Here is a 55,318-nt window from a genome sequence, read left to right on the forward strand (position 1 = left end):
TGCGCTACATCAAGCCGGACTTCGTGCACGTCTTCGTCGACGGCCGGATCGCCGAACAGGGTGGCCCCGAACTCGCCGACCGCCTCGAAGACGAGGGCTACGATCGCTTTCTCACCGAATCGAACGTAGGTTAGGCGCATGGTTTCCACGCTGCCCCCGGCGCGCTTCGATGAAATCGAAGAGGCGCTCAAAGACGTCATGGACCCGGAACTCGGTATCAACGTGGTCGACCTCGGGCTCATCTACGACCTGGGCTGGGACGATGAGAACGATGCCCTGATCATCCACATGACCCTGACCTCGGCCGGCTGCCCGCTGACCGATGTCCTCGAGGAGCAGACCGCCGAGGCGTTGGACGGCGTCGTCGACCAGTTCCGCATCAACTGGGTCTGGATGCCGCCGTGGGGTCCCGAGAAGATTACAGACGACGGCCGCGACATGATGCGGGCCCTCGGCTTTTCTGTCTGAACTTCCCCTAACGCACGCGAAAACCCCGATCTCCTCCGGAAATCGGGGTTTTCGCGTGCGTTAGATGGACTGCCGATAGCCGAAGAACTCATGGTCGTTGTGGTACCCACCAAACCCCGCACCGATCTCAGAGAAGTCCTCAACGAACTCGATTCCCTTGATCCACTTCACCATCTTGAAACCCAGCTGCGTTTCGTTGCGCAACCGAAGCGGTGCTCCATGCCCGAAAGATAGGGTCTGCCCGTTGAGGTCATAGGCGAGCATGGTCAGTTTGTAGCTCATCTGCTCGATGGGTTGGGCGTCGTAGTACGTGCCACCGTCCGGACCCGCCGCGAAGGAATAGAAAATGACCCATTTCGCCTCGGGTTTCGGCTGCACCAGATCCAGGATCGTCTGCATTGAGATTCCGCCCCACTTCGCGACCCCTGACCACCCCTGAATACAGAAGTGCTGGGTGATCTGATCGTGATGGGGGAGACCCTGCAACTGTGCGAGGTTCAAATCGACGGGGTTCTCGACGAGCCCGTTGACCCGCAGTGTGTAGTCCGCGAAGTTGCCCGCTCGAAGCGCCTGGTATTCCTCGGAGTCCGGGTATTTGCCGTTATGCCAGAAGTACGGTGAAATGTCCTTCTCCGTGTACTGGCCGGGGTTCGCGTCGATGTGTTCAAATAGGCGCTGCGCGCGACCGATCAGCGCGAAACCGACCTTCTGCACCACACGAGGATGCCGATAGGTGAAAGGCGTGGCTGCGAGCCATCCTCCGATGACGACGACCATCGAAGCCGCGAAGATCCCGATGCCGACCCACGATTCACTGTCCTGAGACGCATACATGTGGTTGAGGTTGCGCAGGGCCCCTGTGGTCATCACCAGGGTGACGTGCACAACGATGAACATGACGAACCAGCAGAGCACGAAGAAGTGCAGCGAACGGGCCACCTGGATGCTGAACACCGAGCTGATTTTGCGGAAGCGGGTCGACAGTGCGGGGGACATGCCGAGGCCGGTGACCAGGGCGAGAGGTGCCGCAATGAAAATGGTGATGAAGTAGGCGATCAGCTGCAGACTGTTGTAGTTGGTCCACCCGCTCTCGGCCGGCCAGTTCAAAGACAGGTACTGAAGGGCGGCCGACGCGGCGTTGGGGACGACGTCCCAGCTCAGCGGGACCACGCGCATCCACTGCCCCGTCGCAAAGATAAGAACGCAGAAGATGATTCCGTTGAGCAGCCAGACCGTATCGACGCCGAGGTGCCACCACCGTGCGAGACCGATGGAGTGACGGCGCCCCGGCAGCCCGACACCATCGGGCAAGGTGATTGAGTCCTCCTTCGCCGTGTAGAGCGGATCGCTCGGCACCGGCTTCTGCATGCGAAACCAGTCCTTACCCGGTGTCGAGTGCCGGGTCCAGTACAGCCGCGGATGGTCCGCCATGATGCTGACACCGGACCGGATGATGAAGATCATCATGAAGAGGTTCAGGAAGTGCTGCCAACCGACCCACGCCGGGAACCCGACCGGGGCGTTGTCGGGCAGTGCAGTCGCTCCCGGATACTGGCTCATGAAGTCCTGCACCGCGGGCATCTCCCGCAGCCCCTTGGCAAGGGCGATCCCCACGATCAGCAGGACCAGTCCAATGGGTATCAACCACAGCAGATTGAACCACTTGTCCGTGCCGATCCGCACCCGCGGGGCAACGCCGTACTGGGCAGGGACCCGGCCGGCCCAGTGGTCATTCACCACGTGGTACCGCTTCGTGTCCAGTTCCTCCCGAAAACTTCTCCGCGTCCCCCCTGCTCCAATGTCTGTTGCAGGAATATTTCGATCAATCGAGTTTGTATCCATACCGTCCCCATTTGAGAAGCAGGACGCCTCCCCAACCGTGTCGGGAGTGCGATCTACAGCACCGATATGCCCATCTCCTGCTTGCTGCCTGCAAGTATCCTCCTATTAAACGGAATATATTCCGCATTAATCCGGTTAAGCCCTCGGAGGAGTCGATCCGTGCCCTCGGCTTCTTCATTTGATCCACTCCTGATCCACTCCTGATCCACTCCTGATCCACTCACGTCGAAGGGGCACCGGCCATCTGGCCGGCGCCCCTTCGACGTGTCCTGGGCGGTGATCCGATCCTGGTCACTCGTCCGATGTATTCTCATCCGTGCCCATTTCCCGAGCGCCCGTCTCAGCGGACGACGCCAACTCAGACGGCTCCCAATTCTCCAAATCGATCAGGGACGGGTGCGGCCAGACGTCGGTCTCACCCTCCTCGAATATGTCGCCCGCAGGGCTGATGGTTTCCTGTTCCTCATCTGAGCCGGACGGGGGAGACCCGTCCGGGTTCGGTTGGGGGTGGTGCGGCTGATTCGTGGTCCATCGTCGACCTCCTCACATTCGTGCAGCGACCGCTGCGGCTGCAGCTGCAGCCGACGGTAGGCCTCCGCCCTGTTCGCCGCGAGACGAGTGGGTGACTGCTTCACGGCGCACGTCGTGGAAGCCGGCGGATGGCCTATCGTGCGCCAGCTTCCACACGGTGCGCCGCGGGACGCGACAGGCCTGACCACCGGTCGGCATCGGATGCGGCTACGCCTTCGTGACGATGACGGACGCGGGAGTGGGGTTCGCGAACAGGTCGAGAACCGGGCAGTGCGCGTTGACGGTTGCCCGCAGCTCCTGGTAGCGCTCATCGGATTCGGGACCGGTGATGGTGATGTGGAGGCGGATCGCTGAGAAGCCGGCCCGCACGTCCTCGCTTATGCCGAACGGTCTCCGCACGTCGAGGTCGCCCTCCGCGGCAATCTCGATCTCGTCGACCTGGATGCCCAGCACCTGGGCGTTGAGGCGGTAGACGACCACCTGGCATGAGAGCAGGGCGCCGAGCGCAATCTCGACCGGGCTGGCTGCCACAGCGTCTCCGGCCAGGGTTCCGGGCTCGTCGGCGGGGAAGACATGCTTGCCGGCCGTGATGCGGGTGGCGACCGAGCCCTCGCCGGCGGCCGTGACCCGGTAGGTCAGTTTCTATTTCGACGCGTCAGCGCTGATGCGCTCACTCCAAGCGGTTCCGGCGGCGCTGAGGCGGCCAGCACGATCTTCGGCACGGGGGGAGAGTGCGGCGGGCGTCTGCACGAGTGTCATGTCTAACCATAGGAGACCAGTCTGGCCAAAGCACCCCGCCCGGTCACACAACGTTATGGCCGAGCGCTTCCGCATGGTTCCCGGGCCGAAATGCACCCCACTAGAACTTCATTCCAGTGTGTAGAATGAAATTCTAAGGAGAAGGGTGAAGTCCCGATGAGCATCAAATCCCGCCGCGAGGCTCAGTCGCGCGAGACCCGCACCTTGATCGTGCGGGCCGCGCTCCAGCTGATGCTCGAGCGAGGATACATTTCCACCACTCTCGGCTCGATCGCCGCCGAGGCAGGCGTCGCGGTGCAGACCATCTACAACTCGGTCGGTGGCAAAGCCGCCGTTCTCTCCGCCGTGCTCGACCGCGTGGCCGCACGTGCACACGAACCGGAAGCCGGCCCCCCACCGCTGCGCAGTCAGATCGCCGAAGCGCGCACGGCCGCCGAGATCGTCCGAATCCTGACCGGCTGGATCGCCGACCTGAACGCCCAGACGTCCGGGGTGCACCGCGTGATTGCCCAGGCGGCCGGAGTCGATGCAGACATCGCGGAGCTGGAGATGCGGCGTTCCGCCCAGCGACTTCTCCAGTACGGCGAGGTCGCGACCGCGCTGCGCTCACGGCACAGCCTGCGCGGGGGAGTGAGTGACCACGAGGCGGCGGCAACGGTGTGGGCGCTCGGGCATCCACAGGCCTACCGGTCTCTGGTCCTCGACCTCGGCTGGTCGGATGCCGCTTACCGGGACTGGCTGGCGAAGGCGCTCCAGGGGGCACTTTCGCTTCCCGGCGCACACCGAGGCGCAACCAATCAAATATAGTGGAGAGTTGGCCCGCTTCGGCCAGAAAATTCTACGACTCCCCTGAACGGACTGTTGCTGTGCTGAGTGTGCAAAATCTCGAAATCCGAGTTGGGGCGCGCGTGCTCATGGAAGACGTCAGTTTCCGCGTTTCCGCCGGTGACAAGATCGGCCTGGTCGGCCGCAACGGGGCTGGTAAGACGACACTGACGAAGACTCTGGCGGGTGAGACAGTTCCGACCAACGGCTCGATCGACCGCACCGGTGAGATCGGCTATCTGCCCCAGGACCCCCGCTCGGGCGACCCGGACATGCTCGCTCGGACCCGAATCCTGGATGCCCGTGGCCTCGGCACGATCTCCCTGGGTCTTGCCCAGGCCGGTATCGACATGGGCAGCGACGACCCCAAGACCAGCGCCAAGGCCATGCGCACCTACGGCAACCTCACGGATGAGTTCAACGCGCTCGGCGGCTACGCGGCCGAGGCGGAAGCCGCGTCGATCGCCAGCAACCTGAACCTTCCCGACCGCATCCTCGACCAGCAGCTGCGAACCCTGTCCGGCGGACAGCGCCGCCGCATCGAACTCGCCCGTATCCTGTTCTCGGCCGCGGAAACGATGATCCTCGACGAGCCCACCAACCACCTCGACGCCGACTCCGTGGTCTGGCTGCGGGAGTTCGTCAAGAACTATCGCGGCGGATGCATCATCATCAGCCACGACATCGAGCTGGTCGGCGACACGGTGAACCGGGTGTTCTACCTCGACGCCAACCGCATGGTCATCGACATCTACAACATGAACTGGAGGAACTACCAGCGGCAGCGCGTGGCCGACGCGGACCGTCGTAAGAAAGAACGCGCCAACGCCGAGAAGAAGGCGTCGACCCTCCAGCTGCAGGCCGCGAAGTTCGGCGCCAAGGCGAGCAAGGCTGCCGCCGCCCACCAGATGGTGGCGCGCGCCGAGAAGCTCCTGTCCGGACTGGACGCCGTGCGGGCAGTCGACCGCGTCGCCAAACTGCGCTTCCCCGAGCCCGCCCCGTGTGGGCGCACCCCGCTGATGGCCACCGACCTCTCTAAGAGCTACGGCTCGCTGGAGATCTTCGCGGCCGTGGATCTGGCCATCGACCGCGGCTCGAAAGTGGTCATCCTCGGCCTCAATGGTGCGGGCAAGACCACACTGCTGCGCATGCTCGCGGGCGTGGATAAGCCGGACACCGGAGAGATCGTGCCCGGCCACGGCCTGCGGATCGGCTACTACGCGCAAGAGCACGAGACGATCGACGTCAAGCGCAGCGTGCTAGAGAATATGGTGTCCTCCTCGCCCAACATCACTGAGATGGAGGCCCGCCGGGTTCTGGGCTCGTTCCTCTTCACCGGCGACGACTCGCACAAGCCGGCCGGGGTTCTGTCCGGTGGCGAGAAGACCCGGCTGGCCCTGGCCATGATCGTGGTGTCGGGCGCCAATGTTCTGCTGCTCGATGAACCGACTAACAACCTCGACCCGGCCAGCCGCGAGGAAATCCTTGACGCCCTGGCGCACTATGCCGGGGCTGTCGTCCTCGTGAGCCACGACGAGGGCGCTGTCGAGGCGCTGAACCCCGAGCGCGTGTTGATCATGCCCGATGGCACTGAGGATCACTGGAACAAGGACTACCTTGATCTGATCATGCTCGCCTGATCACCCTTCCTGCGCACAGCACACTTCCCGGGCCTACTGGCCCGGACATTCGTGTCTCCGTGCCCCTCTGACCTGCCAATCATCTGCCGTCGATGAGCTCGTCCTCGATCTCCGAGTCGCTGCGCGGTTTGGCAGCCTGACGGCGGGCACGCTCGGCGGCGCGAACGCGCTCGTCCGGGTCGTCGAAGTTCACGGCTCGGTACTCTTGCCGGATAGCCCAACCCAGACCGACGAAGCCCATCAGGGCGAACACGAACCATTGGAATGCGTAGGACAGGTGAGGCCCCTCGTCTTTAACCGGGCGGGTGACCGCCACGGGACGTTCGTCCGGCGTCGGTTCCTCGGAAGCCATCAGCCCGTACGCGCCGGTGTACGTCGGAAGGTCCAGCCGGGTGGACACCTCGTCGAGGTTGATCGTCGCGATCTGGTCGCCCGTGGCCGATCTCCCGGCCAACGAAGGCTCACCGGCCTTGAGCCGGGCGGTGACGGTGACAACCCCCGAGGGGGCGGTTGGCACGGATGCCGGGGCGTCGGGGGTCTGCCCGGTCGGCAACCAGCCCCGGTTCACGATGAAGACCGAGCCGTCGGCGAGTAGCAGGGGAGTGAGAACCTCGAAACCCGGGTTGATATTGAGCGGGCGGTTGCGCACGATCAGCTCGTCGTCCGTCAAATACGTGCCGGTCATGACAACGGGCAGCCACTTCTGAGACGCGGAGAACGCGTCCAGACCTGGCAGAGCCTCGGCCAAGGGAACCGGGTCCGCCGCATAGTTGGTCTCCACTTTGTCCATTTCGGAGAGGGCGTCGGAGCGGCGCGCGAGCTGCCAGAGACCGAGCCCGGAGCAGACGGCCGCGAAGAGGATGGTCAGCGCAAGGTATCCGGCCCAGCGCCGGGTGAACGCAAACTTCCAGCCGATCACGCCGGCCCGGCTTCCGGCTCTACAGCCTCAAGGGAGACCGGCAGAGGCGAGACGGCTAATGGGAAGTCTCGGCTGGCCAGGAAATCGCGAAGGTAATCGACGTGAAGGTCGCAGGCCAGCCAGGTTTTCACGCGGTCTTGAGCGTGAATACGGGGATTGCGCCAGTCCAACCGCCAGTCGGCGTTCTCACGACAGCCGGCGCGCGAGCAGTTCGTCGTTTCGAGATCGGCGCCGAGGCCGATCACGTTCCGCTCTCGTCATTGTCCGGTCCGCGAGGCGGCGCCCGGAACACCTGCACGGCTCCCGGTCGGACGACCGTGGACGCCTCGGCGCTGCCCTGAACGTTCGCAAAGACGACCGCGAAGTAGGGAAGGGCGATCGCGCCGATGGCGCAGACGAGCAGCCACCAGCCCTGGACGAAGAGCATCAGCACGATGCAGACCATCCGGATGCCCATGGCGATCGAGTATTTGATCATCCGGGCACGACGCAACTCCTCGGGTGAGGGGGGAAGCGAGGTGATCGACTGCTGCTTCATGGATGCCATCGATTCGGTCAGTCGGGGAAGTTCTCCCTGTGAATTCTACGTCTCGTCGAGCTCAAACGTAGACGCCCTAAACTGGAAAATACGTGCGTACGGCTGTTCGTTCGCTGAGAAAAAGAGATTGGACCCAGCATGACGACTGGCAGAACTGTCCTTGTCACCGGTGGAAACCGCGGCATCGGATTCTCTATCGCGGAGGAGTTCATCAGGCAGGGACACCGCGTCGCGGTCACCGCCCGTTCCGGGGACGGCCCCAGCGGCAGCCTGACGGTGCGCGCGGATGTGACGGACGCCGCATCCATCGACGCCGCGTTCACCGAGATCGAGGCGGCGCTCGGCCCCGTCGAGGTGGTTGTCGCCAACGCGGGCATCACAAGGGACATGCTGCTGATGCGCATGAGCGAAGACGACTTCACCTCGGTCATCGACACCAACCTCAGCGGCGCCTTCCGAGTCGTGAAGCGTGCGTCCAAGGGGATGCTCAAGGCCCGGTTCGGCCGCATCGTGCTGATTTCCAGCGTGGTCGGCCTGTACGGCTCCGCGGGACAGGTCAACTACTCGGCCTCGAAGAGCGGTCTGATCGGCCTCGCCCGTTCGGTGACCCGTGAGCTGGGCGGGAGGGGCATCACGGCCAACGTCGTCGCACCGGGTTTCATCGAAACCGATATGACCGCAAAACTCTCCGAGTCGCAGCAGGCCGACTACAAGCGCAGCATCCCGGCGGGACGATTCGCAACTCCGGTCGAGGTGGCTCGGGTTGTCACCTGGCTTGCCGGGGACGACGCCGGGTACATCTCCGGCGCGGTCATCCCCGTCGACGGAGGACTGGGGATGGGGCACTAACCGCGCAGACCGAGTATCGGCAGGACCTGGCTCAGGTCGCGGGTATCCAGGGCCAGGTCCGCCTGCGCCCTCACGATCGGTTGCGCGTTGAAAGCGATGCCCAGACCGGCTGCCCGCATCATCGAGAGGTCGTTTGCTCCGTCGCCGACGGCGACGGTCTGGGGCAGGGCTACGCCCTCGAGGGCGGCCCACTCCCGCAAGGCCGCGGCCTTGGCGGCGGCGTCGATGACGGGTCCGACCAGGCCGCCGGTGAGGCGACCGTCGGCCACCTCCAGCCGGTTCGCCCGCCAGTGATCGAGGCCGAAGGCGGCAGCGAGCGGGTCGAGCACCTCGTGGAAGCCGCCCGATACCACCCCGATTCTGCTGCCCCGGGCGTGCAGGCCGTCGATGAGTTCCTGCACCCCGGGAGTCGGGCGGACGAGCCGCCCGACCTCCGCGAAAACATCCGTGGACAGTCCGGCCAGAGTCTTGACCCGGAGCCGTAGACTCTGCGCGAAATCGATCTCGCCGCGCATGGCCTGCTCGGTCACCTCGGCGACGAGGGCCAGCGAGCCGGCCGCATCCGCGAGCAGCTCAATGACCTCGTCTTCGATCAGGGTGGAATCGGCGTCCAGGACGACGAGGAAACGAACGAACTCGGTCACGGGTGGACGTGGACTCCCTTGCCGACGACGGTGATGCCGGACTCGGTGACGCTGAAGCCCCGTGCGCGGTCCCGCTCACGATCAATGCCGACTTCCGCTCCGGCGGCGACCACCACGTCCTTGTCCAGAATCGCCCGACGCACGGTCGCACCCGGTTTGATCTGCACCCGGTCGAAAACGATCGAGTCCACCACCTGGGCGCCGGAATCGATGGCGGCCCAGGGGCCGAGAACGCTGCGTTCGATGTGCGCTCCCGAAATGACGCAGCCGAGGGAAACGATCGAGTCGATCATGGTGCCGAGGAAGCCGCGTCCGTCCCGGACGAACTTCGCCGGCGGAGAGTTGAGCTGCTGGCTGAAGATGGGCCACTTCTGGTTGTAGAGGTTGAAAACGGGCAGTGCGCTGATCAGGTCCTGGTGTGCCTCGAAGAAGGAGTCGATGGTACCCACGTCGCGCCAGTAGTCGCAGTCGCGGTCGGTGGATCCGGGGACGTCATTGAGCTTGAGGTCGTAGACGCCGGCCTCACCGCGGGACACGAAGTCGGGAATGATGTCGCCACCCATGTCGTGGCTCGAGTCGGCGCGTTCGCCGTCGCGCAGGACGGCCTCGATCAGCGCCTCCGTGTTGAAAACGTAGTTGCCCATGGACGCGAAGACCTCGTGCGGGGCATCGGCGAGGCCGACGGCATCCTTCGGCTTCTCGCGGAAATCACGGATGCGGTCCGGCGTCGCCGCGTCGACCTCGATGACGCCGAACTGGTCGGCCAGACCGATCGGCTGACGGATGGCCGCGACGGTTGCGGCGGCTCCGGAGGCGATGTGAGCCTCGATCATCTGGCTGAAGTCCATCCGGTAGACGTGGTCGGCTCCGACGACGACGACGATGTCGGGCTTCTCGTCATGGATCAGGTTGAGGCTCTGCAGGATCGCGTCCGCGGATCCGCTGAACCAGCGCTTGCCGAGGCGCTGCTGCGCCGGCACCGATGCGATATAAGAGTTGAACAGGCCACCAGAAACGTGCCAGGTCTGGGAGACGTGGCGGTCAAGGCTGTGGGACTTGTACTGGGTGAGAACCACGATCTGGGTGAGGCCCGAATTGATCAAATTCGACAGCGCGAAGTCGATCAGCCGGTAATGACCCCCGAAAGGAACGGCCGGTTTCGCACGGTCCTCCGTCAACGGCATGAGCCGTTTTCCTTCTCCGCCGGCGAGCACGATTCCAAAGATCTTCTTTGACTGCATGTCTTTACAGTAGGGCCATTCGTCACGTCGATCCAGCACGAGTGGGTGTGCCTCCGGCCAGCCTGCGCTAGCTTTGCCTCATGCGAGTGGATCTTTTGACCAAGGAATACCCCCCGGAGATTTATGGCGGAGCAGGCGTGCATGTGGCGGAGCTTGTGAAGGCCCTTCGCACCGACATCGACGTCTCCGTGCGATGTTTCGGCGCGCTCCGCGATGCCGTCGACACCCACGCGTATGAGGTGCCGGCGGAACTGGCCGGCGCGAATGCGACGCTGGCCACGCTCGGCGTCGACCTCCAGATGGCGCAGGACGTGCAGGGCGCCGACATCGTGCACTCCCACACCTGGTACGCCAACGGCGCCGGTCATCTCGCGAAGCTCCTGCACGGGATTCCGCACGTTGTGACCGCGCACAGCCTCGAGCCGCTCCGCCCGTGGAAGGCCGAGCAGCTCGGCGGAGGCTACCGGGTCTCCAGCTGGATCGAACGCACTGCCTTCGAAGCCGCGGATGCCGTCATCGCCGTCAGCGGTGGGATGCGCCGCGACATCCTGCGCAGCTATCCAGCACTTGACGCTGCTCGGGTGCACGTCGTCTACAACGGCATCGACCTCGAACGGTGGAAGCCCACGGACGACCGGGACACCGTGCGGGCACTGGGCATCGACCCGGACCGACCGGCAGTGGTCTTCGTGGGCCGCATCACCCGGCAGAAGGGGCTTCCCTACCTGCTCCGCGCGGCAGCCCTGCTGCCACCGGAGGTGCAGCTGGTGCTCTGCGCCGGCGCCCCCGACACCCCGGGCATCCTGGCCGAGGTCACGGCCGGGGTCGAGGCCCTCCAGCGCGAACGCTCCGGCGTGGTCTGGATCGATCGCCTCCTGTCGCAGCACGACCTGGCCGCCGTGCTCACTGCCGGCACCGTCTTCGTTTGTCCGTCGGTCTACGAACCGCTCGGCATCGTCAATCTGGAGGCTATGGCCTGCGGGCTGCCGGTCGTCGGGACGGCCACCGGGGGCATCCCCGAGGTGGTCGCCGACGGCGTGACCGGCCGGCTCGTGCCCATCGACCAGGCCACCGACGGAACCGGAACTCCCATCGATGCCGACCTTTTCGTCTCAGACCTGTCGCGCACCCTGATCGAGGTCCTCGCCGACCCGGCCAACGCCGCCGCGATGGGCCGAGCCGGCCGGGTCAGGGCCGAGCAGATGTTCAGCTGGACCCAAATCGCCACCCGCACCCGGGAGATCTACGCCTCACTACTCTGAGTCGGGCTCCGACTAACCGCCCAAACGGGTGCTGCAGGAATGCCCGGCACCCGTTTCGCGTGTCTGGGCATCGGCGGCGGCAGATAACATGGCTTTATGGTCAACGTTCTCCACTTCACCGACGTCTCCGTCGTCCGAGATGGCACACCCATCCTCGACTCAGTGAACTGGAGTGTTGATGACGACCAGCGCTGGGTGATCCTGGGCCCGAACGGCGCCGGCAAGACCACGCTGCTTCAGATTGCCGCCGCCCTCATCCACCCGTCGAGCGGAAGTGCCGTGGTTCTTGACGAACCGATCGGACGCACCGACCTCTTCGAGCTGCGGCCGCGGATCGGGTTCGCCTCGACGGCGATGGCCCGCCGGGTCCCCGCGAACGAGAAGGTCCTCGATGTGGTGATGACGGCCGCGTACTCCGTCACGGGGCGCTGGACCGAAGAGTACGAAGCCATCGATGAGCGCCGCGCCCAGCGGGTGCTGGGCGAGTGGAAGCTCGATACTCTGTCCGACCGTAAGTTCGGCACGCTGAGCGACGGCGAGCAGAAGCGGGTGCAGATCGCGCGGTCCATCATGACCGACCCCGAGGTTCTGCTTCTGGATGAGCCGGCCGCCAGCCTCGACCTCGGCGCGCGCGAGGAACTGCTGCAGCTCCTCGGCGGCTACGCGAGCGAGTCGGGGTCGCCGGCGATCATCATGGTCACCCACCACGTCGAGGAAATCCCCCTCGGCTTCACGCACGTCCTGCTCCTGTCCAACGGCCGCATCGTCAGCGCCGGGCCCATCGCCGACGCGCTGACCGCGGAGTCACTGACCGAGGCGTTCGGTCTGTCCATCGAGTTGCACGAGACCGACGGACGTTTCAGCGCCCGCGCGATCTGACCGCCACCGGATGGCGGTCACAGCCAGTGGATTCTGCTAAACTCGACAGTCGGTCCTTGGGCCGCACGGTTTTTTCTGCCGCACCTGGCGAGTCTGTACTCGCTAATCGAAGCGCAACTCACCAATCGAACAGCAATAAGGAAGTCTTCATGAAGTCTGACATTCACCCCACGTACGCTCCCGTGGTTTTCCGCGACCTCGCGTCGGGTGCGACGTTCCTTACCCGTTCGACGGTCTCCAGCTCCAAGACCATCGAGTGGACCGACGGAACCACGTACCCGGTCATCGACGTTGAGATCTCGTCGGAGTCGCACCCGTTCTACACCGGCAAGCAGCGGATCATGGACTCCGCCGGCCGCGTCGAGAAGTTCAACTCGCGTTACAAGGGCTTCGGCAAGTAGAACCGCGCCATACCGCGGCATCCTGCACATCGAAAGGGCGACCAGCTTCGGCTGGCCGCCCTTTCGATGTTGCTGCTCTGGGTCTGGTGTCGCTGTCGCTCGGGTGCTGCCGGGTCAGCGTTCGGGCCAGCCGCCCGCCGCGACGAACGCGGGGTCGCGTTCGCGGCGCATGTAGGCCTGGAAGCTTTCCGCCTGCTGCACGGACCACTGTGCCTGGAGCAGGTGCAGCTCGCCGACTGTGACCGGCAGGGTCTTCAGATGCGCCCGGGCGATGGCCTGGGCTACTCGGCCGGCCGCGATCGCATCCGCCCCGGAGTCGTGCGCGTCATCGAGGGGCACACCGTAGAACGCACTGGTCACTGCAAGGGTGCGCTTGCCCTTGCGGTACCGGTCGAGGGCCTTGTCGATGACGAGCGGGTCGACCACCGGCGACGGTGAGACCAGCGGGGCAACCCCGTAGCGAATCGACTCGCGGTTGAGCAGGGTGAGGTCGTAGGGCGCGTTGTACGCCACCAGAGGAAGACCCCGGGCGAGGTGCTCCCGGATCGTCGCGACGATCTCGGCCACCCCGTCGGCGGCGACCCGGCCGTTCGCGGCGGCATGCTCGGTCGTGATGCCGTGCACGGTGGTGGCCTGGGCCGGGATCTCGATTCCGGGATCCAGGAGCCAGTCCACGCGTTCGAGCACCTCCCCGGTCACATCGATGATCGCGACGGTGGCCGACACAATGCGGCTCGTCTCCACGTCGATGCCGGTCGTCTCAAGGTCGAAAACGGCGAGGGTGTCACTCCAGTTGCTCATGGGGAAAGCCTAGGGCCGACCACCGTCATCCCCGGGCGCCTCGGGCGTCGGCCCGCTGGCAGGCCGGCCAGCACCGAGTCTTCGATCCGAAAGGCGATCGGGTTGTGGGAATAGCAGTTGAGGTCCGGCTGGTTCAAGAAGAAGCGGTGGTCGTGGAACCGGCGCCGCACGGAGTCGAGGGCCCAGTTCGAGTTCTCCGTGTCTCTGTGGAGATGCGTCCGGCGTAGTCACCGGTCCCGTCGCCGTTGCGGTCTCCGAAGGAGCGCACCATCAGCTCGGAGGACACGGCGCGGCGGTACCAGCGCGGGTCCCGGGTGACGCTTGATCGGGGCGGTGAAGCTCATTGCGTTCCCTCCCGCCCGAGGGCGTCCGGCGATAGCCGTCGGCCGCCCTAAACTTGGGACGATGAATGTTCCTTCGCCCTACGATTCGCAGCTCGTCCGGATCCCTGTCAGGGTCCGGGACGTCCCGGTGCTGGGCAGCGAAACGCGGTATTGGGAGTACGGCGATCCAACCGCGCACACCACCATCGTGATGGTGCACGGCTTCCGCGGCGACCACCACGGCTTGGAGCCCGTGGTCGCCCAGCTTCCTGGATTCCGCATGATCTCACCGGACCTTCCCGGTTTCGGCGAGTCCGGCGTGCTCCAGGGGTGCCGACACGACATCGCGGGCTACGGCCGGTGGCTGGCCGAGTTCGTGGCAGCTCTGGGTCTGACCGGGCGCAGGGTGGTGCTCGGGCACTCGTTCGGGTCGATCATCGTCGCGGCATCCGTCGCAGGGGGACTGCACGCCGACGACGTGGTTCTGGTGAACCCCATCGCCGCACCTGCCCTGGCCGGGCCGCGCGGCATCCTCACCCGCTTGGCGGTGTTCTACTACCGGGTGGCCGCGCGGCTGCCCGAACGGCTCGGCTTTGCCCTGCTGCGCAACCGCGTCATCGTCCGCGTGATGAGCGTGACCATGGCGAAGACGGGGGACCCCGAGCTGCGCCGTTGGATCCACAACCAGCACGACCGCTACTTCTCCGCCTTCGCGGATCGCCGGGTTGTGCTGGAAGCCTTCACCGCATCGGTCGGCTCCGACGTCAGCGAGTTCGCCGGTCGCATCCCGCAGCGCACGCTGCTGATCGCGGCGGAGAAAGACGACATCACGCCGGTCGCAGCGCAATACCGGCTGCAGAAGCTGTTTCCCGATGCCACCCTGCAGGTTATCCCCGACGTCGGCCACCTGATCCACTACGAGGTGCCGGCGCAGGCGGCGGACGCCCTGCGCCGCTTCCTCGGCGAAAGGGAGACGAAGTGAGAATCGTGTTCGATTGCCGCTACACCCGATTCGACCGGCACGACGGCATCAGCCGGTACACGGCCGGGCTGGTCACGGAATTGGGCAAGCTCCACCCGGTCACCATGCTGATCAATGACCACCGGCAGCTCGACCTGCTTCCGGATCTGCCCTGGCAGCTCGTGAGTGCCCCAACCAGCATCCGGGAGCCGTTCATCGCCCTCCAGATCAACCAGCTGAAGCCCGACGTCGTGTTCTCTCCGATGCAGACGATGGGATCCTGGGGCCGGAAGTACCGGCTGCTCCTCACCGTGCACGACCTGATCTACTACCGCAATCGCACCCCGCCGCGGGACCTGCCCGGTTTGCTGCGCCTGATTTGGCGGCTGTATCACCTATCGTGGTGGCCGCAGCGGATGCTCCTGAACCGGGCCGACGGCGTCGTCACCGTCTCCGAGACTACCCGGGACCTGATCCGGGACAACCGTCTGACGCGGCGGCCGGTCACGGTCATCCACAACGCCGCCGACACGCGGTCGACGCCGCCCGCCGGACGTGCCGCTGCGGAAACGGGTCGCCTGGTCTACATGGGCTCGTTCATGCCGTACAAGAACGTGGACACTCTGGTGCGCGCAGCCGCGGAACTACCGGGCCATGAGCTCCACCTGATGAGCCAGGTGAGCGACCAGGAACGGGAACGCCTGACCGCCCTGGCGCCGCAGGCGACGCTGGTGTTCCACAACGGCGTCACCGACGAGGAGTACCTGCGGGTGCTGGGCTCCGCGACCGCGCTGGTCACGGCGTCTCTGGACGAGGGCTTCGGCATCCCGCTCGTCGAGGCGATGAGCCTCGGCATCCCCGTCGTGGTGAGCGACATCCCGATCTTTCGCGAGATCGGCGGCGACGCTGCGCTCTACTTCGACCCGGCCAGCACCGACGCGCTCGCCCTGGCCGTGCGGCGGCTGGGCGCGGGGGAGTGGGCGGCCCGCTCCACAGCCTCCGTCATCGAGGCGGAACGCTTCACCTGGCGCGATTCGGCCCGGCGGCTCCTGGAACTGCTCACCGGCACCGATACCGCGGATGACTCCGGCACGCGGACCGAGACGGCTACGGGCCCCGGCATCGACGCGGAGCAGCCGGTTCAGCCTGTGTAGTGCGTGTTCTCGGCTCGGCCGCGCAGGGTGGCGTCGAAATGCGTCAGCCCCAGCCGACCGTCCCGCCAGACGAAGTCGTGCACCGAGCCGTTGGCGATGATCTCGTTCTGGCGCGGCCGTTCCCCGGCCGTGCTATGGCGCAGCAGGGTTCCGATCACCCCGCCGTGACAGACGACCAGCACAGACTGTCCGGGGCGCGCGGCGGCCAGCAGCCCGAAGGCCGGCAGCACCCGGTCGAGCACCTCCTGGCGCGTCTCGAGGCCGGGAACGGGCACGTCGTCGGGAAAGCGACGCTGTCGTTCGGCGAACGTGAGTCCCTCGATCTGGCCGTGATGGCGCTCGGTGAGCTCCGGGATGACCTCCGGGCTCGGCAAGCCGAGCTCGCCGGCGATGATCCGGGCCGTCTCGTGGGCACGGTCCAGAGGGCTCGTCACGATGGTGTCCCAGCGCCGGGATCTCAACCTCAGGCCTGCCTCGGCGGCCTGCGCCCGGCCGGTCGAGTTGAGGGGGATGTCTGTGCTGCCCTGGATCCGCGTGTGCAGGTTCCACTCGGTCTGTCCGTGCCGCACGATCGAAAGTCTGGTCATCCTGCCGTTTCCGTTGTCGCGGGGGTGGGGGTGGTGGTGGACCGGGCCTGTTTCACGCCGGTGCGCCGGCGAGGCGGTCGGCCAGCCCCGCCAGCGACTCCGACGTGCCCGCCTCCAGCTTGAGCAGTGCCCGGCCGTCGCCCTTGGTCTCGCCGCGGTTGATCACGACGATCGGCAGCTTGCGGCGCCGGGCCTGTTCCAGCAGACGGATGCCCGAGTTCACAAACAGGGACGAGCCGGCGATGACCAGGGCCTCCGCACCGGTGACGAGCGCCGTGGCCTCGGTGAACTTCACCGTCGGCACCAGCTCGCCGAAGAAGACGACGTTGGGCTTGAGCATACCGCCGCAGACCGTGCAGTCGGGAATGGTGAAACCGTCGATGTCGGACACCTCCGCATCGCCGTCGGGGGCTGTGCGCACGTCGCCCGGTGTCATCAGTGTCGGGTTGGCCGCTTCGAGGCGCGCGGCCACACTGTCGCGGCCGAATGCCTGACCGCAGTCCAGGCAGACGACGAGGTCCAACGACCCGTGCAGGTCCACGACGTGCCGCGACCCGGCGCGGGTGTGCAGGCCGTCCACGTTCTGCGTGATGACCCCGCTGATCAGTCCGCTCTGCTCCAGCCGGGCGAGGGACCGGTGCCCGAGGTTGGGCTCCGCAGAGCGGAACCGGTGCCAGCCGAGGTGGCTGCCGGCCCAATAACGCTTGCGCGCCCGCTCGTCGCCGACGAAGGTCTGAAAGTTCATCGGGGTGCGCACGGGGGCACCCTTCCCACGGTAATCGGGAATGCCGGAATCGGTGCTCAGACCGGCTCCGGTCAGCACCGCGATGTGGCGACCGCGGAGCACCTCGGCCACGGCATCCAGAGCGGCGGCAGCGGCGCCGACGGCGACCGGAAGCGTTTCGGTGGTCATGGAGCTCCATCCTGTGTACACCGAGTCTAAACTCGCCGGTTTTCGACTGGGGGAGGGAACTGGCAGGCTGGACGGATCATCCCCGTGAAAGGCGTCCCGCTGTGCAGATCGTCCCCATCGAAAACCTTGACCTGCCCGGTCTCGCCGACTACTCGCGCTTGACAGATGTCGCGCTCCGCCGTGTCTCCGAACCGGCCGGCGGGCTGTACATCGCCGAGTCCAGCAAAGTCATCACCCGAGCCCTCGCGGCCGGCCACCGCCCGCGGTCCGTGCTACTGCAGCAGCAGTGGCTGCCCGACGTGCTGCCGCTGCTCGCGGACTGGCCGGACGTGCCCGTGTACGTCGGCGCGGCATCCGTTCTCGAACGGCTCACCGGCTACAACCTGCACCGCGGTGCGCTGGCGGCGATGCACCGTCCGGATCTGGCGCCGGTGCACGAAGTGATCCGGGACGCGCGGCGCATTGTGATCCTCGAGGACATCGTGGACCATACCAACGTGGGCGCCATTTTCCGCTCGGTCGCCGGTCTCGGCGCGGACGCCGTCCTGATCACGCCGCGCTGCGCAGACCCGCTCTACCGGCGCAGTGTGCGGGTGAGCATGGGCACGGTGCTTCAGGTGCCGTGGACCCGACTGCCGGAATGGAGCGAGGCCGCCCCGATGCTGCACGGGGCCGGTTTTCACCTCGCGGCCCTGGCACTGTCCGACGACGCTGTCAGCCTCCCGCAGTTCGCCGGGAACGCGCCGGAACGGCTGGCCCTGATTCTCGGCGCCGAGGGCGATGGGCTCAGCACCCAGGCTCTCTCGGCCGCCGACACCGTCGTGACGATCCCCATGCTCCACGGCGTCGACTCGCTCAATGTGGCCTCGGCCAGCGCCGTCGCGCTGTACGCTCTGCGCGTCTGAACGCGGGCGCTTGGTAGAGTCGTCGGATGCCACTGACCCGACGCCAAACGTTCCTTCGCCGTCGGGTTGCCTTCGCGGCGGCACTGGTTCTCACCCTGGGCGGGGTCGGCTACCTGGCCGGCACGGGGCTGGCCCCGGTGCCGGCCGCGGCCGTCGAACTGATCGAACCGGCCGCGCTCACTCAGCCGGCCGCCGAGCTGATCTGGCCGGATGCCGGTGCGGGCGCCATCGGTGCGGTCGGCTACCCGGGGCTGCTCGGTTCCACCGGCGACCAGGAATCGATGCCGATCGCGAGCATCACGAAGATGGTCACCGCACTCGTGCTGCTCGAGGAGAAACCCCTGAGCCTGAACGAGCCCGGCCCGGACATCCGGTTCACCGACGACGACGTCGACATCTACTACGACGTGCTGGCCGAGGACGGCTCGGTCGCGCCCGTGTCCGCCGGCATGGTGCTCAGCCAGCGTGAGGCCTTCGAGGCCATGCTCCTGCCCTCCGCGAATAACTACAGCATTTCACTGGCGATCTGGGCATTCGGTTCCGTGGATGCCTACCTGGCGGAGGCCGAAACCTGGCTGGCCGCGAACGGTCTGACCGACACCGCGGTGGCCGACACCAGTGGGCTGTCGCCGGCCAGCGTGAGCAGCCCGGGCGACCTGGTCAAGATCGGCAAGCTTGTTTTGGCCGACTCCGTCCTGGCCGAGATCGTGTCCATGGAGACGTCCGACCTGCCGACCGTCGGCACGGTCACCAACACCAACAAGCTCCTCGGCTCCAACGGTGTCACCGGGATGAAGACCGGAACCACGGACGAGGCAGGCGCCTGCCTCCTGTATTCGGCCGACTTCACGGTCGGCGGCGAGACCATCACCCTGGTCGGCGTCATGCTCGGCGGCGACACTCATCCCGAGCTGAATGCGTCGATCGTGGACCTGCTCGACAGCGTCGAACCCGGTTTCCGCGCGGTAAGCCTGGCCGACAAGGGTGCCGCCTACGCGACTTACGCCACCCAGTGGGGGCAGAAGAGTCGGGCGGTCGCCGCGGAGGCGGCATCCGCCGTGGTCTGGTCGGACACGCCCATCACGGCCGTTCCGGCGGCGCGCCCGGTCACCCTCGGGGAGGTCGGCGACTCGGCCGGTGCGATCGACTTCCAGGTGGGGGAGACCACGGTGAGCGTGCCGCTGGTGCTCGAGCGCGAGCTGACCGACCCGGGTGCCGCCTGGCGCTTCACCCACCCGGCCGAGCTGGCCGCGGGCTAGTCGCACGTGAGGCCGGGCCGAGCCCGCGCGTGTGGCCGACTCAGGACATCCGTCGCCTGCACTCACCGGCCACTGCGGACCAGTGCCGAACCGGTGACGATGCCCGCCCCAGCCGGTCGGATCTCCTGAGTTAGCCACATTTCCGGCCGGATCCGAAGCAGCGCCTGTCGGGTTCGGGCCCACCTTTCGCGCTCCGCCCCGTAGCCCCGTTGCCCGAACGAATTCGACGGAGTTTTTTCACAAACGCGGCCGTAATCAATCGGAAACCCGCATTTTCCCCAGAATCTCCGTCGAATTGGTTCGACACCGGACGCTGGTGACCGGACGCTGGTGACCGGACACCGTCGGCCGGACGAAGGGCGGCGCGGGCTCGCCGCCGCCGAGCCGGTCTAGTGCCTGGGCTGGCTGAACGGCCGGGCATCTGGGCGCTTGGGCAGCACGTGGTCGCCGGAGGACTGGTGCCGGATACGGCGCAGAACCCATGGCAACAGGTACTCCCGCGCCCACTGCATGTCCTCCGTGCGGGCCTCCCGGAAGGTGCGCCCTGGCATTGGCTCGGGCTTCCGGGGTTCGAGGGCATTGGGCACGTTGAGATCGGAAAGCACCATCCGGGCGACGGTATGGTGGCCGAGGGCGTTCAGGTGCAGCCGGTCCGCAGACCACATGCCGGCATCTTGAATCTCGGTCAGCGACCAGAGGTCGGCGACGACACAGTCATACTTCGTCGCGACCGCGCGCAGGTTCTCGTTATAGATCGCGATCTTGCCCCTAATACCACGGAAAACGGGGGAGAAGCCCACATCGGCGCCCGTGAACAGCACGATGGTGGCGTTATTGCGACTCAGCCGGAGCACCTGCTCCTCGACCCGGGCGGCGATGAGGTCGGGGTCGGATCCCGGCCGGAGTACGTCGTTGCCGCCCCCGGAGAAGGTGATCAGATCCGGATGCAGCGCAAGCGCCGTCTCCACCTGTTCCACGCTGATCTGGCGGATCAGCTTGCCCCGCACGGCGAGGTTCGCGTAGGCGAAGTCCGGTGTGCCCTGGCTGAGCACCTCGGCGACCCGGTCCGACCAGCCCCGGTTCCCACCCGGACTCGTCGGCTCGGGATCACCCACCCCCTCGGTGAAGGAGTCCCCGAGGGCGACATATCGGGACCACGGATGCATCGGCGTCGTCATTGCTCCATTCTCCCCCCGCATCACGGCAGTCCGTTCACCGGGTAAGTTCGTATGACGTGAATACTCCACCCCCTTTCGGTCCTGCCCAGGGGACGAGTGCAGCCGAGCATCTCTCGCCTTCGTTCCCGGAGCGTGCCGCGTGGGGCACGGCCGGCAAATTGCGGGCCTGGCAGGCGGAAGCGCTGGAAGCGTATTTCGTGCACCAGCCACGTGATTTCCTCGCCGCGGCGACACCGGGCGCCGGCAAGACCACCTTCGCTCTGCGGCTCGCCGCCGAGCTGAAGGCCCGCCGACTGATCGACAGCATCACGGTGGTCGCGCCCACCGAGCACCTCAAGCGCCAGTGGGCGGATGCCGCGGCGCGGGCGGGCATCCGGCTCGACCCCAACTTCAAGAACGCCAACGGTCGCTACGGCAACCACTACCACGGCGTTGCCGTCACCTACGCCCAGGTGGCCAGCCGGGCGGCGCTGCACCGGCAGCTGACCCAGTCCAACCGCACCCTTGTAATCCTGGACGAGGTGCACCACGGCGGGGACGCGCTGAGCTGGGGTGACGCAATCCGGGAGGCGTTCGAGCCGGCCACCCGACGCCTCTCGCTCACCGGCACCCCGTTCCGATCTGACACCTCGCCGATCCCGTTCGTGAGTTACCTGCCCGACGAGCACGGCATCCGTCTGTCCCAGAGCGACTACAACTACGGGTATGGCCGGGCCCTCGAAGATGGCGTCGTGCGCCCGGTCATGTTCATGGTCTACGCCGGGCATATGAAGTGGCGCACCCGCGCCGGCGACGAGATGGAAGCCAAACTCGGCGAGGGTAACACCAAGGACATCACCTCCCAGGCCTGGCGCACCGCCCTGGAACCCACCGGGCAGTGGATCCCCGCAGTGCTGCGCGCCGCCGATTTGCGCCTCACCCAGGTGCGCCACGGCATCCCGGATGCTGGTGGCCTCGTCATCGCCACCGACCAGACCATGGCGCGCGCGTACGCGGCCATCCTGCAGGAGATATCGGGGGAGTCGGTGACCGTCGTACTCTCCGATGAGAAGGAGTCGAGCGACCGGATCGACGAGTTCGCGCACAACACCTCGCGCTGGATGGTGGCCGTGCGGATGGTGTCGGAGGGGGTCGACGTGCCGCGCCTGGCCGTGGGCGTCTACGCGACCAGCGCCTCCACACCGCTTTTCTTCGCGCAGGCCATCGGCCGGTTCGTGCGGGCCCGGCGCCGCGGTGAGACGGCGTCCATCTTCCTGCCCAATGTGCCCAGCCTGCTCAGCCTGGCCAACGCGCTCGAGCTGGAGCGCGACCACGCCCTCGACCGCAGCAACCGCGACGACGGCGACGACGGCATGTACAACCCCGAAGACGCCATGGTCGCCGACGCCAACAAGTCGGAGAAGGCCTCCGACGACCTCGGCGAGGAATTCACCTGGCAGGCCATCGATTCCCAGGCCACCTTCGACATGGTGATGTTCAACGGCGACGAGTTCGGCGAGCTGGCGGAACCGGGCACCGACGAGGAGTTCGACTTCATTGGCATCCCCGGTCTGCTCGAGCCTGAGCAGGTCTCCGAGCTGCTGCGTCAGCGCCAGCACCGGCAAGCCAAGCGCTCCACCGACCGGCGCAAGGATCCCGTCACCGGCGAGGTCGCCCCGGTGGACCCGCCACCGCTCTATCGCACGCTCAAGGAGCAGCGCACGCTGCTGGCGAGCCTGGTGGGCATGTGGTCGAAGCTCGCCGGCGAACCCCACGGCATGGTGCACGCCGAACTCCGGCGCGAGTGCGGCGGGCCCGCCGTCGCACAGGCCAGCGTCACCCAGTTGCAAAAACGGATCGACCTGCTCCGCCGCCGCCTCGGCCGCAGCTGACCCGCGGCGGAACCGCATCTGAGCGTCGCGGGTGCCCGTTCCGGGCGGGAGCGACCCGCTGAACGGCTACTCTCGACCGAATCGGCCTCTCAGGCGACGGCGTCCTGGGGTTCGGCGGCCGCGGTGTTCGGCACCACGACCTTCGCCCCGTCGGGAGTGACGTCCGTCACTACGTCCAAGGCGGCGAGGATGTCGGCGAGCAGGTCGTCGACGTGCTCGAGGCCGATCGAAAGGCGCACGATCCCGGCACCGGGCCGGGCGCCGGCCTCGACCGGGCGGTGGGTCAGGGAGGCCGGATGCTGCACGAGCGAGTCCACGCCGCCGAGGGAGACCGCGTGCGTGATCAGCGTGCAAGCCTCGGTGAAGCGCACGGCCGCATCGAAACCACCCGCGAGGTCGAGGGCGATGATAGACCCGGCCCCGTTCGCCTGACGGCCCAAAAGCCCCAGCGGGTCCTGCCCGGGCAGCCCTGGGTATAGTACCCGGGCCAGTGCGGGGTGACCCGCGAGGCGCTCCGCGACGGCGCCGGCGGTTGCTTGTTGGGCGCGCACACGCACCGGCAGCGTGCGCAGCCCCCGGTGCAGCAGATACGCGGCGAACGGATGCAGCACACCGCCGGTCAGGGCCCGCACCTGGCGCAGGCGCACCATCCAGTGCTCGGGGCCGGAGACCGTGCCGCCCATCACATCTCCGTGGCCGCCCAGGAATTTGGTCGCACTGTGCAGCACCAACGTGGCGCCCGAATCGACCGGGCGCTGAAGCACCGGGGTGGCGAACGTGTTGTCGACCAGCACCGGCACGCTGCCGGCCGCCGCGACCACGGCACGGATGTCGGTCAGCGCCAGCGTCGGGTTCGCTGGGGACTCCAGAATGACCAGCCCGGTGTCCGGCCGGATTGCCTGGGCAACCCCGTCGGGATCGACCCACGACACAGTCGTACCGAGCAGCCCGGTGGCGAGCACATGGTCGGTACCGCCGTAGATCGGCCGGAGGGCCACCACGTGGGGCGTGCCGCCGGCCACGGATGCGATCAGCACGGCCGCCAGCGCGGCCATCCCGCTCGCGAAGGCGACGGTGCCCTCGGTGTCCTCCAGGGCCGACAGCGCCGTTTCGAACCGGGCGACTCCGGGCTGCCAGAGTCGCTGGTACACCGCGGAATCGCCCTCGCGGATCGTACCTCCGGTGGCGAGGTTCTCGTAGGAGTCCCCGCCGCTCTCGACTCCCGCCAGCGGATTGGTCGTGGAGAGGTCGATCACGGGCACATGCGAACCGGCCGCTGTCAGCCCGGCCATCCCGCCCTGCACGGCAACCGTGTCCGGGTGCGGGGCCGATGGCCGCAGGGCAGGTCCGCGGGGAGGCAGGGGCGGCAGCGGAAGCGTTGGCGTCATGCACAGACACAAACAGATTCTGCCGCACGGCGCAATCATCCTTGCAGACCCTTGCGAATCAGCGGAAGCTTTCGCATAAACTGCTCACGGAAGAAAGAGTAGGCCGATGGAACCGAAGAAAGCCGAAATCGATCGGGTCGACCGGGCGCTCCTGCGTGCGCTGTCCGTCAACGCCCGTGCCTCCGGTGCGGCGCTGGCCGCGGAGATCGGCGTCGCCGAGTCGACCGTGTCGCTACGCCTGCGCCGGCTGCAGCAGCTGGGGCACATCCGAGGCTATCGCGCGAATATCGACCTGGCCGCGCTGGGCGCGTCCCTGCAGGCGTTGATCTCGGTTCGTCTGGTCAAGCACGCCCGCGTGCAGATCGACGCGTTCCGGGCGGCGGCGCCGCACTGGCCCGGGGTGATCGGCCTGTTCCACACCGCCGGCGCCGACGACTATCTGCTGCACGTGGCCGCGGCGGACGCGTCGGACCTGCGTGACTTCGTCCTGCAGCATCTGGCGGAGCATCCGGCGGTTGCGCACACCGAGACTAACCTTATCTTCGAGTACGTCGACGGTGACGGCTGGCAGGACCTCGTCAAATAGTTCGCTTAACGCAGACAACGCCCCTGCCGAAGCAGGGGCGTTGTCGAAGCTCGTGAGCTATGCGACTCGGAAAGCCGCCTCGCTAGTTGAGCAGTTGCGAACTTTAGAGGGCGCGGATGTTCTCGGCCTGAGGACCCTTCGGGCCCTGGGTTACCTCGAACTCGACCTTCTGGTTCTCGTCGAGCGACTTGTAGCCGTTCGATGCGATCGCGGAGTAGTGCGCGAACACGTCGGCGCTTCCGTCGTCGGGAGCGATGAAGCCGAAGCCCTTTTCAGCGTTGAACCATTTCACGGTACCTGTTGCCATTATGAAACTCCTCCAGGAGTGTTAGAAAGGCCCCGACTTTCGAGGCCGTTCGTCGCGGTATTCGTCGTCCGCTTCCGAAAGGAATACGCCGCGGCGACCGGGGTCACCGCGTTACAAGACGTGCAAGCACTACAACTACTGAGATAACCCTAGCCCACATCGCCGCGGTGCATCCAGATTCCGTGCCAATTCGGTTCCAAAGCGTTACGTTGATTGCAGGTTATGACCCGATCAGGGCGCACCCTGCACTACTCGGTGGTGACGAAGTCGATCAGCTGCTCCACCCGGCCCAGCAGTTGCGGCTCCAGATCGGCGAATGTGCGCACCCGACCCAGGATCCGCTGCCAGGCCCGGGCGATATCGGCCTGGTCCTCGTGGGGCCAGCCGAGGGCCTCGCAGATCCCGTGCTTCCATTCGATGCTGCGCGGAATCGCGGGCCACGTCGTGATTCCCAGGCGGTTCGGCTTCACGGACTGCCATACGTCGATATATGGATGCCCGACCACGAGCACATTCCGGCCGTGCGGTCCGCGCGCCACGGCGTCGGCGATCCGGCTTTCCTTCGATCCGGGCACCAGGTGGTCGACCAGCACCCCGACCCGCCGGGTGGGTCCCGGGCGGAACTCCTGCAGGAGCTCCTCGAGGTTGTCGACGCCCTCAATGTACTCGACGACGACCCCCTCGATCCGTAGATCGGCTCCCCAGACCTTCTCCACAAGCTCGGCGTCGTGCCGGCCCTCGACGAAGATGCGGCTGGCTCGGGCCACCCGCGCCGGGGCATCCCGCACGGCCATCGATCCCGAGGCGGTGCGGGCGCGGCCCTGCGGCGCCGCCCTGACCGGGACGACGAGCACCACCGGCTCGCCGTCAATCAAGAATCCGCCGCCGAGCGGAAACAGGCGCAGTTGACCGTGGCGGTCCTCCAGGGTGACGATCTTCTTCTCGATCCGCACCACGGCACCGCAAAAACCGGTCGCGACCTCTTCGACGACCAGGTCGGGCATGGCTTCCTGCGTCGGAATGACCTTCCGGCCAGCGTCCCGCCAGCCGGGGGAAAGTACATCCGCACTGTACCGATCCTGCATGTTCCGCTCGTCCATTGACGATCTTCCTCGCTCCTGCGCCTCGCCGACACCGGAATCGACGCTAGCGGATGGCCGGCACGGTCTGCGCTCTCAGGCCGGGGTGTCGGCGTCCGGTAGTAACCTGTCTCCATGTGCGGTCGATTCATCATCACAGACACGGCGTCCGATCTCGCCGCGATGTTCGACGTCGAGCACGAGGGCGAGAACCTGCCGGAACCGTCGTGGAACATCAAACCCACCGAAAAGATCCCGATCGTGCTCGAGTCAGCCAAGGCCGGGCCGGTTGTGCGCCGGCTCGAGGGCGCGCGCTGGTCCCTGGTCCCCTCATTCGCGACCGAGCTGCAGTCGTCCTTCGCCACCTTCAACGCCCGTGCCGAAACGGCGGCGGAGAAGCCCACCTTCAAGAGTTCGGTCGCCTCCCGGCGCGCGCTGGTCCCGGCCACGGGCTACTACGAGTGGCACACGGACGGCACCGTGAAGACTCCGTACTTCATCCACTCAGACGACGGTCTTCCACTGGCCTTCGCCGGCCTCTATTCCTGGTGGCGCAATCCGGCCCTGGCCGACGACGACCCGGCCCGGTGGGTACTGTCCGCGACGATTCTCACCCAGGACGCCGAGGGTCCCCTGGCCGTCCTCCACGACCGGATGCCTGTGATCCTGGCGGAAGAATGGTGGGACCAGTGGCTCGACCCCCATACTCCGGGTGACCAGGCCCTGGTCGACGCCACGGTGGCCGCCGCCCGGGAGACCGTCGGGAGCCTGAGCTATCACGAGGTCGCCCCGGTGCGCGGTGACGGTCCGGAACTCATCGAGCCCGTCGGGGCGCCGTCGACGGTCTGACGCTCGACCGGGTACGCTCGACTCATCGGCCCGGCGTGCAGTGCGGGCATCGCTCGAAAGGATCGCACCATGAACGCCGTCGCCTTCACCGTCGCAATGGCCATTTTCGTCTTCGGTCTCTGGCTGTTCGGGTTCGCGTTCGAGGTGACGGCCTGGCAGTTGCCGATCTTCCTCAGCGGCATCCTCTGCGTTTCCCTGGCCGTGGCCATCCCGGTGCAGATCCTCCGCGACTAGGTCGCAGCCCCCGGTACCATGTCGGCTTGATCGCGGCGGCCCTCCGGCCCCGAAGTGTCGGCGGATCCGTTCTCGCGCTCGAACGAGGGTTCGCGCTCGAAGACGCCGCGGGAACGGTCACCAAGCTGGACGTGCTCTCGAATGTTCCCGGCCTGGGGATGAACGAGGGCGGTTGCGACTCGGATGGCCGGTTCCCTGGCCTATTTCCCTGTGCCGGCTTTCCGGCCGCGGCCGGCTACCCCGACGGGCTGACCGTGGACGGCGACGCTGGCGTGTGGGTGGTCGTCTTCGGCGGGAGCACTGTGCGCCCGGTCCGGGAGTTTGCCGACTGACGGGCCTCGTCAGCGCAACAGGCCGGCCACCAGGTTGATCAGGGTAGCCAAGATGAACGAGCCGAACAGATACGAGAGCAGACTGTGGCGCAACGCCGTCATCCGAATTGCGTGCGTTTGCAGACTGGTGTCTGACACTTGGAAAGTCATCCCGATTGTGAAGGCCAGGTAGGCGAAATCCCCGTAACTCGGTGGCACCGCCTGGTTGAAATCCACCCCGCCGTCGGGCCCGGAGTAGTAGAGCGAGGCATAGCGGAGCGTGAACAGGGTGTGCACCAGAATCCAGGAGAGCCCGACGCTGAGCACCGCCGCCGCCGCCAGGATTCCCCGTGCGGTGACCGAGCTGGTGTCGGTCCCCACCAGCAGGAACACCAGAGCGCCGAGGCTGCCGAGGCTGCTGAGAAGAATCAGGATGTCGGCGGCACCTCGGGACGAATCCTCCCGGGTGGCATGGCTGGCCGTGTTCTGGTTGTCCATGGGGCCGATGGTGATCCACACCCAGGTGACATACGTCACGCAGGCGGCCGCCCAGCCCGCGATCGGAGCCAGGGTCCAGCTCCCGCACACCCCAGCCAGAACAGCGACGACGACACCCACCGCGAACATGCCGATAAGTCGGGTACTCGAGCGGTGGAGGCGTTGGCCGTGCGTCGTCATATGCTGATCGTGCCATTAAATCGGGTTTCTGCGGGCCGAGGCCCGGGGCGCATCCGGTGTTATGCCAGCCAGGGTCGGTAGTGTGAGGGAACGATTGGCTGGCTGTTCCATTGCCGGCCGCACTAACGCTGAAAGAGAACGCTGGATGTCAGATAGCCCGACCGCGGCGTCGCCCTACGAGGTACTCGGCGTCAGCCCGTCGGCAAGTGACGACGAACTTCGTCGTGCCTACCGTCGCCTGCTGCGCCACACGCATCCGGACGTCGGCGGAGACGCCGCCGCCTTCCACCTCGTTCAGATCGCGTGGGAGCGGGTGGGAACCCCGGAGGGGCGCGCCGACTATGACCGCCGCCGGTACCCGGACGCGTTCCCCGAGCCGGAGCGCCCCGCCTACGCCTCCGGAGCCGGCCGTGGGCAGGCCACGCAGGCTGGGCCGCGCGCGCGCATGTACGGCCATCCGGGTGGGGAGGCGCGCCAGCGTTACCTCGAACTGCTTCGGGAATGGGCCGGGCGCGGAACCTCTATCGATGACCCGTATGCCCCGACGCTGATCCGTTCGGCGCCGCGGGAGATCCGGCATTGGCTGGCGAAGGCTCTGGCCGAGGAATCAACGGCGCAACTCGTCTCCGCCCTCGGGATCGGCTTCACGGCCTGGCATGATGTGGCTGCCGGCATGCAGGGCGGCAAGGTCGATCACGTCGTGCTCGGCCCGGCGGGACTGTTCGCGGTCCTGTCCGAGGACTGGGGCGGGCCGGTGCAGCTTCGGCGCGGGGAGCTCGTCGGTGACGCCCTCGGCCCCGATGTTCGTCCGATCGAAGACGTCGAGGGTGTCGTGCGGGCTCTGGCGAAGTCGCTGCGGGTGAGGTTCACCGCTGTGCTGGTCGTGCTGCCCGACGAGGCCCTGACTGACCCTTTGACGGTCCCCGGACGTGGCCGGCGCCCGACCGTGATCACGCTGCCGAGGTCACGGCTGATCGGGGTGCTGCGCAGCGGGCTGCCCGGAATGGACCGCGGCAGCTTCGAGAAGGTGTTCGAGTTGCGGAGCCGCCTGCAGGACGGCATCCGCTTCAGTTCGGAGTAGCCGCTTCGCGCAGGCTCAGCTTGTCGGCCCAGTACCGGAGGAATTCTGCGCCGGCCGCGTCGTGGATCAGGGACCCCTCTACGATCACGGGGTAGGGGCGCTCGAGGATACCGTCGGACGGCCGCACATCCACATGCGAGACGTCATAGCCGGCGGCATGCAGGTGGTCGGCCATCAGGTAGTCGCTGCGCGAGTCGCCGACCGAGCGCCAGACCCGGGGGAGTGTTCCCGATTCGGAGAAAAAGGCCAGCGCCCGCTCCGCGCCGCGGTCCTTGTCCAGGGTGACCGACTCGATGTCGGTCGAGATGATCGTCGGGTCGATCCGGAATCCCACGGTGCCGGCCTGGTCCGGAACGACTCGATCACCGAAACGGATGCCCAGCCCGAGTTCAACCATCACCCCGAATGCGGCCTCGTTGAACTCCACCGCGGCGGCCTGGTACCGGCCGTGGTCGGCATCCGTGCGCTGCTCGACCGAGACCATGGCCTGCTTGGTCTCGTCGAAGAACATCGTGTCGCTGAACCCGTCGACGACGAGGTTGCGCAGCATATCCACGGCAGCGGTCGGCAGGGCCACGCTGTCATCGACGACGATCTCGCCCATCCCCGCGGCAGTGATCGGGAACCAGACGGCTCCCTTCTCGCAGACCCCGTACATGCGCATCGACTCGGGCAGTCCGGCTGCGCGGAGGGGCGCGACAACCTTCTCGCGGATGAATGTCGACGACCGCCCGGTGATGAATGCGATCGGAACGTTGGCTCCGGCCAGGCTGATCAGATCCGTGATGATGCTCGGTATGGCGATGGTCCGGGACACCGGACTGGCGATCGGCCCGTCCACGTCGAGCAGCAGGCCGAGGGGGGAGACGGTATCGCGCATACCCCAGTGTTTCATGGGCGGCCCCTTCGACCGGTCAGCGGGCTTCGACCGTCACCTTCCCGTTGGCGGTCGCCGCAGTGATGGAGCGGCGGGAAGAGGAGTCGCTCGGGACCGACCCGCTGTCTCTCTCGCCGTTGGTCGCGCGGGCGTCCACCCGGTAGGTCACCCCGTCCGCCGGCAGCCCCACCGTGACCGCACCGTTGGTGCTCCGGGCCTCGGCCGACGTCGACGGGTCGAGAAAGTCGAGTTTGACGCAGGGAGTGCCGTAGCCGACGAGGCTACCCGGCCCGGGAACGCCTATCCTTGGTCAAGATGATTACCCGACGAATCGCCGCCCTGCGCCTGGATATCCCGATCGAAATGGCGCAGCGCCACGAACTGCCCTCCCGGATGTCGGAGGCTGAACTGGCCGAGATCGAGCGCAACCCGCCGGCGTGGCTCGTGCAGTCTCGGGCCAACCGCACCGGCAAGAAGCCGGTCTGGGTGGAACTACGTTGTGATGTCTGCGGGTTCTCCGAAGCCGCGCGTCCCAAGAAGTGGTGGCCCGCCTTCACCTATCTGACCTGTGACTACCACGGATCCGAGGAACTCCCAGATGCCGCCGCCGGCCTCAGTCGCACCGAGGTCGACGGCATCGGCAACGCATTCATCGGCATCGTCGACGAGGCACCCTAGGTGAGTGTGAGTCCTGGTCGTCTCCGGTCTCGAACCAATTCGACGGAGATTTTAGGTCAAACTCCCGTTTTTTAGCCCACGGGCGCTGTTTAGAGCAGAATCTCCGTCGAATTCGTTCGGGATGAAGTTGTCGCAGAGCCCCGGACTCGACCGACAAGGATCTTGCGGCGCACGTTCGTCCCAAGTGGCAGCGATCAGGCCAACCCGGACTATACCCCCATAGGTATACGGGGCATAACTCCGAGCGTACACCTCCCGCGGTGTGTCCCGGCACCCGACAGGTGTCGGTCCGTCGGCGCCGGGTGGAGTAATTTGGCGGTAGCCGCCTGAGACCGGAGGACTTCTGCCATGCTGCGCACACTGGGCATTTTGATCGCCCGTCACCGGTTCACCTCTCTGCTGCTCTGGGCGCTCACGATCGCCGCGTGCGTGGCGACGGCACTGATCGGGGTGACGGGGGAGAACCTTTTCCAGCGGCTCTCCAGCGCCGGACCCACCGTTGAAGGCGAGGCCAGCCAGGTAGCCAATCTGCTGCAGGGCACCGAGGGCGCAGACACGGAATCTCTCTCTCTGCTGATCCACGACGTCGACCTGTCCGCCCCGGACCTGGGCCTGATCCTCACCGCGGCCACGACCGACCTGTTGGAAGTCGACGGGGTATCAGAGGTCATCAACCCGCTCGCCATCCCACCGCTCCCTGACGGCTCGCCGAACCCGGCTGCGATGCCTCTCCTGGTGCCCGACGGCACCGGACTGTTGCTGAACGCCCAGATGGTGGCACCAGACGGTGACCTCAGTGATGACCTGCTGGGCGAGGTGGAAGAACGGCTCGGCGTGGCGGCCGACGAGGTCCGGCAGCTTGAGCCGGACGCCACCGTGGAAGTCGGCGGAACCCCGCTCCTGGTGGAATCCCTGGTGGCGGTCGCCGAGGCCGACCTGCAGAAGGGCGAGCTGATCGCGTTGCCGATCGCCCTCCTCGTGATGCTGGTCATCTTCGGCGGATTCCTGGCGGCCGGCATCCCGCTGATCGGGGCGTTGGCGTCGATCGCCGGCGCTCTCGGGGCCCTCTTCGGCTTCAGCTACCTGATGGAAATCGACACCACGGTGCTCAACGTCATCACCGTGATCGGGCTGGGGCTCTCCATCGACTACGGGCTCCTGATCGTCAGCCGGTTCCGCGAGGAGTTCCGGGCACTCGTGGAGCGGGCCGGCGACAGCGAAACGCGTACGGAACGTCACAAGCTGATGCTGCAGGCGGTGGGCATCACGGCGGACACGGCCGGCCGCACGGTGCTCTACTCCGGTCTGACCTTCGCCATCGCCACGGTGGGCCTGCTGGTCTTCGAACCGACGATCATCCGTGCCATCGCCATCGGCGCGGTCTCCGTGGTGCTGATCGCCATCCTGACGGCGCTCGTTCTTGTGCCGGCTCTGCTCGGGTACTTCGGCGAACGGCTGCTGAAGCCGGGCCTGCTGACCCGCATCCCCGGCCTCGGTCCCCTCCTGACCCGTTTCGGCGACGTCGCCCCCCGGGAGGGCGTCTTCTCCCGGCTGACTCGCCGCGTGCAACGGGCGCCCGTGCTCGTGGCGCTCGGGGGCATCGCCGTGCTCCTCCTGCTCGGCAGCCCCGCGCTAAACATCAACGTGTCCAGCGGCGGCGCCGACGCCATCCCGAAGGCCTCGACCCAGTACGGGTTCGTCACGGCGCTGAACGACCACTTCCCCCTCGCCACGGCCCCGCTGGTGCAGCTCGTCTCGGACACCGATGAGGCGTCCGCCGCGGCCTGGGCCGAGGAGGTGGCGACGCTGCCGAACGTCACCGGCACGACACCACCGGCCCTGGTGAACGGGCATTGGGTGTCGCGCGTCGGCGTCGACCAGAACGCGGGCCCGGCCGTTGTGCGGGAGATCCGGGACTACCGGCCCGACTTCGACCACTGGGTCGGCGGCACGGATGCCGCGTCGGTCGACTATGTCGACTCATTGGTCGCCGGCGCGCCCTGGGCTGCCCTGATCATCGCCGGGGCCACGTTCCTGCTGCTCTTCCTGATGACCGGTTCCGTGGTCATCCCGCTCACCGCCCTCGTGATCAGCGTCATCTCGCTCGGCGCCTCCGTGGGCATCCTGGTCTGGGGTTTCCAGGAGGGAAATCTCGCAGGCCTGCTCGATTTCGATGCCGATACGATCGCCGGGGTGGACCCTCTGGTTCTGACCCTCGTGCTCACCTTCGGCTTCGGCCTGGCCATGGACTACGAGATGTTCCTGCTCGCCCGGATCAAGGAGCACTACGAGGCGGGTGAGGCCACGCGGCTCGCTATCGAGACGGGTCTGCAGAGCTCGGGCCGGATCATCTCCTCCGCGGCCCTGATCATCGTGATCGTGTTCGCCGGGTTCGCGACCGGCAATCTGCTGCAGATGAAACAGATCGGCGTCGCCCTCGCCGTGGCCGTGCTGCTGGACGCGACCCTCGTGCGCACCATCGTGGTTCCCGCTGTGATGACCTCGCTCGAGAAGGGCCTCTGGTGGGCGCCGAGGTGGTTGCATCCGATCTACGCCCGCTTCGGGATGCGGGAGTAGGGCGGCGGCTACACCGAGGTCGGCTCGTCCAGGTCGTCGTGGTGGATCCGGTCGGCCAGGCTGCCCAACGGCTCTCCGGTGCCGCCCCACTGCTCGGCGATGATCTCCGCGGCGATGGACACGGCCGTCTCTTCCGGGGTTCGGGAGCCGAGATCCAGCCCGATGGGGCTGTGCAACCTTGCCAGCTCCGCCTCGCCCACACCTGCCTCGCGGAGCCGGGTCAGTCGGTCCTCGTGAGTGCGCCGAGACCCCATCGCACCGATGTAGGCGAATGGGCCGCGGGTCAGGGCCACCTTGAGGAGCGGCACGTCGAATTTCGGGTCGTGGGTGAGCACGCAGACGACGGTGCGCTCATCCACGAGCCCGGCCGCGACCTGCTCGGCCAGGTAGCGGTGCGGCCAGCCGACGATGACCTCGTCGGCCTCCGGGAACCGGGCCGGCGTGGCGAAGACCTCGCGGGCATCGCAGACGGTGACACGGTAGCCGAGGAAGGAAGCCAGCCGGGCCAGGGCGGCCGCGAAATCGATGGCGCCGAACACCAGCATCCGTGGGCGCGGGGCGTAGCTGTTGACGAAGACCCGCATGCCCTCACCGCGTCGTTCACCGTCGGGACCGTAGGTGAGGGTGCGGTTGCGTCCGGCGGCCAGCAGCCCGCGAGCATCGTCGCCGATGGCCCGGTTCGCCCGTTCGGAGCCCAGATCGCCGTCGAAGCCGTGCGGCCGGATGATCAGGTGTCGGCCTAGACGGCTGGGATCGGGGTGCGCGATCACGGTCGCGACCCCTACCGGGGCCGATCCGGTGATGTCCTGCTCCACAGCGGCCAGCTCCGGGAAGCTCACCTGGCTGACTGGCTCGACGAAGACGTCGAGGATGCCGCCGCAAGTCAGACCAACGGAGAAGGCGTCGTCGTCGCTGATGCCGTAGCGCACCAGCACCGGCCGCCCATCCTCGATCACCTGGGTCGCGAGGTCGTAGACGGCACTTTCGACACAGCCGCCGGAGACCGAGCCGACCACCTCCCCGTCGGCGGTGACCAGCATCGACGCGCCAGCCGGCCGGGGGGCGGACTGGAAGGTGCGCACGACGGTGGCCAGGCCGGCAATACCGCCGGCCTGCCATCCCGTCAGCAGCGGGTTCAGAACCTCACGCACAGGTGGTGACCCTTCCGGTTTCGCTCATCCGGGTCTACCGACCGCCGGCGCGGCGGCCGATCCAATAGGCGACAAACGCCACCGCTGCGATCACGTCGAGTAGCCTGGGCAGGCTGCTGAGCTGATCCATCACGATGCCCTTGGCCAGATCGAGGGCGTTCAGGCTGGTCTCGGCGGGCGGCTGCGGCGCCCGGGAGGTAGGCGCCGTCGTGATGAGGGGCCGGGCCGGCGGTGCGGCGGGCGGAGCCGTCGCGGTTCCCGTCCCACTGACCGTCTCGGCGGTCTGCCCGGTCGTGGCCCCGGCAGCAGGCACCGCCGGTTCCGGAGCCGGACCCGTGACCATGGCCTGCAGGTTCTCCGCGAAGAGGGCCATCATCTGGTCCGTGACGCTGCCGATGATGCCGCGCCCCACCGCGGCCACCTTGCCGGAAAGCGCCACCTCGGCAATGACCGTGCCCTGGGTCTCGCCCTCCGCCTCGACGAGGGTGAGGGTGGCCGTAGCCTGCGCCGTGCCCTGACCGCGGGTCTCCTGAGCGCGCCCCTCGAACACGGCGCGGTGCGCGGTCGCATCGCGTTCGAGAACGGTCATCTGACCTCTGTACTGAATGGTCACCGGACCCAGTTTCACTTTCATTCCGACCTGATAGGCGTCATCCGAAAGCTTGTTCAGCACCTGTGCCCCCGGAACGTAGCCGGCGACACGTTCGAAGTCCATCAGAGTCTTCCACACCTCGTCGATCGGTGCGACGACGGAGAACGTGCTGTTGATGTCCATCAACGGGTCCTCGTATTCTCGTGTGGGTACGAACGGTCGGCGCGAATCGCCGCCGCCACTTCTGCCAGGGCCGCATAGCTGTGCCCGCTGACGAACGCGTCGACAAAGGGCAACGCGGCCGCCATGCCGCCCACCACCGGCTGGTAGTGCAAAGCGATCTTCCTGGGGTTGACCCAGATGATGCGGTAGGCCAGGCGCCGCAGGCGGGCCATCTGGGTGTGCACCGATTCCGGGTCGTCCAGCGCCCACCCATCCGAGATGATCACGACGACGGCCCCGCGGGCGAGGCCACGTCGACCCCAGGCATCCGTGAAATGGCGGATGCTTTCTGCCAGCCTGGTGCCGCCTGCCCAGTCCTGGGTGCTGGCGGCAGCCCGTGCCAGAGCCTGGTCCGGGTCGCGCACCGCGAGCTGACGGGTCAGCCGGGTTAATCCGGTCGAGAAGATGAAGGCTTCGGCCTCGGCCTCCGCGATTGCACCCTGCAGGAGCGACAGGAAAACCCGCGTGTACGGCTCCATCGACCCGGACACATCGCACAGCAGGATCAAACGGCGCAGTCGCGTGCGCCGGCGCCGGTAGACCAGGCGCACCGGTTCCCCGCCGCTGTGCTGCGCCGCCCTGACCGTGCGGCGCAGGTCCAGCCTCGGGGCGCTCCGGGAGCTCTTCCAGGTGCGGCTGCTGACGCGTTCCGGCGTGGCGAGGGCGATCCGGCGCACCAGGCGACGCATCTGGGCGACCTCGTCCGGAGCCAGGACCGGCGGCTGGGGCAGCGGCGCCTGGTCCGCCGCGATCGCGCAGCACAAAGTCCAGTTCGAAGAGCTTGTTGATGTCGATCAGCCACTCGGGTCTGGCCAGACGGAGCTTCATCATCGGCTGAAGACTCTGCCCGCCCGCGATGACCCGGGACTCCGGACCATGGCGCTCGAGTCGGGTGATCGCATCGTCGACCGTGCTGGTGCGCACATAGTCGAGGAAAGCTGGAATCGTGTCACGTAGTGCTCCGGGGCCGCCGGGTTGTCAAGGCGAATCGGGACGGCTCCGGGCCGCCGGGGATTCGGCCGCTGGGAGCGACCGTCCCGCAGCGGAGAACGTCGAGGGTTCAGTGGCGGTCCCGCAACGGGAAAGGCCCCGGCGACGAATCGCCGGGGCCTCATGCACTGTCTCAACCAGCGCTCGTCCGTTCACAGCAGAACCATGACCGGAAGTATGCGCTTAGCATACAGGCACGGTGATCGGTGCCGGGGGATGGTCAGGTTCGGGTCGGCGGCCGGAGTCGTCCCCGGGCCCGAGGGCCCCGGAGCGCAGCCCCAGCTCGTGTTCGGCGACGGTGCGCACGAGACCGCGCAGCCGCTGTGCATGGCCGTAGCGCACGATGGCGTGCGCGTTCAGCCCGTCGATGATCGCCAAAAGCTGCCAGGCGACGGCGTCCGGGTCGATCGCCCGGAATTCGCCGCGCGCGCAGCCGGTGTTCAGCAGGACGGCCAGGAACGCCTGCCAGGCGTCCATCTGAACGCCCACCTCCACGGCGAGCGCAGGGTGGCGTCGGCCGAGGCTCCAGGCGTCGAGCCAGACCGCGGTCACGGTGCTGCGTTCGGGTCCGAGCAGAGTGTCGATCAGCGTCTGCAGGGCCGCCACGGCTGTCTCGCAGGGCGCTAGCTCCTCCGCCACCTCGCCGATCTCGGCGGCCACGATCGCCCCGAAAGTGGAAGCCACCAGGGAGTCCATGCTCGGTTGGTAGTGACTGACCAGGGCCGGGGTCACCCCGATCCGGGAGGCGACCGCACGCAGTGTGAGGGCCGACAAGCCCTCGTCAAGGGCGATCTCCCGGGCGGCGCGGGCGATTTCCGCCGCCCGCTCGATCGGTGCTTTGCGCCGCGATGCGCTCGGATCGGTTGACATGAAACCTGAGTCTATATATCTTTAGCCAACGGTTATTGATCAAGTGATCAATTATTCCGCAGGGAGGTCTCGTCATGCTCGTGATCAACGCGCCCGGCATTGCCGAACCGCTGACCCGCACGTCGGGCGAGGCCCGGCCGCCGCTCCGGGTCGGGCTCGTGCAGCACCGCTGGCACGTCAACGAAAACGCGCTGCGCGCGGAGCTGGCCGAGGGCATCCGTCTGGCCTCCGACCAGGGTGCCCGCGTCGCCTTCCTGCCCGAGCTGACGCTGCGCAAATACCCCGGCAACGCACGGGCACAGGGTGTGCCGAAGCTGACGGCCGAGGACCTGCTGACCGGACCGACCTTCACCTTCGCGGCTGAGCAGGCCAAATTGCACGGCGTCGTCGTGCACGCCTCCCTCTACGAGAGACCGGACGCAGAGGATGCACCGGAGGACCCGCGTGGTTACAACACGGCCATCCTGGTCTCGCCGACCGGTCGGCTGCTCGGCCGCACGCGCAAACTGCACATCCCGGTCACCGAGGGCTACTACGAGGACACCTGGTTCCGACCGGGCCCAGCCGAGGACGCGTATCCCGTCTATGCGCCGGAGGAACTGGGCGGTGCCCGGATCGGGCTGCCCACCTGCTGGGACGAATGGTTCCCCGAGGTGTCGCGGCTGTACGGCCTCGGCGGCGCCCAGCTGCTGGTCTACCCCACGGCGATCGGCTCGGAGCCCGGCTTCCCGACGTTCGACACCCAACCGCTCTGGCGGCAGGTGATCGTGGCCAACGGGATCACCAGCGGCCTCTTCATGGTGGTGCCCAATCGTCACGGCGACGAGGGCGACCTGACCTTTTACGGCTCCTCTTTCATCTCTGACCCCTACGGTCGTGTGCTCGTGCAGGCTCCCCGTGACGAGTCCGCGGTGCTGGTCGCCGACCTCGACCTGGCACAACGGGAGGAGTGGCTCACGCTGTTTCCCTTCCTGGCCACCCGACGGCCGGACAGCTATGCGGGGCTGACCACGCCGGTCGACCCGGCTCATCCGTTCGGTGCGATGGTGACGTCGGGGGAGTCGTGACCTGGCTGATGCCGGCGGAGACCGCGCCGCAGGACCGGGTCTGGATGGCATTCCCGGTGGACGGCTACACGCTCGGCACGGATGCGTATTCCGCCGACGAGGCGCGCGGCACCTGGACCGCGGTTGCCCACGCGGTCCTCGAATTCGAACCCGTCACCATGGTCGTCGACCCGGCCGAGGTGGCGACCGCTCGGCGGTACCTCTCCGCGGAGATCGAAATCATCGAGGCACCACTTGACGACGCCTGGATGCGCGACATCGGCCCGTCCTTCGTGCTGGGTGATGACGGGCAGCTGGGGGCGGTGGACTGGGCATTCAACGGTTGGGGTGCCCAGGATTGGGCGCGCTGGGGCAAAGACATGGAGGTAGGCAGGCTCGTCACCGCCGCCTCTGGCGCGAGTGCGATCTCCTCGGTGCTCGTGAACGAGGGCGGTGGCATTCACGTCGACGGCGCGGGAACGGTGCTGGCCACGCAGACCGTTCAACTGGATCCGGGCCGGAACCCCTACGTCGACCGGGCGAGGATCGAGGCCGAGTTCGCCCGTACCCTCGGCGCCACCCGCCTGGTCTGGCTGCCGCGCGGCCTGAGCCGGGACCAGCAGCGCTACGGAACCCGCGGCCATGTCGATATGGTGGCCGCCCTCCCGTCGCCCGGAACGGTGTTGATACACGCGCAGAACGACCCGGCCCACCCGGACTATGCCGTGACCAGGCAGCTCCGCGCCGTTCTCGCCGAGGAGACGGATGCGGCGGGCCGGCCGTTCACCATCGTCGACCTGCCGGCACCGGCCGCACTCACGGACGAGGACGGCTTCGTGGACTACAACTACGTCAACCACCTCGTCGTCAACGGCGGCGTGATCGCCTGCGGCTTCGGCGAGGAACGGGCCGACCAGGTCGCCCGGGAGATCCTGGCCGCGGCGTATCCGGGCCGAACGGTCGTGTCGGTCGAGGCGCGGCCGTTGTTCGCGCGCGGCGGCGGCATCCACTGCATCACCCAGCAGCAGCCATCGGCCGGGTAGTACGCCGCGCCACGCTTACTGCCGCAAGGTGAACGTTCAGGGGACTGTGGCACGATTGACAGGTTGGCCACCGGGAATTCGGCTAGTCGGCGCCACCGGGACGCCGCATGCAGCACGATCTGAATCGAGTCAGTTTGAAGTTCATCGTTGGGGAAACCCTCGTCTATCCGCACCACGGTGCGGTCACCCTTACCGAGCTCTCCACCATAACGCTGAAGGGCGTCGCCCAGCCGGCGATGACGCTGCGCGTGCATTCGTCGCAGCTCACAATCCAACTTCCCATCGCGAATGCGGGGCTTGTTGGAGTGCGTGACGTCATCGATGCCGCTGGGCTGGAAGAGGTCTATAAAGTTCTGCGCGAGCCGTTCACGGAGGAAGCAACGAACTGGAGCCGCCGGTTCAAAGCGAATCAAGAGAAGATGGCGAGTGACAGCGTGACGCGCGTCGCCGAAGTCGTCCGGGACCTGTGGCGCCGCGAACAGGACGGCGGCGTGTCCGCCGGTGAGAAGCGGATGCTCGCCAAGTCCCGTCAACTCCTGGAGTCTGAGCTGGCGCTGGCGCTCGGCACATCACCGGAAGACACCGTCCTGGCTTTGGACGAGGTTCTCTCCGGAGCCCTCACCGAAGCGGTCTAGGCCCGCGCGGCGGTTCGACGCCCAAGCGATCCACCGACACGACGACGTGTAGGATGCCTTCCACGAGTGGGTACTCGGGCCGTCGATGATTTACCTCCGCCCGTGCTTTCCGCGTCCCGGTACATCCCTGACGAGGTGCAGGAGCACTAATACCGGCTCTTGGCCGAGAAATTGCGGCCGAAGCCCGTCGACCGACTCCTCGAAGTCGGATGCGGATGCGGCTGCGGCTGCGGCTGCGGCGCTTGGCCTGCCTGAGGGGAACGAGCGGTTCGCGCGGTCATGGATGGCTCTCCGAATGTGTCTTCCGCCCGTTGTCCAGATAGCCACCGAGGAGTATCTTCCGCAAAGGTGGGGCGGGACGCTGGCTCACCCGATGCCAGGCGGGTCGTCCCTTGTTGAGAGGATTACTCATGAAACGCATGGTACTGGGGTGCGTTGTCGCACTCGGACTTGTTTTCGTCGGCGCCACTTCGGCTCAGGCTGGAGAGACCAGTGGCAATGGCAGTCCGGTCCCGGGCGCAACGAACGCGAGTTCGGCGTGCGCCTATTCGGGCCGGGACCTCCCCGATGCTGAGGAAAACCAGCCGCCCCAATTCAACGACGACTTCGTCACGGACGGGCGCGTGCAGAGCTACGGGCGGTTCGTCAGCCACGGCTTCAAGGATCTGGTGCCCAGCCCGGGCGAAGCCTGCCGCGGCAACGTGACGTTTGAGGAATAGGCTGCCTAGCCGCGACCTCGGGCAACTGCGAGCACAGCCCCTACGATCTTCCCTTGGGCGCTGACCTCTGGCCGCGACGCGGCCGGTCAGATGGCCATCATGATCGTGAGGGCTTCGCGGTTGCCCCGTCACGGTTGGCGACGGGGGATGCGTCGAGGTTCACCGTGCGGTCGAAGACCCTCCGGGATCGACGGTCCCGTCGAGGATCGCCGGCATGAGGTGTGCGATCTAGGCGCGCACGGGAGAGGGCCCGATGACCGGTTGACAGTAGGTGGCATCAACCAGTCCTTCAGTGGCGCTCGCCTGCGGGAAAAGCGGGCGGCGCCGAGCATGTCGGCGGTGAGGCTGCCGCCTGCGGACCTCCGATACGGGGTGATGGCGAGGAGACTGCGTTCCGGCCGGAGAAACGTTCGACCATAAAAAAATAGGCCGCGCAACCGGTATCGATTGTCGCGACCTATTTCCACATGACGAGTCGGAATGATCCGAATCTAATTTCTGTGCCCGAGGGGGGACTTGAACCCCCACGCCCATAAGGGCACTAGCACCTCAAGCTAGCGCGTCTGCCATTCCGCCACCCGGGCCGAGTGTTCCAGCGGCCGTTCCCGGCCGCCGAATATGTAATCTAGCACGGATTTCGAGGCCCTCCAGCCGCGCCCACCGTCGCCCGCCGGCGGCGAGGCCCGGTAGCGTGACACGCATGCTTTCCTTTGCTGACAACACGCCGGCCGACGCTGCACTGGACCTCACGGCCACGATCGCTCGCGACCTCATCCGTTTCGACACGACCAACTATGGCGAGGGCCGTTCGAACGGCGAAACGGATGCCGCCGAGTACGTCGAGGCGAACCTGCGGTCTCTCGGCCTCGCCCCGCAGCTGTTCGATTCAGAACCGGGCCGCACGAGTGTCGTCGTGCGCGTTCCGGGTCGTGACAGCAGCCGCGGGGCGCTGGTGGTCCACGGCCACCTCGACGTCGTTCCCGCTGACCCGGAGGCCTGGTCGGTGGACCCGTTCGCCGGCGTGATCAAGGACGGCCTCCTGTGGGGCCGCGGAGCCGTTGACATGAAGAACATGGACGCCATGATGCTCGCGTCGCTCCAAAACATCCTCGGCTCCGGCCAGGAACCGGCCCGTGAACTGATCGTGGCGTTCTTCGCCGACGAGGAGGCCGGGGGAGTGCTCGGCTCGCACTACCTCGTCGACACCCGTCCGGAGCTCTTCCACGGCGCCACCGAGGCCATCAGCGAGGTCGGGGGCTACTCGATCACGCTCGGCGGTCGGCGTGCCTACCTGCTCCAGACGGGCGAGAAGGCGCTGATCTGGATCAAGCTTGTGGCGCGGGGCGAGGCGGCCCACGGGTCCCGGCTGATCCGTAGCAACGCCGTGACCCGGCTCGCCGAGGCTGTCGCCAAGGTCGGCCGACGCGAGTGGCCGATCCGTCTGACCGAGACCACCACCCAGCTGTTGGCGGAGCTGGCACGGGTGCTCGACGTCGACCCCCAACGTGTCGGTCCCGACGAGCTGGCCCTCGCCACTGGCACGGCATCGGGCTTCATCCAAGCGAGCCTGCGCACCACGACCAATCCCACCGTTCTGCACGCCGGGTACAAGCACAACGTCATCCCGGACCGGGCCGAGGCGCTCATCGACATCCGCACCCTGCCCGGCGACGAGGATTCCGTACTCGCCGAAGTGGCCGCGCTGGTCGGCCCCGACATCGAGATCGTGATCATGCACCGCGACATCGGTCTCGAAACAGAATTCGGCGGGCCCCTCGTCGACGCGGTCGTCGAAACCCTTGGCCGACACGATCCGGGCGCTCCGGTGCTGCCCTACCTGCTCTCCGCCGGCACGGACAACAAGGCCCTCAGCACCCTCGGGATCAAGGGTTACGGTTTTGCCCCGCTCAAGCTCCCCGCCTACCTCGATTTCCCGGCGATGTTCCACGGGGTCGACGAACGGGTGCCTCTCGACGCGTTAGTGTTTGGCAGGCAGGTCCTGACCGACCTGCTCTCGAACTACTGAACAGCAAAAGGGCATTTCGTGAACTTCATCGACGCACTCATCCTGGGACTCGTGCAGGGACTCACCGAATTCCTCCCGGTCTCCTCCAGCGCCCACATCCGTATCGTCGGGGAATTCCTAGGAACCGGAGGTGACCCGGGAGCCCGCTTCACCGCGATCATCCAGATCGGTACCGAGGCTGCCGTGGTGATCTACTTCTGGCGCGATATCGTGCGCATCATCGGGCAGTGGTCCAAGTCCCTCGTCGGCAAGGTTCCGCGCGCCGACCCGGACGCGCGGATGGGCTGGCTGATCATCCTCGGATCGCTGCCCATCGTGGCGCTCGGCCTGCTCTTCCAGGACCAGATCGAGTCCTCGCTCCGCAACCTGTGGATTACCGCCAGCGTGCTGATCGGCTTCGGCCTCCTGCTCGGCATCGCCGACTACGTCGGGGCCAAGCGCCGCCGGCTGGGCGACCTCACCGTGCCCCATGGCATCGTCTATGGCTTCGCCCAAGCCCTCGCGTTGATCCCCGGCGTATCCCGCTCGGGAGGCACGATCACCGCCGGCCTGTTCATGGGGTACGAGCGCGCCGCCGCCGCCCGCTACGCTTTCCTGCTCGCCATCCCGGCCGTTCTCGGCAGCGGGCTGTTCCAGGTGTACAAATCGATCGTCAAGCCGTGCCTGGAGGGTGCGACAAACTGCACCCCGGAGATTTTCGGCCCGTGGGACACCCTGGCGGCCACGGTCATCGGCTTCGTCGTCGCCCTGTTCGTGATCAAGTTCTTCATGAGCTACATCTCCAGACGTAGCTTCCTGCCGTTCGTGATCTACCGCATCGTGCTCGGCCTCGTGCTGATCGGCCTGCTGGTGACGAACACCATCTCCGCCTAGTTAGGCTGAGAAGATGCGTGCCTGGCGACGACCCGAAATTCCGCAACTCCCCGGTCAGTCCGGCGCACCCTGGCTGCACGATACCGCCACCGCGGCCCTGATCGAGGCCAAACCCACTGACATCGCCCGGCTGTACGTGTGTGGGATCACCCCCTACGACGCCACGCACCTCGGCCATGCGGCCACCTACCTGGCCTTCGACACTCTGCAGCGGGTCTGGCTGGACGGCGGCTATCGGGTGCACTACGCCCAGAACGTGACGGATGTCGACGACCCGCTCCTCGAGCGAGCGGCCGCCACCGGCGTCGACTGGGAGGTTCTCGCCGAGTCGCAGGTGAACCTCTTCCGCACCGACATGGAGGCACTGGGGATCATCCCGCCGAACGACTATGTCGCCGTCACCGAGGTCATCGACGAGATTGCGGATGCCGTGGCCCAGCTCTGGGATGCCGGCCTCGCGTACCCGGTCCCCGTGGACGCGGCCGCCGCAGGCGCGCCCGAGCCGACGGAGGCCGCCGGTTCCGACATCTACTTCGACATTGAGGCCGCGCAGCGCGCGACCTCGTGGACGCTCGGCGACGAGAGCAATCTCGACTCCGAGGCCATGCTCACCCTGTTCTCCGAACGCGGGGGAGACCCGGCCCGTCCCGGCAAGCGGGACGTCCTCGACCCGCTGCTCTGGCGCTCGGCCCGCCCCGGGGAACCGTCCTGGGCGTCGCGCGTCGGCGCCGGCCGTCCGGGCTGGCACATTGAGTGTTCGGTCATCGCACTGAAGGAACTCGGCACGGACTTCACGGTGCAGGGCGGCGGCAGCGATCTGATCTTCCCGCACCACGACATGAGTGCGGGGCACGCGGCAGCCCTATCCGGGCATCCGCTGGCCGGCGTCTACAGCCACACCGGCATGGTGGCCTATCAGGGCGAGAAGATGAGCAAGTCGCTCGGAAATCTGGTGCTCGTGTCCAAACTGCGCACCGCGGGAACCGACCCGCGAGCAATCCGCCTGGCCCTGCTCGACCAGCACTATCGCGCCGATTGGGAGTGGACGAACGCGCACCTTCGGGCGGCGGTGGCCCGCCTCGCGACCTGGACCGCGGCCTTCGGGACAGCGGGCACGGCCGGAACCCTCGACACGCACGCGGTCATCGAACGGCTGCGGGCCGCCCTCGCCGCCGACCTCGACACCCCGAGCGCGCTGGCGGTCGTGGATGCCGCCGCAGCCGACTCCGACAGAGTCGACGATCCGGCACTGCTGGCCCGCGCGGTCGACGCGCTGCTCGGCGTGGCTCTTTAGGGCTGGCGGGGCGAGTCGGTCGGCGGGCGCCCCTCGCCGGGGCCGTCCCGGCCATCGCCGCGCTTGCGCAGGTATTTCTCGAATTCCTGGGCGATCGCTTCGCCGCTGGCCTCCGGGGAATCGACCGTGTCGCGAGCCTGTTCGAGCTGCCCGATATAGGCCGCCATCTCGTCGTCCTCGGCCGCCAGCGTGTCGATGCCGCTTTGCCATTCATCGGCCTCGCTCACCAGGTCGCCGCGCGGGATGACGACATCGATGATCTCCTCAAGCTTGTCGATCAGTGCCAGCATCGCCTTCGGCGACGGCGCATTGTGCACGTAGTGGGGGACGGACGCCCAGATCGACAGGGTCGGAATGCCGACCTCCTCCGCGGCGATCGCGAGCACGCTCAGGATGCCGACGGGGCCTTCGTAGGTGCTGCGCTCAACCTGAAGTTCGGCTCGTACCTGCGGGTTGTCGCTGGAGACGAAGATGGAGATAGGCCGGGTGTGAGGAACGTCGGCCAGCATCGCCCCGAGGAAGACGATGCCGCCGACATCCGCGGCGAGGGCGGCGTCGAGAATCTCTGCGGCGAATCCCTTCCAGCTGCGGGACGGTTCCGTTCCAAGGAGCAGATAGATGTTTCCGGCGTTCGTGCCGCTGACGCGCAGCTGGGCGTCGTCGGCCAGGGGAGCCCCGGCCTTGGCGCGGGTCGTCGGTCCGTAGAGTACCGCACCCGGCCACTCCAGTTTGCGCCGGCCGTCTTCGCCGCCGGCCGAAATGGTGGGCCGGTTGAACTGATAGTCGAAGTAGATCTCTGGGTCGATCTCCGCGACCGGGGATACATCCAGCAGATCCTTCAGGGTGCCCACGGCGCCGGTCGCCGCCTCGCCGGCGTCGTTCCAACCCTCGAACGCCACCACCAGGAGGCGACCGTTGAGGAACCCATTAGCCTCTGTCACTGTCCGAAACCTCTTTCGACGGGGTGCCCCGCACGGCGCACCATCCATCAAGGATAGGCGGTGCCCCCTACACTTGAACTCCGTGAACGCGATCCGAATCAATTCCCCCCTGCCTGCGGCCGTGCTCTGGGACATGGACGGCACCATCGTGGACTCCGAGCCGTACTGGATGCGGGCCGAGACGGAACTGGTCGAGTCCTTCGGCGGCGTCTGGTCCCACAGCGACGCCATGCTGCTGGTCGGCTCCGGCCTCGAGGGTTCCGCGGTCATCCTGCAGGATCGGGGCGTCGATCTGGCCGGCGACGCCATCGTGCACCGGCTCACCAGCCGTGTCCAGGAACTCCTGAGAACCTGCGGTGCCCCATGGCGGCCCGGCGCGCTCGAGCTGCTCGCCGAGCTCAAGACCGCCGGCGTCCCCATGGCGCTGGTCACCATGTCACAGCAGCGGATGGCACGACAGATCGCCGAACTTGTCGGATTCACCGCCTTCGACACCATTATCGCCGGCGATATGGTCACGAACAGCAAGCCGCATCCAGAGGCGTACCTGACGGCTGCCGGGCTGCTCGGCGTCGACCCCGAGCACTGCATCGCGGTCGAGGACTCCATTCCGGGCATCGCGGCCGCCGTGGCATCCGGGGCCGTCGTCGTCGGCGTCCCGCACATGGTCTCCCTGCCCGAGAGTGCGCACTACGAGCTCTGGCCGACCCTCGCCGGTCGCACTCTGCACGGTTTCACCTCGCTGTACACCGCCCGTCGCGGATCCCTCGGCCGCAAGCCGGCCCCGACCGACCCACACTGACCCGAGAGCAAGGACGTAACGCACGCATGAGCGACAATCAGGTCATCCAAAACAGTGGACCCTTCCGGATCGGCGACCGGGTACAGCTGACCGGACCCAAGAACAAACTGAACACGATCACCCTGGAACCAGGCAAGGTCTTCCACACCCACCGGGGAATCCTGGCGCACGATGACGTCATCGGTGTCCCGGACGGCTCGGTCGTCACGAACAACGTCGGCGTGGAGCACCTCGCCTTGCGGCCGTTGCTGAACGACTTCGTGATGTCGATGCCGCGAGGCGCTGCCATCATCTATCCCAAGGACGCCGCCCAGATCATCGCGCAGGCCGATATCTTCCCGGGGGCGACTGTGGTGGAGGCCGGCGTCGGTTCCGGCGCCCTGTCGCTCTGGCTGCTGCGCGCCATCGGCCCCGCCGGGAGGCTGGCCTCATTCGAACGCCGCAGCGAGTTCGCGGATGTCGCCCGTGATAATATCGCGACCTTTCTCGGGTCTGATCCCGCCAACTGGAGCATCACGCTCGGCGACCTCGCCGATACCCTCCCCGACACGATGCCGGCCCAGAGCGTGGACCGGGTCGTGCTCGACATGCTCGCGCCCTGGGAGTGCCTGGGCTCTGTTTCGGACGCGCTCAAGCCAGGCGGAGTGCTGCTCTGCTACGTGGCCACGGTGACCCAACTCTCGCGGGTGGCCGAGGCCATTCGTGCGACCGCTTTCTACACGAACCCGGACTCGAACGAGACCATGGTTCGCGGGTGGCACGTCGAGGGTCTCGCCGTGCGGCCCGATCACCGGATGATCGGGCACACGGGTTTCCTGATCACGGCCCGCCGTCTCGCCCCGGACACGATTCTTCCCGAATTGAAGCGCCGTCCGTCGAAGACCGACTTCTCCGATGCCGATGTGGAGGCCTGGACGCCGGGCGCCCTCGGCGAACGCAGTGTCAGCTCGAAGGTCATGCGCAAGCGCGTGCGGATGGCCGAGACAGGCGCGGCCATCTCGAAGGCTCGCGGGCTCGACGCGGGCGAACCCGACGACCTCGCACCCAACGCCCGTTAGGATTGTTTCGGCCTGTCATCCGGCCCCGAATTTGCCCCTGTCCCGCATAATCACCTGCCCCACACTGAAATGAGATCCCGTGCGTAGAGCTCCTGCACTCATCGCTTCCGCTGGCCTGCTGGTCGCGGTCCTCACCGGCTGCAGCACCCCCGTCGACGCCGCAGACTGCCAGGCGCCGGTCACGAAGGGGGCAGCGTCGAAGCTCGTGTCGGTGTCGGGCGAATTCGGCTCCGCGCCGACGGTGGACTTCCCGACCCCGTTGAAGACGGACTCCACCCAGGCCAGTGAGATCATCGCCGGCACGGGTGCCGGTCTCGTCCCGGATCAGCTGGTCAAGCTCGACCTCAGCCTCTACAACGGTACGACGGGTGCGTTGATCAGCGCGGGCGAGTACGACGGGGTCAACCAGGCCAGCATCGTCCTGGACGACGAACAGTCGCTCCCGGGCCTGGCGATGGGCCTGGAGTGCGCCCAGGTCGGATCCCGGCTGGCTCTCATCGTCTCCCCGGACGACGGGCTCGGTCCGGCCGGCGGAGACCCCAACAGTGGCATCGGCGCCGACGACTCGCTGGTCTTCGTGATCGACGTCGTGCGAGCCAACCTGCTCCGGGCCAACGGCGCCAACCAGTCGGTCGCGAGCGGGCTTCCGTCCGTTGTCCTTGCGACTGATGGAACCCCCGGCCTCACCATTCCGTCGAGTGAGCCGCCGACCGAGCTGCAGATCGGCGTCCTCAAGAAGGGCGATGGCGAGCAAGTCGCGGAAGGCGACACTGCGACCCTGCACTACACGGGCGTGCTCTGGAACGAGAACACGGTCTTCGATTCCAGCTGGCAGACCGGGAAACCGGCCGAGTTCCTGATCGTGGACGGTTCGAAGACCGAGGGCGGGCTGATCCCCGGGTTCGCCCAGGCCATCATCGGGCAGACTGTCGGTTCGCAGGTCATCGCCGTCATCCCGGCCGATCAGGCTTATGGTGATGAGGCCTCGCAGAAGATCCCCGCAGGCTCAACGCTCGTGTTCGTCGTCGATATCCTCGGCGTGAACTAAGTCTCGGCCTGCAAGCGGCGGATAGACTCGCAGCGTGCCGTCCACCATTGAAAAGAACAGCCGTGTTTCGGTAGAAGAACGCCTGTTCAGCCTGGTACTTGCGCTTATCGCAACGGAAGTCGGGTTGACCAAGGCCGATATTCTGTCCACCGTGCAGGGGTACCGCCAGCGCTATCTCCCCGGCGGAGACAACGCGAGCCTGGAGCGGCAGTTCGAACGAGACAAAGACGACATCCGCGAACTGGGCATTCCGCTCGAGGTGGTTGAGCCGCCGGACGATCCCGGGAGCAACCACCATTTGCGCTACCGCATCCCCAAGGGACTCTACGAGCTTCCGGTGGACGTGACTTTCAGTCCGGACGAGCTCATGCTGCTGAAGCTTGCCGCGACGGTCTGGCGGGAGGGCTCCCTGTCTGCGGAGTCCAGGCGTGCGATGACTAAACTGCATGCGCTGGGCATCGACTCGAGCGATCCCGTGCTCGGTTACTCGCCGTCCCTGCGCGTGCGGGAGGCGTCCTTCGAACCGCTCAGCAAGGCAATGGATCGCGGTCAGGTTGTGGCATTCCTCTATCTGAAGCCCGGCGAGGCGGCGGCGCGCCGCCGTCAGGTCGAGCCCCGCGCCATGGTGTTGCACGACGGACGATGGCACCTGTTCGGCACCGACCAGGATGCTGCGGCAACCCGCACGTACCTGCTCTCCCGGATCGTGGGCCCGGTGGTGACGGTCCCCGGAGCCTCGTTCGTGGCGCACGGTGACGGTCAGGGGCAGGAAGCGCTCAGCGAGCTCGAGGCGCTGTGGACCGCCAACATCGCCGTGATCGCCGCCCGGCCGGGCAGCGATGCCGCGGTGAGACTGTCGAAACGAGTCGCCCCGGGAGAGATTCGAACGAACGCGGACGCATCCGCTCTCCACCTGAACTTCACCGATCTCAACGTGTTCGCCGACGAGCTCGCCGGCTACGGCCCGGAGGTTCTGGTGCACTCGCCCGCGGCCCTGCGCACGGCGGTCCGGTCCCGCCTGATCACCGTGCGGGATGCCCACACCGATTTCGATCTGAATGTGCACCCGGATACCACGACGGCGGCCGACGAATGAACGGCGGTCCGGCACTCGGAGCATCCGACAAGCTGACCTTCCTCCTGGCGCTGGTTCCCTTCCTGATGGACCATGACCGCATCAGCGTGACCGACGTCGCCGCGCACTTCGGGGTGTCGCCTGACCGGGTGCGCGACGCGGTCAATCTCATCGCGGTTTCCGGCATCCCCGGGGAAACCCGCCAGTACCTGCACGGCGACCTGTTCGATATCCATTGGGACGAGTTCGAAACGAACGACCTCATCGTGCTCACCCACCTCGTGGCCATCGACGACTCGCCGCGCTTCTCCGCCCGAGAAGCCGCCGCGCTGATCGCCGGCCTTCAATACCTGTCGTCGCTACCGGAGAATGCCGACGTCGACGCGATCGCGTCGCTGATGGCGAAACTCACCCGCAGCGCCTCAGCGGCTCCCAGCCAAGTTGCCGTCTCCGGCACGGATGCCCGCAGCAGCATTGCGGTCGTGCAAGCCGCGGTCCGCGGCGGAGTACAGATCGAGTTCGACTACCTGAATGCCCGCGGCGAGAATGAACTGCGCCGGGTCGACCCGTGGCGCATCCAGTCTGTGGACCGGGACTGGTACCTGCGCGGCTGGTGCCACCTCCGCGAAGCGGCCCGCACCTTTCGCCTCGACCGAATGAGCGATCTGCACGTGACCGACGTGCCGACCAACCCCCGGTCCGCCGATGCTGTGCCGACCGAGACCCTCTTCGAGGGCTCCGCGTCCGACCAGGATGTGACGGTTGAACTCCCGACGTCTGCCGTTCCGCTGCTCGCAGACTACGCACCATACGGCGCCCCCGGCGCACACGGGGACCGCGTGCGGAGGACACTCAACGTGGCTCACTATCACGGCCTCAAACGCCTCGTCACCGGCCTCGCCGGAGTCGTGGAAGTGGTTGACCCGGCCGAGGCGCGCGCGGTCGTGCGCGAGTGGGCGGCCGCCGGCGTGGCCCGCTACGACGAGTCCGAACCGACAGACGTGGGGGAGTAGACGATGCCGTGGTGGTCGTGGGCACTGATCTGGATCGGCCTGGTGCTTGGCCTGCTCGCGATGCTGGCCTGGTTCGGGTTCGCCCTGTTCAAGAAGGTCATGGCCACACTGGAAGCCCTTCAAGAACTCGGCGATCTTGTCGCTGACGTCACCCGGGGGCGGGAGATGCCGCCGCCGGTCCGGTTCCAACCGGCCGTCTTCACAAAGCCCGCCGACCTCTACCGCGCTCTCGAACTGGTGCAGCGTGACCGGGCGCAACGTCGACAGCGGCGGCGGGATTCCTTGATCGCCAGAGGTAAACTGTTTATAACTCGCCCATTGACCCAGAGGACAGATACTGATGCTTAACAACCTGACCGGATGGCACTTCCTGATCATCCTCGTCATCGTTCTGCTTCTGTTCGGTGCGCCCAAGCTTCCCGGCCTTGCCCGCAGCCTCGGGCAGTCCATGAAGATTTTCAAGAACGAGATCAAGAGCGATAAAGAAGACGCCGAAACCACCGGCAGCGCTGACGACTCTTCGAAGGCCGCCGGCACAGCCGATCCGACGACGAAATCGTAAGTCCCGTGGCGGGGCGAATCCCTCGGCGCACGGCCACTGATGGAAAAATGTCGCTGGGGCAACATCTGCTCGAGCTGCGCAAGCGTCTCTTCCTCGCTGCGGCAGGAATACTGGTTGGTGCGATCGTCGGCTGGTTCCTGTCCGATTTCGTGTGGGACGCCCTGCGCGAGCCGATCTACGCCATCATCGAGGCGCAGGACCGCACGGCTCAGCTGAACTACCCAGACATCACTAGTGCCTTTGACCTGAAGTTGAAGATCGCCTTCTACGTGGGGCTCGTCGTGTCCAGCCCGGTCTGGCTCTTCCAGATCTTCGCGTTCCTGGTTCCCGGCCTCACCCGCATCGAAAAGCAGTACACCTTCGGCTTCCTCTTCACCGCCATTCCGCTGTTCCTGGCGGGCTGCGCCGCGGGATGGTTCGTTCTGCCGAACATCGTCGGACTGATGACGAGTTTCGCACCCAAGGAAGACGCCGCTCTCATCGTCGCGCAAAGTTACCTCGACTTCGTGTTGAAGCTCATGATCGCGATCGGTGTGGCTTTCGTGCTCCCCGTCTTCATCGTTCTGCTCAACCTGGCCGGAGTGATCAGTGCTCAGTCGATCATCAAATCCTGGCGGATCGCCGTGCTGTTGATCACGCTGTTTACCGCGATCGCCACCCCCGCTGCCGACGTGATCTCGATGTTCCTTCTTGCCATCCCCATGGTCGTGCTTTACTTCGCCGCCTATGGAATCGCGTTCCTCCACGATCGACGTGCCGCCCGCCGCGCCCGTTCCCTCGAACAGGAGTTGGCGCTCTGAGCGCATCCGATGACCAACCTTGAATCGCCCGCGGAACGCTATGCCGCCTCCAGAGCCCGCGCCGGCCGGCCCCGCCTGGAGTCATTCCGCACCGGGCTCCGCTTCGGACTGGATCCCTTCCAGCTGGCCGCTTGCGCGTCTCTCGAGGACGGTAACAGCGTGCTCGTGGCCGCGCCCACGGGTGCCGGCAAAACCCTGATCGCCGAGTTCGCGATCTATCTGGCAATGCAGAGCTCACGGAAGAAGGTCTTCTACACCGCCCCGATGAAGGCGCTGAGCAATCAAAAGTTTCAGGAACTCGTCGCAGAATACGGGGCGGATGCCGTGGGCCTGCTCACCGGCGACACGAACGTGAACCCGCAGGCCCGCATCGTGGTCATGACGACCGAAGTGCTGCGCAACATGCTCTACGCCGATTCGGACCTCCTCACAAACCTTGCCTTCGTCGTGTTGGACGAGGTCCACTTCCTGGCCGACCGGTTCCGCGGTGCCGTCTGGGAAGAGGTCATCATCCATCTGCCCCAGGACGTACGTCTGGTCTCGCTCAGCGCCACGGTCTCAAACGCCGAAGAATTCGGCGACTGGCTGCAGGCCGTCCGCGGCGAAACGGATGTCATCGTCTCCGAAGAGCGGCCGGTTCCGCTCGAACAACATGTGCTGGTCAAGAGCAAAATGATCGACCTCTTTGACGCAGCCGGCCTGGCCGGGACCCACCGGGTGAACCCGGAGCTGGTGCGGCTGGCCCAGTCGGGCGGGCGCGCACCCGGCGTCCGCTCGGCGAACGGACGCCGGGGCGGCGACCGCGACCGCGGCCGGGGGACCCAGCCGCGTGGCGGTTTCGAACCGGGGCGGATGGACCGCTCCGACATCGTGCGGCTGCTCGAGGGCAAACACCTGCTCCCGGCGATCTTCTTCATCTTCAGCCGAGTCGGCTGCGACCAGGCGGTCCGCCAGGTACTGCGGGCCGGCGTGCGCTTGACCGACGCTCAGGAGCGCGAGGAGATCCGGCAGATCGTCGACGAGCGCTGCCGTACGCTGCTCGACGAAGACCTCGGCGTGCTCGGCTACTTCGAGTGGCTCGACGGCCTCGAGCGGGGTGTCGCCGCCCACCACGCCGGGCTGCTTCCGGCGTTCAAGGAGGTCGTCGAGGAGCTGTTTCAGAAGAAGCTCCTAAAGGCCGTCTTCGCCACGGAAACCCTGGCGCTCGGCATCAACATGCCGGCCCGTACGGTGGTGCTCGACAAGCTCGAGAAGTTCAACGGCGAGGCGAGAGTGCCGGTCACCCCGGGGGAGTACACCCAGCTGACCGGTCGGGCCGGGCGGCGCGGCATTGACATCGAGGGCCACTCGGTGATCCAGTGGGCTTCCGGACTCGACCCTCAGACGGTGGCGTCACTCGCGTCTCGACGCACCTACCCGCTCAATTCCAGCTTTAAGCCGACCTACAACATGGCCGTCAACCTGATCGACCAGTTCGGTCGGGAACGCACGCGTGAGGTCCTCGAGTCCTCGTTTGCCCAGTTCCAGGCCGATCGGGCGGTCGTCGACCTGGCACGCAGAGTGCGCCAACAGGAAGAGTCACTGACCGGGTTCGCACAGTCCATGGTCTGCCACCTGGGCGACTTCACCGAATACTCCGCCATCCGTCGCAATCTCACCGACGTCGAGCGCCAAAATGCGGCGGGGGAGACCGGCGCCCGTGCGGCGCGCGAGCGCCGCCAGCGCGAACTCGGCAGCCTGCGTAAGCGCATGCGCGAGCATCCGTGCCATAGCTGCCCTGAGCGCGAGCAGCACGCACGGTGGGCACAGCGCTGGTGGACGCTGAGGCGAGACACGGATACCCTCACCCAGCAGATTACGACACGCACCGGCGCCGTCGCACGCGTCTTCGACCGGGTGACCGAAGTTCTCGTGGGCTACGGCTATCTCGTCGAGAACCCCGACGGCACGGTCACGCTCAGCCCGAGCGGCCTGATCCTGCGGCGCATCTACGCGGACCGTGACCTCCTGGTAGCGGAATCGCTGCGCCGGGGCCTGTGGAACGACCTCGACCCAGCGGGTCTCGCCGCCATGGCCTGCGCTCTCGTTTTCGAACCCCGCCGCGAAGAGGGTTTGATCGACGAACGCTACCTGCCCAAGGGCGCCTTCCGCGAGGCCCTGCACGAGACCCAGGAGTTGTGGAGCCGCCTCGATGATCTCGAACGCGATCACAAGCTTCCCGGCAGCAACCCCCTCGCGGTGGGACTCAGCCTGGCGATATGGAAGTGGGCGCGAGCCGGTTCGCTCATCGACGTCCTGGATGAGGCCGAGATGGCGGCGGGCGACTTCGTGCGCTGGACGAAGCAGACCATCGACCTTCTGGATCAGCTCTCGGTCGTGGCCGACGACCCCGTCGGCCGCACCGCTCGCAAGGCCATGGATGCGATCCGCCGTGGGATCGTGGCCTACTCGTCAGTCGCCTAGGCTGATGACGTGATCTCGGGGACCCTTCGGCCATTGGCCCTCCCGTTGCCGGCCGCTATTCTGCTCGCCGCGGCGGCCGGCGCGATCCTGGACGCCGGGTTTCCCGATCGGTCGTGGTGGATTCTGGCCCTGGTCGGAGTCTTCCTGATGCTCTTTGCCCTACTGGGGCGTGGTTTCTGGTCCGGCCTGCTCATCGGGTCGGTGGCCGGATCAGCGTTCTGGTTGATCCACATCAGCTGGCTGACGCTCTATCTCGGACCTGTGCCCTGGCTGGCACTGGCCGGCTTGCAAACCATATTCTTCTGCATCAGCCTGGCGCTGATCGGTGTCGTGCTCGAAACGGGGCCGCGGGTGTGGCCGACCAGCCTGGGCCGCCTCGGCGTGGTGCCGGTGGTCGTGGCTGGGCTGTGGACGGCGCGGGAAGCACTCGCCTCGGTATGGCCGTATGGCGGATTCGCTTGGGGCAGGGTGGCCATCTCCCAGTCCGAGAGCCCGTTCAATTCACTGGTGGCCTGGGTCGGCATGTCGGGACTCAGCTTCGTCCTGGTCTGGCTTTGCGCCCTGGCTCTGCAGTTGCTCCGCGAAACCCCGGTGCGACTCACCGTGCGCTCAGGCATCGCCGCAGGGGCGATCGCGGTCGTATTGGTCGTACCGGCCTGGCCGACGGTACAGACGGGGGAGGTGCGTCTGGCTGCCATCC

58 protein-coding genes, 1 tRNA gene and 2 pseudogenes (1 of these 61 cut by a window edge) are annotated in these 55,318 nt (G+C 66.8%); 37 read left to right on the plus strand and 24 right to left on the minus strand.

Features of this window, described 5'->3' with window-relative positions; all coding sequences use genetic code 11:
- Window positions 1-134, plus strand: a pseudogene (sufC, locus tag E3N86_RS17515) (Fe-S cluster assembly ATPase SufC); the annotation flags it as partial.
- A gap of 4 nt (window positions 135-138) precedes the next feature.
- Window positions 139-468, plus strand: coding sequence for a metal-sulfur cluster assembly factor (locus E3N86_RS14230; RefSeq protein ID WP_134512198.1), 330 nt, complete (start codon window positions 139-141; stop codon window positions 466-468).
- Between the two features lie 60 nt (window positions 469-528).
- Here the strand turns inward: E3N86_RS14230 and E3N86_RS14235 are convergent, their stop codons facing one another.
- Both E3N86_RS14235 and E3N86_RS17520 read right to left on the minus strand, forming a co-directional pair.
- The gene (locus E3N86_RS14235) at window positions 529-2,208 is read right to left on the minus strand and encodes a molybdopterin-dependent oxidoreductase (protein ID WP_241986161.1); all 1,680 of its coding nucleotides are present in this window, start codon (window positions 2,206-2,208) and stop codon (window positions 529-531) included.
- A gap of 840 nt (window positions 2,209-3,048) precedes the next feature.
- Window positions 3,049-3,372 (minus strand): OsmC family protein, encoded by a 324-nt coding sequence (locus E3N86_RS17520; RefSeq protein ID WP_241986163.1) that lies wholly within the window; start codon window positions 3,370-3,372, stop codon window positions 3,049-3,051.
- A 384-nt stretch (window positions 3,373-3,756) separates the two neighbouring features.
- Here E3N86_RS17520 and E3N86_RS14245 point away from each other — a divergent pair, with 384 nt between their 5' ends.
- Together E3N86_RS14245 and E3N86_RS14250 are read left to right on the plus strand one after the other, a co-directional pair.
- Complete coding sequence (locus tag E3N86_RS14245) at window positions 3,757-4,407, plus strand: TetR/AcrR family transcriptional regulator (RefSeq protein WP_134512200.1); 651 nt, start codon at window positions 3,757-3,759, stop codon at window positions 4,405-4,407.
- Between the two features lie 59 nt (window positions 4,408-4,466).
- Window positions 4,467-6,065: an ABC-F family ATP-binding cassette domain-containing protein gene (locus E3N86_RS14250; RefSeq protein WP_104102190.1), complete on the plus strand. Its 1,599-nt coding sequence runs from the start codon at window positions 4,467-4,469 to the stop codon at window positions 6,063-6,065.
- Window positions 6,066-6,144: 79 nt separating this feature from the next.
- On the opposite strand, the gene E3N86_RS14255 is transcribed toward E3N86_RS14250, so the two are convergent.
- The 3 genes from E3N86_RS14255 to E3N86_RS14265 are packed head-to-tail and all read right to left on the minus strand — an operon-like array spanning window position 6,145 to window position 7,531.
- Window positions 6,145-6,984: an SURF1 family protein gene (locus E3N86_RS14255; RefSeq protein WP_134512201.1), complete on the minus strand. Its 840-nt coding sequence runs from the start codon at window positions 6,982-6,984 to the stop codon at window positions 6,145-6,147.
- A complete protein-coding gene (locus tag E3N86_RS14260; protein ID WP_104102184.1) occupies window positions 6,981-7,229 on the minus strand; it encodes a hypothetical protein in 249 nt (82 codons plus the stop codon). The genes E3N86_RS14255 and E3N86_RS14260 overlap by 4 nt, the downstream gene beginning before the upstream one ends.
- A complete protein-coding gene (locus E3N86_RS14265) occupies window positions 7,226-7,531 on the minus strand; it encodes a DUF3099 domain-containing protein (RefSeq protein WP_241986084.1) in 306 nt (101 codons plus the stop codon). The genes E3N86_RS14260 and E3N86_RS14265 overlap by 4 nt, the downstream gene beginning before the upstream one ends.
- Window positions 7,532-7,660: 129 nt before the next feature.
- Between E3N86_RS14265 and fabG the strand changes: the two genes are divergently transcribed.
- Window positions 7,661-8,371 (plus strand): 3-oxoacyl-ACP reductase FabG, encoded by a 711-nt coding sequence (gene fabG, locus E3N86_RS14270; RefSeq protein WP_104102181.1) that lies wholly within the window; start codon window positions 7,661-7,663, stop codon window positions 8,369-8,371.
- On the opposite strand, the gene serB is transcribed toward fabG, so the two are convergent.
- Together serB and glgC are read right to left on the minus strand one after the other, a co-directional pair.
- Window positions 8,368-9,015, minus strand: coding sequence for a phosphoserine phosphatase SerB (gene serB, locus E3N86_RS14275; protein ID WP_134512202.1), 648 nt, complete (start codon window positions 9,013-9,015; stop codon window positions 8,368-8,370). The genes fabG and serB overlap by 4 nt on opposite strands.
- Window positions 9,012-10,256 (minus strand): glucose-1-phosphate adenylyltransferase, encoded by a 1,245-nt coding sequence (gene glgC, locus E3N86_RS14280; protein WP_104102176.1) that lies wholly within the window; start codon window positions 10,254-10,256, stop codon window positions 9,012-9,014. Before glgC ends, serB begins: the two co-directional genes overlap by 4 nt.
- Before the next feature lie 80 nt (window positions 10,257-10,336).
- Between glgC and glgA the strand changes: the two genes are divergently transcribed.
- The 3 genes from glgA (at window position 10,337) to E3N86_RS14295 (ending at window position 12,798) form a co-directional block, all read left to right on the plus strand.
- Window positions 10,337-11,518, plus strand: coding sequence for a glycogen synthase (gene glgA / locus E3N86_RS14285; protein ID WP_134401624.1), 1,182 nt, complete (start codon window positions 10,337-10,339; stop codon window positions 11,516-11,518).
- A 96-nt stretch (window positions 11,519-11,614) separates the two neighbouring features.
- Entirely contained in the window at window positions 11,615-12,397 is a 783-nt protein-coding gene (locus E3N86_RS14290) for an ABC transporter ATP-binding protein (protein ID WP_104102172.1), read from the plus strand.
- Between the two features lie 149 nt (window positions 12,398-12,546).
- Entirely contained in the window at window positions 12,547-12,798 is a 252-nt protein-coding gene (locus tag E3N86_RS14295; protein WP_104102169.1) for a type B 50S ribosomal protein L31, read from the plus strand.
- 114 nt (window positions 12,799-12,912) lie between these two features.
- On the opposite strand, the gene E3N86_RS14300 is transcribed toward E3N86_RS14295, so the two are convergent.
- On the minus strand, window positions 12,913-13,599 hold the full coding sequence (locus E3N86_RS14300; RefSeq protein WP_104102165.1) for a 3'-5' exonuclease: 687 nt from the start codon (window positions 13,597-13,599) through the stop codon (window positions 12,913-12,915).
- A gap of 405 nt (window positions 13,600-14,004) precedes the next feature.
- Between E3N86_RS14300 and E3N86_RS14305 the strand changes: the two genes are divergently transcribed.
- Both E3N86_RS14305 and E3N86_RS14310 read left to right on the plus strand, forming a co-directional pair.
- Window positions 14,005-14,904: an alpha/beta fold hydrolase gene (locus E3N86_RS14305; protein WP_134342865.1), complete on the plus strand. Its 900-nt coding sequence runs from the start codon at window positions 14,005-14,007 to the stop codon at window positions 14,902-14,904.
- Window positions 14,901-16,037: a glycosyltransferase family 1 protein gene (locus E3N86_RS14310; protein WP_104102160.1), complete on the plus strand. Its 1,137-nt coding sequence runs from the start codon at window positions 14,901-14,903 to the stop codon at window positions 16,035-16,037. Before E3N86_RS14305 ends, E3N86_RS14310 begins: the two co-directional genes overlap by 4 nt.
- Here E3N86_RS14310 and E3N86_RS14315 read toward each other — a convergent pair.
- On the minus strand, window positions 16,025-16,624 hold the full coding sequence (locus E3N86_RS14315; protein WP_134342867.1) for a histidine phosphatase family protein: 600 nt from the start codon (window positions 16,622-16,624) through the stop codon (window positions 16,025-16,027). The two genes, E3N86_RS14310 and E3N86_RS14315, sit on opposite strands and share 13 nt — an antisense overlap.
- A 52-nt stretch (window positions 16,625-16,676) precedes the next feature.
- Window positions 16,677-17,537, minus strand: a complete 861-nt coding sequence (locus tag E3N86_RS14320) for a Sir2 family NAD-dependent protein deacetylase (protein ID WP_104194042.1) — start codon at window positions 17,535-17,537, stop codon at window positions 16,677-16,679.
- Between the two features lie 101 nt (window positions 17,538-17,638).
- Between E3N86_RS14320 and E3N86_RS14325 the strand changes: the two genes are divergently transcribed.
- Together E3N86_RS14325 and E3N86_RS14330 are read left to right on the plus strand one after the other, a co-directional pair.
- A complete protein-coding gene (locus E3N86_RS14325; protein ID WP_104102152.1) occupies window positions 17,639-18,442 on the plus strand; it encodes an RNA methyltransferase in 804 nt (267 codons plus the stop codon).
- Between the two features lie 26 nt (window positions 18,443-18,468).
- On the plus strand, window positions 18,469-19,701 hold the full coding sequence (locus E3N86_RS14330) for a D-alanyl-D-alanine carboxypeptidase family protein (RefSeq protein WP_134512203.1): 1,233 nt from the start codon (window positions 18,469-18,471) through the stop codon (window positions 19,699-19,701).
- A 389-nt stretch (window positions 19,702-20,090) separates the two neighbouring features.
- Here E3N86_RS14330 and E3N86_RS14335 read toward each other — a convergent pair whose 3' ends face one another.
- Window positions 20,091-20,879, minus strand: coding sequence for an SGNH/GDSL hydrolase family protein (locus E3N86_RS14335; protein WP_134512204.1), 789 nt, complete (start codon window positions 20,877-20,879; stop codon window positions 20,091-20,093).
- Window positions 20,880-20,935: 56 nt separating this feature from the next.
- On the opposite strand from E3N86_RS14335, the gene E3N86_RS14340 reads away from it, so the two are divergent.
- Entirely contained in the window at window positions 20,936-22,750 is a 1,815-nt protein-coding gene (locus tag E3N86_RS14340) for a DEAD/DEAH box helicase (protein WP_104102145.1), read from the plus strand.
- 89 nt (window positions 22,751-22,839) lie between these two features.
- On the opposite strand, the gene E3N86_RS14345 is transcribed toward E3N86_RS14340, so the two are convergent.
- Window positions 22,840-24,138, minus strand: coding sequence for a PLP-dependent aspartate aminotransferase family protein (locus tag E3N86_RS14345; RefSeq protein WP_134512205.1), 1,299 nt, complete (start codon window positions 24,136-24,138; stop codon window positions 22,840-22,842).
- 106 nt (window positions 24,139-24,244) lie between these two features.
- Here E3N86_RS14345 and E3N86_RS14350 point away from each other — a divergent pair, with 106 nt between their 5' ends.
- Complete coding sequence (locus E3N86_RS14350; protein ID WP_104102139.1) at window positions 24,245-24,724, plus strand: Lrp/AsnC family transcriptional regulator; 480 nt, start codon at window positions 24,245-24,247, stop codon at window positions 24,722-24,724.
- Window positions 24,725-24,827: 103 nt separating this feature from the next.
- On the opposite strand, the gene E3N86_RS14355 is transcribed toward E3N86_RS14350, so the two are convergent.
- Both E3N86_RS14355 and E3N86_RS14360 read right to left on the minus strand, forming a co-directional pair.
- Window positions 24,828-25,031, minus strand: a complete 204-nt coding sequence (locus E3N86_RS14355; protein WP_035840308.1) for a cold-shock protein — start codon at window positions 25,029-25,031, stop codon at window positions 24,828-24,830.
- 248 nt (window positions 25,032-25,279) lie between these two features.
- On the minus strand, window positions 25,280-26,116 hold the full coding sequence (locus tag E3N86_RS14360) for a DUF3097 domain-containing protein (RefSeq protein ID WP_104102232.1): 837 nt from the start codon (window positions 26,114-26,116) through the stop codon (window positions 25,280-25,282).
- A 129-nt stretch (window positions 26,117-26,245) separates the two neighbouring features.
- Between E3N86_RS14360 and E3N86_RS14365 the strand changes: the two genes are divergently transcribed.
- The 3 genes from E3N86_RS14365 (at window position 26,246) to E3N86_RS14370 (ending at window position 27,525) form a co-directional block, all read left to right on the plus strand.
- The gene (locus tag E3N86_RS14365; RefSeq protein ID WP_134512206.1) at window positions 26,246-26,959 is read left to right on the plus strand and encodes an SOS response-associated peptidase; all 714 of its coding nucleotides are present in this window, start codon (window positions 26,246-26,248) and stop codon (window positions 26,957-26,959) included.
- 69 nt (window positions 26,960-27,028) lie between these two features.
- Entirely contained in the window at window positions 27,029-27,193 is a 165-nt protein-coding gene (locus tag E3N86_RS16940) for a hypothetical protein (protein WP_158250294.1), read from the plus strand.
- Window positions 27,194-27,219: 26 nt separating this feature from the next.
- The gene (locus E3N86_RS14370) at window positions 27,220-27,525 is read left to right on the plus strand and encodes a hypothetical protein (RefSeq protein WP_134373686.1); all 306 of its coding nucleotides are present in this window, start codon (window positions 27,220-27,222) and stop codon (window positions 27,523-27,525) included.
- Window positions 27,526-27,534: 9 nt separating this feature from the next.
- On the opposite strand, the gene E3N86_RS14375 is transcribed toward E3N86_RS14370, so the two are convergent.
- Window positions 27,535-28,182 (minus strand): DUF1345 domain-containing protein, encoded by a 648-nt coding sequence (locus E3N86_RS14375; protein ID WP_241976878.1) that lies wholly within the window; start codon window positions 28,180-28,182, stop codon window positions 27,535-27,537.
- A gap of 145 nt (window positions 28,183-28,327) precedes the next feature.
- Here E3N86_RS14375 and E3N86_RS14380 point away from each other — a divergent pair, with 145 nt between their 5' ends.
- On the plus strand, window positions 28,328-29,263 hold the full coding sequence (locus tag E3N86_RS14380; protein ID WP_104102128.1) for a DnaJ domain-containing protein: 936 nt from the start codon (window positions 28,328-28,330) through the stop codon (window positions 29,261-29,263).
- Here E3N86_RS14380 and E3N86_RS14385 read toward each other — a convergent pair.
- Window positions 29,250-30,158 carry a hypothetical protein gene (locus E3N86_RS14385; RefSeq protein WP_241986165.1) on the minus strand — a complete coding sequence of 303 codons (909 nt, stop codon included), beginning with the start codon at window positions 30,156-30,158 and terminating at the stop codon, window positions 29,250-29,252. The genes E3N86_RS14380 and E3N86_RS14385 overlap by 14 nt on opposite strands.
- A gap of 19 nt (window positions 30,159-30,177) precedes the next feature.
- Entirely contained in the window at window positions 30,178-30,330 is a 153-nt protein-coding gene (locus E3N86_RS14390) for a hypothetical protein (protein WP_174843025.1), read from the minus strand.
- Between the two features lie 125 nt (window positions 30,331-30,455).
- Here E3N86_RS14390 and E3N86_RS14395 point away from each other — a divergent pair, with 125 nt between their 5' ends.
- Together E3N86_RS14395 and E3N86_RS14400 are read left to right on the plus strand one after the other, a co-directional pair.
- Complete coding sequence (locus tag E3N86_RS14395; protein WP_104169945.1) at window positions 30,456-30,818, plus strand: hypothetical protein; 363 nt, start codon at window positions 30,456-30,458, stop codon at window positions 30,816-30,818.
- Between the two features lie 348 nt (window positions 30,819-31,166).
- The gene (locus tag E3N86_RS14400) at window positions 31,167-33,395 is read left to right on the plus strand and encodes an MMPL family transporter (RefSeq protein WP_134512207.1); all 2,229 of its coding nucleotides are present in this window, start codon (window positions 31,167-31,169) and stop codon (window positions 33,393-33,395) included.
- 8 nt (window positions 33,396-33,403) lie between these two features.
- Here E3N86_RS14400 and E3N86_RS14405 read toward each other — a convergent pair whose 3' ends face one another.
- From E3N86_RS14405 to E3N86_RS14425, 5 genes and pseudogenes are all read right to left on the minus strand, one after another.
- Complete coding sequence (locus E3N86_RS14405) at window positions 33,404-34,546, minus strand: XdhC family protein (RefSeq protein ID WP_134342873.1); 1,143 nt, start codon at window positions 34,544-34,546, stop codon at window positions 33,404-33,406.
- Window positions 34,547-34,580: 34 nt separating this feature from the next.
- Window positions 34,581-35,321 (minus strand): SRPBCC family protein, encoded by a 741-nt coding sequence (locus E3N86_RS14410; protein WP_134512208.1) that lies wholly within the window; start codon window positions 35,319-35,321, stop codon window positions 34,581-34,583.
- Entirely contained in the window at window positions 35,321-36,124 is an 804-nt protein-coding gene (locus tag E3N86_RS14415; protein ID WP_241986168.1) for a VWA domain-containing protein, read from the minus strand. The genes E3N86_RS14410 and E3N86_RS14415 overlap by 1 nt, the downstream gene beginning before the upstream one ends.
- Window positions 36,125-36,176: 52 nt before the next feature.
- Window positions 36,177-36,284: pseudogene (locus E3N86_RS17525) on the minus strand (xanthine dehydrogenase family protein subunit M); the annotation flags it as partial.
- A gap of 249 nt (window positions 36,285-36,533) precedes the next feature.
- A complete protein-coding gene (locus E3N86_RS14425) occupies window positions 36,534-37,220 on the minus strand; it encodes a TetR/AcrR family transcriptional regulator (protein ID WP_134512209.1) in 687 nt (228 codons plus the stop codon).
- Between the two features lie 74 nt (window positions 37,221-37,294).
- On the opposite strand from E3N86_RS14425, the gene E3N86_RS14430 reads away from it, so the two are divergent.
- From E3N86_RS14430 to E3N86_RS14445, 4 genes are all read left to right on the plus strand, one after another.
- Entirely contained in the window at window positions 37,295-38,287 is a 993-nt protein-coding gene (locus tag E3N86_RS14430) for a nitrilase-related carbon-nitrogen hydrolase (protein WP_134512210.1), read from the plus strand.
- Window positions 38,284-39,309 carry an agmatine/peptidylarginine deiminase gene (locus tag E3N86_RS14435; RefSeq protein ID WP_104102107.1) on the plus strand — a complete coding sequence of 342 codons (1,026 nt, stop codon included), beginning with the start codon at window positions 38,284-38,286 and terminating at the stop codon, window positions 39,307-39,309. Before E3N86_RS14430 ends, E3N86_RS14435 begins: the two co-directional genes overlap by 4 nt.
- Window positions 39,310-39,443: 134 nt before the next feature.
- Window positions 39,444-39,944, plus strand: coding sequence for a CarD family transcriptional regulator (locus E3N86_RS14440; RefSeq protein WP_104102105.1), 501 nt, complete (start codon window positions 39,444-39,446; stop codon window positions 39,942-39,944).
- 410 nt (window positions 39,945-40,354) lie between these two features.
- Window positions 40,355-40,663 carry a hypothetical protein gene (locus E3N86_RS14445; protein ID WP_104102102.1) on the plus strand — a complete coding sequence of 103 codons (309 nt, stop codon included), beginning with the start codon at window positions 40,355-40,357 and terminating at the stop codon, window positions 40,661-40,663.
- Window positions 40,664-41,164: 501 nt separating this feature from the next.
- Here the strand turns inward: E3N86_RS14445 and E3N86_RS14450 are convergent.
- Window positions 41,165-41,247 (minus strand) — tRNA-Leu (locus E3N86_RS14450).
- A gap of 116 nt (window positions 41,248-41,363) precedes the next feature.
- Here E3N86_RS14450 and E3N86_RS14455 point away from each other — a divergent pair.
- Genes E3N86_RS14455 through mshC form a run of 3 tightly spaced genes read left to right on the plus strand, consistent with a single transcriptional unit; the run spans window position 41,364 to window position 44,856 of the window.
- Entirely contained in the window at window positions 41,364-42,689 is a 1,326-nt protein-coding gene (locus E3N86_RS14455; protein WP_134512211.1) for a M20/M25/M40 family metallo-hydrolase, read from the plus strand.
- A gap of 18 nt (window positions 42,690-42,707) precedes the next feature.
- On the plus strand, window positions 42,708-43,562 hold the full coding sequence (locus tag E3N86_RS14460) for an undecaprenyl-diphosphate phosphatase (RefSeq protein WP_134373750.1): 855 nt from the start codon (window positions 42,708-42,710) through the stop codon (window positions 43,560-43,562).
- A 13-nt stretch (window positions 43,563-43,575) separates the two neighbouring features.
- Window positions 43,576-44,856: a cysteine--1-D-myo-inosityl 2-amino-2-deoxy-alpha-D-glucopyranoside ligase gene (gene mshC / locus E3N86_RS14465; protein WP_134373752.1), complete on the plus strand. Its 1,281-nt coding sequence runs from the start codon at window positions 43,576-43,578 to the stop codon at window positions 44,854-44,856.
- On the opposite strand, the gene E3N86_RS14470 is transcribed toward mshC, so the two are convergent.
- Window positions 44,853-45,797 carry a proteasome assembly chaperone family protein gene (locus E3N86_RS14470; RefSeq protein ID WP_241986170.1) on the minus strand — a complete coding sequence of 315 codons (945 nt, stop codon included), beginning with the start codon at window positions 45,795-45,797 and terminating at the stop codon, window positions 44,853-44,855. The two genes, mshC and E3N86_RS14470, sit on opposite strands and share 4 nt — an antisense overlap.
- A 97-nt stretch (window positions 45,798-45,894) precedes the next feature.
- Between E3N86_RS14470 and E3N86_RS14475 the strand changes: the two genes are divergently transcribed.
- From E3N86_RS14475 to lnt, 10 genes are all read left to right on the plus strand, one after another.
- Entirely contained in the window at window positions 45,895-46,599 is a 705-nt protein-coding gene (locus tag E3N86_RS14475) for an HAD family hydrolase (RefSeq protein ID WP_370247858.1), read from the plus strand.
- A gap of 26 nt (window positions 46,600-46,625) precedes the next feature.
- Window positions 46,626-47,657 carry a tRNA (adenine-N1)-methyltransferase gene (locus E3N86_RS14480; protein WP_134401648.1) on the plus strand — a complete coding sequence of 344 codons (1,032 nt, stop codon included), beginning with the start codon at window positions 46,626-46,628 and terminating at the stop codon, window positions 47,655-47,657.
- Window positions 47,658-47,736: 79 nt separating this feature from the next.
- Window positions 47,737-48,705 carry an FKBP-type peptidyl-prolyl cis-trans isomerase gene (locus E3N86_RS14485; RefSeq protein WP_104102087.1) on the plus strand — a complete coding sequence of 323 codons (969 nt, stop codon included), beginning with the start codon at window positions 47,737-47,739 and terminating at the stop codon, window positions 48,703-48,705.
- Between the two features lie 34 nt (window positions 48,706-48,739).
- Window positions 48,740-49,801, plus strand: coding sequence for a YafY family protein (locus tag E3N86_RS14490; RefSeq protein ID WP_241976885.1), 1,062 nt, complete (start codon window positions 48,740-48,742; stop codon window positions 49,799-49,801).
- Window positions 49,798-50,793: a YafY family protein gene (locus tag E3N86_RS14495; protein ID WP_134373758.1), complete on the plus strand. Its 996-nt coding sequence runs from the start codon at window positions 49,798-49,800 to the stop codon at window positions 50,791-50,793. Before E3N86_RS14490 ends, E3N86_RS14495 begins: the two co-directional genes overlap by 4 nt.
- Window positions 50,794-50,796: 3 nt before the next feature.
- On the plus strand, window positions 50,797-51,141 hold the full coding sequence (locus E3N86_RS14500) for a hypothetical protein (RefSeq protein WP_134373760.1): 345 nt from the start codon (window positions 50,797-50,799) through the stop codon (window positions 51,139-51,141).
- Window positions 51,134-51,355, plus strand: a complete 222-nt coding sequence (tatA, locus tag E3N86_RS14505) for a twin-arginine translocase TatA/TatE family subunit (protein ID WP_104102079.1) — start codon at window positions 51,134-51,136, stop codon at window positions 51,353-51,355. Before E3N86_RS14500 ends, tatA begins: the two co-directional genes overlap by 8 nt.
- 47 nt (window positions 51,356-51,402) lie before the next feature.
- The gene (gene tatC, locus E3N86_RS14510; protein WP_104169905.1) at window positions 51,403-52,155 is read left to right on the plus strand and encodes a twin-arginine translocase subunit TatC; all 753 of its coding nucleotides are present in this window, start codon (window positions 51,403-51,405) and stop codon (window positions 52,153-52,155) included.
- Window positions 52,156-52,164: 9 nt separating this feature from the next.
- Entirely contained in the window at window positions 52,165-54,618 is a 2,454-nt protein-coding gene (locus E3N86_RS14515; protein ID WP_134512213.1) for an RNA helicase, read from the plus strand.
- Between the two features lie 9 nt (window positions 54,619-54,627).
- Window positions 54,628-55,318, plus strand: the 5' end (the start) of a protein-coding gene (gene lnt, locus E3N86_RS14520) for an apolipoprotein N-acyltransferase (protein ID WP_134512214.1). Its footprint extends 854 nt past the window's final position; 691 of the gene's 1,545 nt are visible here — the first part of the coding sequence; it begins with the start codon at window positions 54,628-54,630; its stop codon lies beyond the right edge, outside the window.

The organism is Cryobacterium sp. Hz7 (assembly GCF_004402815.1).
Lineage (GTDB): Bacteria > Actinomycetota > Actinomycetes > Actinomycetales > Microbacteriaceae > Cryobacterium > Cryobacterium sandaracinum.

Excerpts from the sequence above, each read along its gene's own strand:
- E3N86_RS14230 (WP_134512198.1), top strand. The coding sequence starts at position 139 with ATGGTTTCCACGCTGCCCCCGGCGCGCTTCGATGAAATCGAAGAGGCG.
- E3N86_RS14245 (WP_134512200.1), top strand. The coding sequence starts at position 3,757 with ATGAGCATCAAATCCCGCCGCGAGGCTCAGTCGCGCGAGACCCGCACC.
- E3N86_RS14265 (WP_241986084.1), bottom strand. The coding sequence starts at position 7,531 with ATGGCATCCATGAAGCAGCAGTCGATCACCTCGCTTCCCCCCTCACCC.
- fabG (WP_104102181.1), top strand. The coding sequence starts at position 7,661 with ATGACGACTGGCAGAACTGTCCTTGTCACCGGTGGAAACCGCGGCATC.
- glgC (WP_104102176.1), bottom strand. The coding sequence starts at position 10,256 with ATGCAGTCAAAGAAGATCTTTGGAATCGTGCTCGCCGGCGGAGAAGGA.
- glgA (WP_134401624.1), top strand. The coding sequence starts at position 10,337 with ATGCGAGTGGATCTTTTGACCAAGGAATACCCCCCGGAGATTTATGGC.
- E3N86_RS14290 (WP_104102172.1), top strand. The coding sequence starts at position 11,615 with ATGGTCAACGTTCTCCACTTCACCGACGTCTCCGTCGTCCGAGATGGC.
- E3N86_RS14295 (WP_104102169.1), top strand. The coding sequence starts at position 12,547 with ATGAAGTCTGACATTCACCCCACGTACGCTCCCGTGGTTTTCCGCGAC.
- E3N86_RS14300 (WP_104102165.1), bottom strand. The coding sequence starts at position 13,599 with ATGAGCAACTGGAGTGACACCCTCGCCGTTTTCGACCTTGAGACGACC.
- E3N86_RS14305 (WP_134342865.1), top strand. The coding sequence starts at position 14,005 with ATGAATGTTCCTTCGCCCTACGATTCGCAGCTCGTCCGGATCCCTGTC.
- E3N86_RS14315 (WP_134342867.1), bottom strand. The coding sequence starts at position 16,624 with ATGACCAGACTTTCGATCGTGCGGCACGGACAGACCGAGTGGAACCTG.
- E3N86_RS14320 (WP_104194042.1), bottom strand. The coding sequence starts at position 17,537 with ATGACCACCGAAACGCTTCCGGTCGCCGTCGGCGCCGCTGCCGCCGCT.
- E3N86_RS14330 (WP_134512203.1), top strand. The coding sequence starts at position 18,469 with ATGCCACTGACCCGACGCCAAACGTTCCTTCGCCGTCGGGTTGCCTTC.
- E3N86_RS14335 (WP_134512204.1), bottom strand. The coding sequence starts at position 20,879 with ATGACGACGCCGATGCATCCGTGGTCCCGATATGTCGCCCTCGGGGAC.
- E3N86_RS14345 (WP_134512205.1), bottom strand. The coding sequence starts at position 24,138 with ATGACGCCAACGCTTCCGCTGCCGCCCCTGCCTCCCCGCGGACCTGCC.
- E3N86_RS14350 (WP_104102139.1), top strand. The coding sequence starts at position 24,245 with ATGGAACCGAAGAAAGCCGAAATCGATCGGGTCGACCGGGCGCTCCTG.
- E3N86_RS14355 (WP_035840308.1), bottom strand. The coding sequence starts at position 25,031 with ATGGCAACAGGTACCGTGAAATGGTTCAACGCTGAAAAGGGCTTCGGC.
- E3N86_RS14360 (WP_104102232.1), bottom strand. The coding sequence starts at position 26,116 with ATGCAGGATCGGTACAGTGCGGATGTACTTTCCCCCGGCTGGCGGGAC.
- E3N86_RS14365 (WP_134512206.1), top strand. The coding sequence starts at position 26,246 with ATGTGCGGTCGATTCATCATCACAGACACGGCGTCCGATCTCGCCGCG.
- E3N86_RS16940 (WP_158250294.1), top strand. The coding sequence starts at position 27,029 with ATGAACGCCGTCGCCTTCACCGTCGCAATGGCCATTTTCGTCTTCGGT.
- E3N86_RS14375 (WP_241976878.1), bottom strand. The coding sequence starts at position 28,182 with ATGACGACGCACGGCCAACGCCTCCACCGCTCGAGTACCCGACTTATC.
- E3N86_RS14380 (WP_104102128.1), top strand. The coding sequence starts at position 28,328 with ATGTCAGATAGCCCGACCGCGGCGTCGCCCTACGAGGTACTCGGCGTC.
- E3N86_RS14385 (WP_241986165.1), bottom strand. The coding sequence starts at position 30,158 with ATGAAACACTGGGGTATGCGCGATACCGTCTCCCCCCTCGGCCTGCTG.
- E3N86_RS14395 (WP_104169945.1), top strand. The coding sequence starts at position 30,456 with ATGATTACCCGACGAATCGCCGCCCTGCGCCTGGATATCCCGATCGAA.
- E3N86_RS14400 (WP_134512207.1), top strand. The coding sequence starts at position 31,167 with ATGCTGCGCACACTGGGCATTTTGATCGCCCGTCACCGGTTCACCTCT.
- E3N86_RS14410 (WP_134512208.1), bottom strand. The coding sequence starts at position 35,321 with ATGGACATCAACAGCACGTTCTCCGTCGTCGCACCGATCGACGAGGTG.
- E3N86_RS14425 (WP_134512209.1), bottom strand. The coding sequence starts at position 37,220 with ATGTCAACCGATCCGAGCGCATCGCGGCGCAAAGCACCGATCGAGCGG.
- E3N86_RS14430 (WP_134512210.1), top strand. The coding sequence starts at position 37,295 with ATGCTCGTGATCAACGCGCCCGGCATTGCCGAACCGCTGACCCGCACG.
- E3N86_RS14445 (WP_104102102.1), top strand. The coding sequence starts at position 40,355 with ATGAAACGCATGGTACTGGGGTGCGTTGTCGCACTCGGACTTGTTTTC.
- E3N86_RS14455 (WP_134512211.1), top strand. The coding sequence starts at position 41,364 with ATGCTTTCCTTTGCTGACAACACGCCGGCCGACGCTGCACTGGACCTC.
- mshC (WP_134373752.1), top strand. The coding sequence starts at position 43,576 with ATGCGTGCCTGGCGACGACCCGAAATTCCGCAACTCCCCGGTCAGTCC.
- E3N86_RS14480 (WP_134401648.1), top strand. The coding sequence starts at position 46,626 with ATGAGCGACAATCAGGTCATCCAAAACAGTGGACCCTTCCGGATCGGC.
- E3N86_RS14495 (WP_134373758.1), top strand. The coding sequence starts at position 49,798 with ATGAACGGCGGTCCGGCACTCGGAGCATCCGACAAGCTGACCTTCCTC.
- E3N86_RS14500 (WP_134373760.1), top strand. The coding sequence starts at position 50,797 with ATGCCGTGGTGGTCGTGGGCACTGATCTGGATCGGCCTGGTGCTTGGC.
- tatA (WP_104102079.1), top strand. The coding sequence starts at position 51,134 with ATGCTTAACAACCTGACCGGATGGCACTTCCTGATCATCCTCGTCATC.
- tatC (WP_104169905.1), top strand. The coding sequence starts at position 51,403 with ATGTCGCTGGGGCAACATCTGCTCGAGCTGCGCAAGCGTCTCTTCCTC.
- E3N86_RS14515 (WP_134512213.1), top strand. The coding sequence starts at position 52,165 with ATGACCAACCTTGAATCGCCCGCGGAACGCTATGCCGCCTCCAGAGCC.